We start from the raw sequence: 56,012 nt of genomic DNA, 5'->3' as shown, positions 1-56,012 counted from the left end.
AAGATGCAGCGGTCGTAGGCGTTGCGGTCACCGGTGGCGACATGCCGCATGGACAGCGGGACCTGGTGGATCGGGTACTCGTCGAGCGCGATCGGGCGGTCGGGCACGGTCTCCTCCTGGGCGCGCGGTCGGCGTTGCGCCGCAGGAAGAGCCGCCCCTACGGCGGGAGTTGACGGTACGTCAGCTTCCGCCGGACGGCCAGGCCCCTACAGGGCGGCGAGGGGCCGTTTGCACGGCTCGCCGCCGTCGGCCGGTCGCGGGGAGAGCCGGGGACCAGAACGCGGCGGAGCGGGCCGGGGGCATCTCGCCCCGGCCCGCTCTACCGCTGCCGCTCAGCGCGTTTCGGGGCCCGCGAGATGGCGGGCGATGACCATGCGCTGGATCTGGTTGGTGCCCTCGACGATCTGCAGGACCTTGGCCTCGCGCATATAGCGTTCGGCCGGGAAGTCGAGGGTGTAGCCGTAGCCGCCGAGGAGCTGGACGGCGTCGGTGGTCACCCGCATCGCGGTGTCCGTGCAGAACAGCTTGGCCATCGCCGCCTCCTTGGAGAACGGCAGGCCGGCGTCGCGCAGCCGGGCGGCGGTGAGGTAGAGCGCGCGGCCGGCCTCGATCTGGGTGGCCATGTCGGCGAGCATGAACCGCAGGCCCTGGAAGTCCAGGATCGGGCGGCCGAATTGCTGCCGTTCGGCGGTGTAGGCGAGCGCCTCGTCCAGCGCCGCCTGGGCGACGCCGACGGCGCAGGCCGCGATGCCCAGGCGCCCCGAGTCCAGGGCGGACAGCGCGATGGCGAAGCCCTGGCCCTCGTCCCCGAGGCGGCGGGCGTCGGGGATCCGGACGGCGTCGAAGTGCAGCTGGGCCGTCGGGGAGCCCTTCATGCCCATCTTGCGCTCGGGGGCGGCGGCACTCAGGCCCTCGGCGTCGCCGGGTACCAGGAAGGCGGTGATGCCGTGGGCGCCGCTGCCGCCGGTGCGGGCCAGGACGGTGTAGAAGTCGGCCACGCCGCCGTGGGTGGTCCAGGCCTTGGTGCCCTCCAGCGTCCAGGCGTCGCCGTCACGGGTGGCCCGGGTGGTCAGGGACGCGGCGTCGGAGCCCGAGGAAGGCTCGGAGAGGCAGTACGCGCCGAGGAGGCCGCCGCCGAGCATGTCCGGAAGGTGTTCGGCGCGCTGCTCCTTGGTGCCGAATCCGGCGAGCGCGTGGCAGGCGAGGGTGTGCACGCTGACGCCGAGGCCGACGGTGAGCCGGGCGGCGGCGAGTTCCTCCACGACCTGGAGGTAGACCTCGTAGGGCTGGCCGCCGCCGCCGAATTCCTCGTCGTAGGGGAGCGAGAGCAGACCGGATCGGGACAGCAGGGTGAAGGTCTCGCGCGGGAAGCGCCCGGCCTCCTCTTCCTCGCCCGCCGTGGGCCTGATCTCGCGCTCGGCGAGCTCGCGTACGAGCGTCAGCAGATCGCGGGCTTCCTCCGTGGGCAACCTGCGGTCCACCGGCTGGGGGCCGTACTCGGTCATGGCGGCGCTCTCCTCCCTGTCGGGCGCTGCGGCGGCACGCTGCGCGGGGTGGGCGGCGGCGCCGGTTTCCATAATGCCGGTCCGATGATCGCTTTCCGGGTCTCGGAAGGCGATGACCTGCGACGGTGGCGCTAGGAGTATGCCCGATCGGCGGCCCCGCGTCACGGGTTGATCATCACGGACCGTGGAGATCAGGCCCCGGCCTCCACCGGGCGGGAAATTGGTCCGAACCATTGACGCAGTGGTCTAGTCCTTCTACCTTCTGCTGCAACGTTCTACGCGTTCATGCCAATTCGGAACGCAGGTCAGGTCAGGCACCATCCCTCGCCCCTCGAGGAGACACGACATGCTCGGACCGCACCGGATACGCACCCCCCGCAGGCTGATCGCCGCCGCCACCGCTCTGTGCACCGCGGCGCTGGCCGGCACCCTGCTCGCCGGACCCGCCTCCGCCGCCCCCACCGGCACCGCGCCCGCTGCGCACCACCCGGCCATCACCGCCGCCGCGGCGCCCGCCGCCGTAGACAGGGCCGCAGGCAGCAAGGCCGCCGGGAACAAGGTCGTCGGATACTTCACCAACTGGGGTGTCTACGACCGCAATTACCACGTCAAGAACATCGAGACATCGGGGTCGGCGGCCAAGCTGACCCACATCAACTACGCCTTCGGCAACGTGCAGGGCGGCAAGTGCGCCATCGGCGACTCCTACGCCGACTACGACAAGGCGTACCCCGCCGATCAGAGCGTCGACGGCACGGCCGACACCTGGGACAACGGCGCCCTGCGCGGCAACTTCCACCAGCTGCGCGAGCTCAAGAAGCTGCACCCGGGCCTGAAGGTGATCTGGTCGTTCGGCGGCTGGACCTGGTCGGGCGGCTTCGCCGAGGCCGCCCGGAATCCCGACGCGTTCGCCCAGTCCTGCCGGGACCTGGTCGAGGACAAGCGCTGGGCCGATGTCTTCGACGGCATCGACATCGACTGGGAGTATCCCAACGCCTGCGGCCTGACCTGCGACACCAGCGGCCGGGACGCCTTCACCGGGGTCATGCGGGCGCTGCGCTCGAAGTTCGGCTCGAACGCCCTGGTGACCGCCGCGATCACCGCGGACGCCTCGGCCGGCGGGAAGATGGACGCCGCCGACTACGCGGGCGCGGCCCAGTACGTCGACTGGTACAACCCGATGACCTACGACTACTTCGGCGCCTGGGACGCCAAGGGCCCCACCGCCCCGCACTCCCCGCTCACCGCGTACAGCGGGATCCCGAGGGCCGGCTTCAACACCACCGACACCCTCACCAAACTCAAGGGCCTGGGCGTGCCGGCGAGCAAGCTGCTGCTGGGCATCGGCTTCTACGGCCGCGGCTGGTCGGGCGTCACCCAGGCCGCGCCGGGCGGCACGGCGACCGGCGCGGCGCCGGGGAAGTACGAGGCCGGCATCGAGGACTACAAGGTGCTCAAGACCCGCTGTCCGGCCACCGGCACGGTGGGCGGCACCGCCTACGCCAAGTGCGGTGACCAGTGGTGGAGTTATGACACCCCGCAGACCATCGGCAGCAAGATGGCCTTCAAGAACGCACAGGGGCTGGGCGGCACCTTCTTCTGGGAACTGAGCGGCGACACCGCGAACGGCGAGCTGATCAAGTCGATCAGCTAGCGCGGGAACGCGGCGGACGGGCGGGAGGCGGCCTCTCCCGCCCGTTCGCCGTATGGCAATCCCCCGATGGGGCGGCGCGGGAGCCCGTCGTGCGCCCCCGCGGGGTTTACGGCTCCGCCCGGTACGAGCACCATCGCCCCAAGGGCCGGAGCCGTAGCGAAGAGGTGTCACGTGGTCAACCCCTGGCTTGCGATGGAGGCCGGTGCCGACCCGGTGGAGCGCACCCGCACGGTGCGCCGGGCCCATGCGGCCTTCCTGGCCGACGGGACCGTCGCACCGCCGGTACGCCAAGTGGTCGCCGACTCCTGGCGCCGCTCGGCCGACGCCCGGGCCGCGGCGGACGGCACCGCACCCATCGAGCTGGACGAGTCCGCGCTCGGCGCCTACCGGGACGGGCATCCGCTCGCCCGCGCCATGCCCGTCTTCCGCGAGCTGCTGGGCAGCTTCGCGCAGGACGGCGCCCATCTGCTGGCCGTCTGCGATCCGCAGGGGCGGCTGCTGTGGGTGGAGGGGCACCGCGGGGTACGGCGCAGCGCCGAGCGGATGAACTTCGTCGTCGGCGCCCGCTGGGACGAGCGGCATGCCGGCACCAACGCCCCGGGCACCGCCCTCGCCGCCGATCACGCCGTGCAGATCTTCGCCGCCGAGCACTACAACCGGCAGGTGCAGCGCTGGACGTGTGCCGCCGCCCCGCTGCACGATCCGCGTACCGGGCGGCTGCTGGGCGCCGTGGACATCACCGGCGGCGACCATCTGGCGAGCCCGCACAGCCTGGCCCTGGTGCAGGCCACCGCGCGCGCCGCGGAGGCCCATCTCGCCGCGGGCGTACCGGAGTGGGGGGTGTGCCTGTCGGCGCTCGGCCGGGACGAGGCGCTGCTGGTCGTCGACGGTGAGCGCTGCCGGCTCGGGCGGCGGCACAGCGAAATCATGGTGCTGCTGGCCGGGCACCCCGAGGGGCTCACGGGTGATCAGCTCTCGGTGCTGCTCTACGGCGAGCGCGAGCGGCGCCCGGTGACGCTGCGGGCCGAGCTGTCCCGGCTGCGGCAGCTCGTCGGCACCCTGCTCCACTCCCGTCCGTACCGGCTCAGCCGGCCCGTGGAGACCGATGTGCGCACGGTCGAGGAGGCGCTGGCGGCCGGCGATCCGCACGCCGCGCTGGCCGCCTACCGCGGTCCGCTGCTGCCGCTGTCGGAGGCACCGGGCGTCCAGCGGCTGCGCGGCGCCCTGGAGGACCGCACCCGGTGCGCGCTCCTCGGCGCGCACGACCCCGCGCTGCTCCGCGAATGGTCGCGCACGCCCTGGGGCGAGGACGACCTGGTGATCTGGGAGGCCCTGGTGGACGCCCTGCCGGAGCGCTCCCCCGCCCGCACCGCGCCGATGGCCACCGCCGACCGGCTGCGCGCCGCCTACGGCCTGACGGGCGCCTCCCGGGCCGGTACGGCGCCCGCCCCCGCCCCCTCGCGCGTCGCAACCTTCCCGCAACCTCCGCGGCCGTAGCCTGCGCGCATCGCCCGTCGCACGGGAGTGGCGGGCACCGCGCCGAGAGCGATTGGGAGGCCGCCCCATGGCCCGTTACGCCAGCCCGGGTTCCGCCGACGCCGTCATGAGCTATCTGCCCCGCTACGACCACTGGATCGGCGGCGAGTTCGTCGCGCCGGCGCTGGGCCGGTACTTCGAGAATCCGACGCCGGTCAGCGGACAGCCGTTCACCGAGGTCGCGCGGGGCACGGCCGAGGACGTCGAGCGCGCCCTGGACGCCGCCCACGCGGCCGCGCCCGGCTGGGGCCGCACCTCCGCCGCCGAACGCGCCGGCATCCTCCACAAGATCGCCGACCGGATGGAGCAGAACCTGGAGAAGCTGGCGGTCGCGGAGAGCTGGGAGAACGGCAAACCCGTACGGGAGACCCTGGCGGCCGACATTCCGCTCGCCATCGACCACTTCCGCTACTTCGCGGGGGCGATCCGCGCCCAGGAGGGGTCCCTCTCGGAGATCGACGAGGACACCGTCGCCTACCACTTCCACGAGCCCCTAGGGGTGGTCGCCCAGATCATCCCCTGGAACTTCCCGATCCTGATGGCGACCTGGAAGCTCGCCCCGGCACTGGCCGCCGGCAACGCCGTGGTCCTCAAGCCGGCCGAACAGACCCCCGTCTCGGTGCACTTCTGGATGAGCCTGATCGCCGATCTGCTGCCGCCGGGCGTGGTCAACATCGTCAACGGCTTCGGCGCGGAGGCCGGCAAGCCGCTGGCCTCCAGCCCCCGGGTCGCCAAGGTCGCGTTCACCGGCGAGACCACCACCGGCCGCCTGATCATGCAGTACGCGTCCGAGCACCTGCGGCCGGTGACGCTCGAACTGGGCGGCAAGAGCCCCAACATCTTCTTCGACGACGTCTCGTCGACGGCCGACGACTTCCAGGACAAGGCGCTGGAAGGCTTCACCATGTTCGCCCTCAACCAGGGCGAGGTGTGCACCTGCCCGTCCCGGGCGCTGATCCAGCGCGGGCACTACGACGACTTCCTGGCGGCCGGAGTGGCCCGCACGGAGAAGATCGTCCAGGGCCACCCCCTGGACACCGACACCATGATCGGCGCCCAGGCCTCCAACGACCAGCTGGAGAAGATCCTCTCCTACCTGGACATCGGCCAGAAGGAAGGCGCCCGCATCCTGACCGGCGGCTCCCGGGCCGAACTGGGCGGCGAGTTGGAGGGCGGCTACTACGTCCGGCCGACCATCTTCGAGGGCAACAACGGCATGCGGGTCTTCCAGGAGGAGATCTTCGGCCCGGTGGTCGCCGTGGCCCCGTTCTCCGACTTCGACGACGCCATCGGCATCGCCAACGACACCCTCTACGGCCTCGGCGCGGGCGTCTGGACCCGCGACGGCTCCACCGCCTACCGCGCCGGCCGCGCCATCCAGGCCGGCCGCGTATGGACCAACTGCTACCACGCCTACCCGGCCCACGCGGCCTTCGGCGGCTACAAGCAATCCGGCATCGGCCGGGAAACCCACAAGATGATGCTGGACCATTACCAGCAGACGAAGAACTTGCTGGTGAGCTACTCGGCGAAGAAGTTGGGGTTCTTCTAGTACCGCCGGTATCGCATCGGGCGACGTTCACCGCCCTGCTCCTTGTGGCGCATGGCCGTTGCCGACCACAAGGGGCAGCGCGGGGCGGTGAACCGAGCCTCGATGGGGTGCGGCGATTACTTGGATTCGACCCGGCCGAGCGGTTCGGCGGCCGTGGTCAGTGCGTCACAGGCCGACTGCCAGGCGGGGTCGCCGGGGTAGAGCTGGGTGCGGAGGTAGGACCAGGTGAGTCGTTGGACCGCGGCCACGCGCTCCGGGTTGCCGTCCGTGGTCTCGGCGACGTCGTACCCCGAGATCCCGCCGAGCCCGTGCTCGGCGCCGAAGAGGGTGAGCAGGGACTTGGGGCCCGGGGAGAGGGCGTACGGGTCGGCGTGCCAGGCCGGGCCGCGGACCGTCAGGTGGGCAGAGGCGTCCTGGTCGCCGACGACCACGAGCGCGGGCGTCAGCATCTTGGAGAAGTCCGTGGTCCGCAGGAACGGCAGGCTCTCGGCCACGGGCTCGGTGAGGGCGTCGCCGCCTGCGCCGGGCGCGGCCAGCAGCACACCCGCCTTGATCCGGGGATCGGCCAGGTCGGCTTCCGTTCCGTCGTGCGGATCGGTGAGCCGGGCGCCCAGCAGCAGGCTCGCGGTGTGCCCGCCCATCGAGTGCCCGACCACGGCGACCCTGCTCGGGTCCAGACGTCCGAGGAGCTGCGGGACGGCGGCCTCGATCACGTCGAGCCGGTCGAGAATGCGCTGCATGTCCTCGGCCCGCGAGCGCCAGTACATGGGCGCGCCGGGGGTATCCGGATCCAGGGTCCGGCTCAGTGTCGAGGAGCTGAGATGGGTGGGCTGGAGCACGACGAAGCCGTGCGCCGCCCAGAAGTTGGCGAGCGGCGCGTAGCCGTTCAGCGAGGAGAGGTGGTGCGAGTGGCCCTGGCCGTGCGACAGGAGGATGACCGGCAGGTCGCTCCCGGTCACGGGGGCGGAGACCCGCACCTCCAGGTCCACGGCCCGGCCGGGAGCCGACAGCACCACGGGACTGACCGAGAGGACGGGAGTGGGCAGGCTGAGGGTGTCGGCTGGGTACGTCGATGCACTCATGAAGCGAATTCCCTTCAAGAGCCTCGGACGGCGGCCTCATACGGCCGGCGGTGGGCGAGGCGGTCGGGAGCGTCCGGCTTTGACTAGACTGAAAGCGGAGCGCTGTTCCGATTAATATACGGAGCGCTGTTCCGTTTCGTCAACGACGGCAGAAGGGGAACGTGGTGCCCAATACGAGCCAGTCCGGGGAGGGGGCCGCCCGCAGCAAGCGGGCCGACGCGCTGCGCAACCGGCAGACCCTGCTCGACGCCGCCGCCGCGGTGTTCGTCACCTCCGGCGTCGATGCGCCGATCCGTGCGATCGCGGCCAGAGCCGGCGTCGGGATGGGGACGATCTACCGCCACTTCCCGACCCGGGCGGATCTCGTCGTCGCCGTCTACCGCCACCAGGTCGACACCTGCGCCGAGGCCGGCCCGAGCCTGCTGGCCGACGCCGACTCCCCGCTCGCGGCACTCCGTCAGTGGGTCGACCTCTTCGTTGACTTCCTGGTCACGAAGCACGGGCTCGCCAACGCCATGCAGTCGGACAGCAGCGGCTTCGACGCGCTGCACGCCTACTTCCTCGACCGCTTGGTACCCGTCTGCGCGCAGCTGCTGGACGCCGCGGTCGACGCCGACGAGATCCGGCCGGGTACGCACGCCTACGAGTTGATGCGCGGCATCGGCAATCTCTGCATCGGCCGGGACAGCGACCCCCGCTATGACCCGCGCAGATTGGTGGAGTTGCTCCTTCGGGGGCTGGAGCGGCCGCGGTCGTCCTGATGCCGGGGCTTGGGTCGCGCCATGGCCACGCTGGGTCCGGTCGAGAGGTCGCGTCCGCTGTGGCGCCGTCTCGCTCGGCGCCCCCGCCTACCAGCCGGGTGGGCCCGGCGGCGACCGGGAATCCGACGAACGAACGCCGGCGGGGCGGACCCGATGACTACGAGGTGTAAGTGCAGCCTTGCTCGCCGTAATGCTGCTCGTACTGGCCCATCACCCACGGATCCGCCGTGATCGTGAAGGTGCCGCGCGGGGCGGGACAGTGGAACGTCGTGGTGACAAGGCCACGACTCGGCGGGGGCTCGGGCGCCGCGGGGGCCGCGCAGGCGATACCGGCGCCTTCGGCGGCGAACAGTGCGGTGACGAACGCTATGGCGAGGATCTTCTTCATCATTTCTCCCAGTTCCCTCATGGACCGGAACTGCCTCTGAGAGAGTACACGCAATAACACATTTCCGGACAAGAGGGTAGGTCGCCAGATATCTGGCAAGGTGCCCGGTTCGGGGTATTCCGGTCCGGGCTTACGCGAGCACGCTGGACGATCTTCGGAAGGTGCGCGCTGCGGTCCGGAACGGCATATCGACGTCTTCCGAGGGGAGGCGAAGCGCCCGGCGGAGAGGCGCAGTGCCCGGCGCGCTCGTCGGCGCCCGTGTCCCTGGGGGCAGCTCGTATCTCTGGTGCCGAAGGGGTTGGACGCTCCCTATTCTGGCCGCATGAGTGAGACGCACGGCTATGACGTGGTGATCGAATGGACCGGCAACTACGGCTCGGGAACGGATAGTTACCGTTCCTTCAGCCGCGCCCATGAAGTCCTGGCGGCGGGAAAGCCTCCCATCGCCGCCTCCGCCGATCCGGCCTTTCGCGGCGACCCGGCCCGCTGGAACCCCGAGGAATTGCTTGTGGCGTCCGTGGCTCAGTGCCACATGCTCTGGTATCTCCACCTGTGCGCGGTCGGCGGAGTGAACGTGGTCGACTACGAGGACCGGGCGCACGGAGTCATGACCATGGACGCGAGCGGTGGCGGAGGCCAGATCACCGAGGTCACGCTGCGTCCCGAGGTGACCGTCGCCGATGCCTCGATGGCGGAGAAGGCGCAGGCGCTGCACGACGAAGTGCAGTCGGTGTGCTTCATCGCCCGCTCGGTGAACTTCCCCATTCGCCATGCCCCTTCGATTCGCGTGCAGTAGAGGCGGGATGCTGAGGCCACGACAGGTCACCACGCCGCGCCCTCGTGACGGCCTCTGTGGCGTTCCACGGGGAATGTCCGATTCCCGTATCAGGGTGTCGCGCAGGCCGCGCCTGCTGGTGGGCAGGCGTTGATGACTGCGCGCTTCAAGAACCTGGCGACGGAGAAGTGCCTTGATGTGCGGGACGAGTCGTATGACGAGGCCGCGGTCGTGCAGCAGTTCAAGTGCAAGGACGGGCAGAACCAGGTGTTCGGGATCGGCTCGACTGACGCGGGTGGCACGGCGTTGTACACGCGCCGCTCGTACAAGTGCGTCGAACCGCGTGACGGCACGTACGACGGCGCGGGTGTCCAGCAGTGGACCTGCAACAACAGCTTCGCGCAGCAGTGGCGCATGGACACCCTGCACGACCACGTCGTGGTGCTTCGGCATCTGGTGAGCGGTAAGTGCCTCGAAGACATCGGCCGCCCTGACGGGAACCGGCGCGAGGTCGGCCTCATGCCGTGCACGGGAGCGTCCAACCAGGCCTGGCGCTACACCTTCACGTAGAGCCGGGCCACGCTGTCGCGGGCCCCTGTCGAAGCGCGGCGTCCCGGTGCGGACACCTGGACCGCGGGGCCGGGGCGGCCGGCCGCGGCGCGAGGTGAACGGGCGGCCGCGTCACTGCCCCCGCACGCCCCCGCGTGCGCGTTGAGCGTTCGTTTACCGTCACGCGCCACGGTAAGAGTGCGGGGGTACGGCGAGCGGAATCGACCGTGTGGGGCGGTCGGTCACGCCGTACACCACGACGGAGTGGGGGAAGCAGCACATGACCACCGCCGCATTCAAGAACCGGGCGACGCTGACGTACTCGATCGCCTTCATCGGATACGCGGACCTCGAAGGAGAGGTCGAGAGCGTCTCGCACCAGGACCTGCGCGGAGGCAACTACTACCAGGACCTGCCCGAACCGAAGGACTGGAACGGCGCCCTCAAGGGCATCCAGCACCAGAAGGACTCCGAGCGGCAGGTGGTCAACCTCCTCGCCGACGCGATCTACAGCCACCTGGGATGCCGGAGCGACACCCAGTACACCTCGCGCATCGGCGCGGTCCGCAAGGGCACCGTGGTCCTCTATTCCGACATGGGGCCGTGCCACTCCTGCCGGTCGGTGATCAAGGACTTCCGCCGGGACTTCCCGGCCCTGACCCTGGACATCCGCTACCGCAACGCGCTGCGCGGCGGCGGCTCCGCGGCTCTGATCCCGGCCGGTGAGGGCCTGTTCGGGAGTTACGGCATCGGTGACGCCACGCAGCGCGCGGACGAGCTGTGGGCCAAGGTCTACCCGGGTACTCCCGTGGCCGCGGCCACCGCGGCGTACGACGTCAAGGTCGCCGGGCCGGGCGGGCAGGCCTTCGCCGGCACGGTGAGCGCGATCGACCAGCAGCCCCACAGCTCGTATCTGTACCCGGCGCCGAAGGCCACAGCGGCACCGCTGGACGAGGTGGCCGCAGTCGTGGACGGGATCGCACGGGGCATCAGCACCAAGATGGCGCCTGGCCAGTTGATGCGGCCGCAGGCCTTCCGGCAGTGGATCGGGAACATCGAGGGCGCCGTCCGGCTCGACTGCGAGCGGGGGCCCAGCGGGGACGGCCGGACGGCAGTGGCGGCGTTCCTCAAGGACTTCCCGAAGGTCGAAGTCGAGGTGGCCTACCCGGGCACGGCCGCCCAGGCCGACGGCTGCGGCTACTCCGACGCCAGCAAACAGGGCGACGGCACCTGGCTGAAGACCTTCTCCCCCGCCGACTGACGGGCGAGGTCGGCCTGCCGGCCCAGGGTGCGCCGAGAGATGTCCCTTAAGTCGGTACTTCTGCCGGACCGTGGCAGACTCGTCGCAATGGACATATCGGCGGCACCTCTGCGGGCACTGCGCGCGGCGCTCTTCACGGCGCTGTGCGTGACGCTGTCCGCCACGGGTCATGTGCTGCTGTCCCGGGTGCCGTTGCCGCTGCCTCTGGTCGCCGCGCTCTCGGTCGGTGTGTTCGCGGTGGCGTACGTGCTGGCCGGCCGGGAGCGTGGCTTCGGGTGCGTCGCCGCGTTGCTCGTCCCGCTGGAGCTGGCCGCTGACGCGGTCTTCGACGCGGGCCAGCTGGCCTGTTACGGGCCGGCCGGCGGGCCGGTCACCGGCCCGCTGCGGTCCCTGGGCGTGGAAGTGCTGTGCAACACCGGCAACGTGGGCACTTCCCTTGCACCCGCGCCCGGGCAGCCCCAGGCGCCCGCCGCGACCTGGCTGCTGCTCCTCGCGCACATCGCCGTGGGGCTGCTCGCGGCGCTGTGGCTGCGGCGGGGCGAGGCGGCGGTGGCTCGATTGGCGGGCGCCGTGGCGGCGTTCGCGTTCCGGCCGCTGCTGCTGGCGGTGGCGGTCGTCCGGGCGCTGCTCGTGCCGCGGCGCCCGGAGTTCCGGCCCGTGTGGACCGAGCCGGTCGCCCGGGCCGTCCCCCTGCTCGTGCACTGTGTGGTGCGGCGTGGACCGCCCTGTTCCCTCGCCGCGTAGGCCCCGGCCCGCGGCCCTGGACAGGCAGCTTCCACACCTTTCCCGAGAGCAGTGCAGTCATGAGCAACCGCAATACTCAGAGCAACAAGCAGGCAGCCCGTACGCGGCTGCGAGCCGAGCGCGAGCGGCAGAAGAAGAAGGAGAGCGTCCGTTGGCAACTGATCGCCGGCGGCGCGCTCGTCGCCGTACTGGCCGTCGCGGGGGCCATAGGTGTCGCCGTCGCCACCTCGGGCGGCGAGAGTGCCGGCGGTGACCCCTGGGCCAAGGCGTCGAACGCCGAGCTGGTGCGGCCGGCCCACACCACCGGCAGGAACGGCACGGACCTCGTCATCGGGAAGAAGGACGCCACGCACACGCTGACGCTCTTCGCGGACCCGCGCTGCCCCTTCTGCGCCACGCTCGACCAGAATCTGAACGAGACGATCCAGAAGGACGTCAGCACCGGCAAGTACAAGGTGTCCTTCCGCCTGGGCACCTTCCTGGACGACGGCACCCGAGGCACCGGGTCGAAGAACGCACTCAGCGCGATGGGCGCCGCGCTCGATGTCGGCACCGACGCGTTCCTCTCGTACAAGTCAGCCCTGTTCTCCAAGGAGTACCACCCCGAGGAGGCCGGCCCGGACAAGTTCGCCGACAACGAGTATCTGCTCAAGGTCGCCGATACGGTCCCTGCCCTGAAGGGCAACGCCAAGTTCCGGGACGCCGTGAAGTCCGGTACCTATCGCCGCTGGGTGCTGGAGGTGTCGAAGCGCTTCGACTCCTTCAAGGTGCCCACCCCGACGGTCAAGCTGGACGGCAAGGTGCTGGGCACCGACACACCGAACGGCAAGGCCGCCCCGTTCTCCCCGGGCGCCTTCAACGCGGAGGTCGACAAAGCCATGAAGGCAAAGCTCTGAAGGCGATGCTCTGAAGGCAGAGCCCTGACGGCGAAGCTCTGACCGTGGCCTGCGGAGCCGCCCCGCACTCGCGTCGGCTCCGCGGGCCGAGCAGGGCCCCGTCAACGTGCGGCGGCCGCCGCGTCAGCCAGCACGGCACGGCTCATAAGTCCGGCTCTTAAGACTTCCGGGTGGACTGGAGGCAGACCGATACCTGGAGGCGGCGGAGCCTTCGGTCACAGGGCGGCCGACTCCTTGGCCGGCGCCTTCCCTCATACCGTCTGCTCGTGCCTACTGCGGGCACGGAACCACCACACCCCGTATGGAGCAGCCCGTGACGACGTTGGACAAGCCCGAGCCCGCTCGGTCCCACAGGCCGCCTCACCTGCTCCATCAGACCCCGCAGGCAAGCCCCGGTACGCCCCCGCGCCGCCGGGGCCCGGGGGCGCGCCGAGTGTCGGCAGTGACCGCAGGGGTCGCGTTGGCGCTTCTGGCGCTGTCCGCCTGCGGCGACGACGGCCAGGCCGACGCGGGTGCCAAGGCGGCTGTGGAGAACGCCTCGGTTGCCAAGATCAAGGTCTCGGCGAAGGACGGCGCCACCGACGCCAGCATCTCGGACACCGGGGTGAAGGTCACCGACGGCAAGCTGACCGAGGTGAAGCTCACCGCAGCGAACTCCGGGAAGGAGATCGCCGGTGCCATATCCTCCGACGGCTCCTCCTGGAAGCCGGATGCCCAGCTGGAGCGCGGCACCAAGTACCGGATCGCGGCGAAGGCCAAGGACTCCAAGGGCCGCACCGCCACCAAGAACTCGTCCTTCACGACGGTCTCCCCGGCCAACAGCTTTATCGGCTCCTACACGCCCGACGACGGCAAGACCGTCGGCGTCGGCATGCCGGTGTCCTTCAATTTCGACAAGGCGATCACCAACAAGAAGGACGTCCAGTCCCACATCACGGTGACCTCCAGCAGCGGCCAGAAGGTCGTCGGCCACTGGTTCGGCGCCCAGCGCCTGGACTTCCGGCCCGAGGACTACTGGAAGGCCGGCTCCAAGATCACCATGAAGATCGACCTGGACGGCGTCAAGGGCGGCCAGGGCATCACGGGTGTCCAGTCCAAGACGGTGTCCTTCACCATCGGCCGCTCCCAGGTCTCCACGATCGACATGAACACCCAGCAGATGACGGTCAAGCGCGACGGCAAGACCCTCAAGTCCCTCCCGGTCTCGGCCGGCAGCCCCGAGCACCCGACCTACAACGGCCAGATGGTCATCTCGGAAAAGCTCGAACAGACCCAGATGGACGGCTCCACGGTCGGCTTCACGAACAAGTCGGATACGTACAAGATCCCTGACGTGCCGCACGCCATGCGCCTGTCGACCTCCGGCACCTTCATCCACGGCAACTACTGGAGCGCCCCGTCCGTCTTCGGCCAGGCCGGCACCAGCCACGGCTGCATCGGCCTGCGCGACCAGAAGGGCGGCGGGGGCGACACTCCGGGCAAGTGGTTCTTCAACGAGTCCCTGATCGGCGACGTCGTCATCGTGAAGAACTCGAACGAGAAGACCATCAAGCCGGACAACGGCCTCAACGGCTGGAACATGTCGTGGTCCCAGTGGCAGGCGGGGAGTGCGGGCTGACGGCGTGCCATAAGCGGCGGCTTCCTGCTGGCCGACGACTAGGCCGTCTTTTGGATCTTGGAACGAAGGGGCCCGTTCGCCGCCTGCCCGCACATATATTGGCGAGGTGGACGAAGCCGAAGCGAGCGGTCAGATGTGGAGGGACGAAGTTCGCGTGCGTCCGACGGCTGAGCAGGATCGGGACGCGTTGGCATGGCTTGTCGAGGTGGACGCGGACCCCTTCGAAGTCGAGTTGTACGAGCGCACGGCGGATCCCCAAGTGCTTTCGATCGATCGCGCTCAGAGGTCGCGGGCCGGGCAGCACGCCAGGCATGTGCGACGGCTTCGAGAGCGTGAACAGCGCCACGGCAGTTGAGCAGTAGCCTTCCGATCATCTGATCGTTGGTCCGAGTGTGTCGTTGACTGACGCCCAGTGGGCACGCATCGAGCCGTTGCTGCCGGACCGGACACCTCGGCGGGGCGGGCGGTGGCGCGATCACCGGCAGGTGATCGACGCGATCGCATTCAAGTACCGCACCGGGACCCCATGGACGGACCTTCCCGAACGCTTCGGTTCGTGGAAGGGCGTCTACAACCGGCTGCGGAATTGGGCCGCCGACGGCACCTGGGAGAAGGTATGCACCACCCTGCTCGCCCAGGCCGACACTGACGGCGACCTCGACTGGGTCGTCGCCGTCGATTCCACCATCGTCCGCGCCCACCAGCACGCGGCCGGGGCACGCCAAAAGGGGCCTTGGCCGGCGAGCCTGACCGCCATGCCCTCGGACGCTCGCGCGGTGGCCTGACAACCAAAATCCACCTCGCCGCCGACAGCCGCTGCCGGCCCTTGGCTTTCGTCCTCACCCCGGGCCAGTCCGGTGACGCACCCGCGTTTGAGCACGTCATGGCAGGCATCCGGGTGCCCAGACCACTCGGCAGACCACGAACGACACCGGACGTGGTCCTGGCCGACAAGGCGTACTCGTCCCGCGCGATCCGCACCCATCTGCGTCGGCGCGGGATCCGGGCGGTGATCCCGCAGCCAGCCGACCAGGCCGCGAACCGCAAGCGGCTCGGCAACCGCGGAGGACGACCTCCGGCCTTCGACCGCACCGCCTACAGGCAGCGAAACACAGTCGAGCGCTGCATCAACAAGCTCAAGCAATGGCGCGGCCTGGCTACCCGCTACGACAAGACCGCCACCATCTACCTCGCCGCACTCCACGTCGCAGCCATCTTCATCTGGTCAGCAGGCTGATCCAGAAGAAACGGCCTAGGTCCCCGGCGTGGTATTCCGATGGTGTCGGACGCCAGACGGAACAGCGGCACACCACGATGGCGGCCTCACGCGGTTCGCCGATTCTCGGCGTGAACTCGATGACCTGACCGCTTCCCCCGACGCGATGCAAAGACAATTCGTGAACTCCGCGGGGTAGACGGCTCGCGTCGGCCAGTATTCCTGGCCGACGCGAGCCCCGGAGGGGAACTATCTCGTCAAGCCCAGCCGCACCAGATGTATACCTCGGGGCTCTTCTCCGGACGGATCTTCTTGACGATACGGACGGGCTTACCGCCGATTCCCGAACCCTGCCCGAACGTTTCCGGAATTCCTGGCGCGGCGACGCAAAGGGACCCGGATATGCCGCCCAGCACGACGGGCACATTCAGCCCCACCCGTTGGGGGCGCATCGCCTTGCCTGGCGCGAGGTGGCGAGTGAGCGGGTGTGCTCCGGCGCTCAGATGGCACGTTGGGCCCTCCGGTTCGAGCCCCGTATTCCCGGCTCCCGGTCGGTTCAATCATCAGAGGAACGGCGATTTCCCGTGCGTATTTGAATAATTCGCCATTAGCGCATCACCTGCACATTGCTCTGATCGGGTGCGGGGTAATGAATGCATATTCTCAACGCCCGTGAGCGGGTGGATAGTGACAACCCTCCACCGGGTTTCGGATCCTTTGGTGCGAGCAGGAATGGAGGCAACAAGTGACCATTGCAGAATGGCTCAAGACCAATGTCACCACCGACACGAGAGCGCTCGGGTGGTATAGCGGCCCGGAGTGCGAGGATCGCATCGTCCGGGCCTATCGCGAACTGCTGAGCGGCTATGAGATCGACACCTCGAAGATCCTCAAGACCACCTGTCCGGTGAATGGCGAGCACACCGGCGTGGTGCGTATCCAGGAGAACAACTTCTTCTCGATCTGCGCCCATCACTTCCTTCCGTTTTTCGGGAAGGTCAACATCTCCTACGTGCCGGGCGACCGCATTCTGGGGCTCGGGAAATTCCCTCGTCTGGTACAGGCGTTCAGCCGGCGCTTCCAGATCCAGGAGTACCTCGTCAAGGACATCGCCGAAGAGATCATGTCCTCCGGCGGCGCACAGGCCGTGCGGGTCACCTCCCGTAGCCGCCACCTGTGCATGTGCAGCCGTGGCCCCTCCGACCAGACCGTGACCACCGACACCTCTTATGTGGCGGGCGATCAGGAGCTGATGGCCAGGTTCGGCTTGGACGACTGATCCGGACTCGCGTGGCGGGAGGTGGGTTCAGTCATCGACCCTCCCGCCACGCGCCCTACCCGTGACGGACCGACCGTGCGCGCAGCCCTCGCGCCGTCCCGTCGCGCAGCCCTTCTCGAACGACTCATCAACCCTGTGCGGCTCGATCGGGCCGCCCGATAACTGACGGAGACTCCGTGGGCGAGAGGAAGAGAGGCAGACACGGTCGTACATCCACGTCGCCCTGGAAGTACGTGCTGGTCACATGGCTCGCCGGCGTGCTGGCGGCGGTCGGTCTGGGTGCCGTCTCAGCGGCGGGTTCCGCCCTGCGCTTGTCACTGGGCCTGTCGGCCGGTGCGCTCGCCTGGGCCACATCGAGTATCACGGCCGTGGGTGCCCTGCTGAGTATCCCGGCCGGATGGTGGGTCAGCCGCTTCGGCGCCGAACGGGCGCTGTCCTGCGGGCTGTTGGTGATGTCGGTGGCAGCGGCCGGCAACGCGGCCGCCGGATCATGGGGGCTGCTGCTGGGTTCGCGACTCGCGGAAGGGGTCGGCTATCTGCTGGTGTTCGTGGCGGGTCCGGTCGTTCTCACCCGCGTGACGGAAGGCGGCTTTCGATCGGCGGCGCTCGCGTTGTGGGGCACCTGCGTCCCGACGGGGCTCGCCGTCGCCGCGGCCGTGGGCGGGGCCCTGGCGTCCTGGTGCTCGTGGCATCAATGGCTGACCGTCACTGCCCTTGGTCCGCTGGTCATGGCCGGCGTACTCATCGCCGTACTGCCCCGGCTGCCGAGGACGGTGGTCCCGTGTGCGCGGCGGGCGGCCGGCGACTGGAACGGGGCGCTGCGGCTCGGTGTGGCATACGGATGCCTGTGCCTGGTCGGCGTCGCCGTGGTGATGGTGCTTCCGCCGTTCCTCACCGAGTTCCGGCAGGCCACGCCGGCGGTGGCCGGGACCGTGATGGCCGTCGTCTGTCTGGGGAGCGCGTTCGGCGGGCTCGCCGCCAGTTGGCTGTTGCGGCGCGGTCTGGCCGTCGCCGCACTGGCCCCGCTGGGCATCGTGATGCCGGTGGCCTGCCTTCCCGCGTTCTCGGCCGCATTTCCACTCGCGGTCAGCGGTGGCGCGGCCACTTTGGTGCTGGTCGTCGACGGACTGCTGATCTCCGCTGTCTTCGCCGCCCTTCCCACCTCGGTGAGCCGTCCGGAGCAGATCGATGTCGCCAATGGGATTCTCAACCAGATCGGCAGTGTGGGGACGCTGCTGGGACCACCGGTTTTCGGACTGCTCATCGCCACCGCGGGATTCGGCGCCGTCGCAGCCGCCACTCTGTTCTTCGGCGGAGTGGGCACGATCCTGCTGCTGACGACCGCGCGCACGTCCGCGAGGGCTCGGGCGGCCGCCGTGCTCCGGACGTTCGACGCGCCGGAGAGCGGGGAGCCGGCGGGAGGACCGGAGCTCCTGGGGGACGGCGACGGACGTCAGCAGCCCCACTGCACGGGACCGTGACCCACGCGCCACGGAGTACGGCGTTCCCGGCTGCTGTACGAGCTGACGGCAGTCCTTCACCTCGGAGAGGGCAGGATGAACATCGACTTCCTTCGGTTGCGGGACGACCCTCATGGCGAGTTCTGCCTGTACTGCCACGCCGAGGCGGTCACATGGATGGTCGTGGACGGACGGAAACGCTGCTCCTGCGCCGCGTGCGGCCGCGAGGCGGAACGGGCCGTCGTCGTGGACCCCCGCGTCTCCTGGTGGACCGGTGCGGACGGCGAGTACTGGCACGAGAGCGCCGGCGTCTTCGTACGCGACCGGCGAGCGAGGTTTCTCTTCTTCCAGCGGACCGCCTTTCCCTATTCGCTGACCGTGCCCGCGGGCCATGTCGAACGCGGGGAGGACGCCGAGTGCGCGGCCACGCGGGAGCTGTGGGAGGAAGTGGGAATCCGTGCCGCGGAGGGGAGTCTCCGGCTCGTCGCGGATGAATACTTGCGAGGGGACGTGTGCAGAAGGGGCTCCGACGCGCATCGTTGGCACGCCTATCTGCTGGCGGTCGATGACTACCGGGAAGCGGCCGCCGGTGGGGAGGTGGCCGTGAAGGAGGAGGGTGAGGCGCCCGTCTGGCTCACGCTCGACCAGGCACGTTCCCGCCGGACGACGTTCGCGGTGGAGCGCATCATCGGGCAGTGTGCCGAGAAGCTCCTCGCCGACGGTTTCCCTCGTGCTTCCGAGTGATCGCGGTGAGCCGCTCGCTCGTGTCCGGCCAAGGGGAGTACACGATCTCGCCGAGCGCGTCTGCATGGGGCGAGTGTCTCAGTGCCGTTCCGCGGCGACGCGGCTCGGGGACAACCGCACCCCTGTGACCAGGTGCGGGCTGATCCGTAGTGCGTGGGTCATCCGGTGATCGGTCCATGGGTGGAGCAGCGCTTCGTAGTGGGCCAGGTCGGCGGGGGCGGTCACCAGGTGGCAGTAGCCGGTGACGACCACGCTCCAGCCGCAGTGGGTGGCCGGGTCGATGGCGTCGGCCTCGTAGGCGACGACCACGCCGTCGGCCTCCGTGTGTGCGGTCAGGCCGGCCAGTGCGGCGCCCTCGTGGGTGCGGATGATCACCTCGCCGTGGTGGAGGAGGTGGTTGACCGGGCGGATGGCCGGCAGCGCGTCCTGGGTGAAGACGATGCGGCCCAGCGAGACGCTGCCCAACAGGCGCAGGGACTCGGCGCGGTCCAGTTCGGTGCGGTGGCGGGACGCCTCGCGGTCGGCCCAGGCCGCCAGTACGGAGTCGGTGGCGGCCTGGGCGGTGGGCCGGGCGGTGGGCCGGGCCGGGAAGTCGTTCACGGCGGGCTGCTCCCTTTCCGCTGCTGTTGTGGTGAGGTGCGGCCAGTAAAGGGGGCGGGTGGCGGGTCGCCAAGGGCCGTTCGGCCCGTCCCGGGGGGCGTTCGGGGGTGCGCGTCGCCGGTCCCGCTCCGGTCACCGGCTCGTGGCCGGATGCGTCGGGCAGCGGACGGCCGGTGGGGTCAGTGCGTCCGGAAGCGGGTCGTGGCGGATGTGGTCGGCGGGCAGGCCGGCCGCGGTCAGTCGCGCGACGGTGGCGCCGACCATGGCCGCCGGGCCGCTGACGAAGGCGAGGTGCCGCGACCACCGGCCGGCCCGGGCCACCGCCTCGGCCAGCGGACCGTAGCCGGCCGACGGGTCGCCGTGCTCCGGGATCTCCTCGTCGTCCAGCACCCGGACCACCCGTAACCGGTCGTGGCGTGCCGCCCATTCGGACAGCGCCTCGGCGTCGTACAGGTCGGCGTGGCTGCGGGCGCCGACGAAGAGGTGGAGGCGGCCGGTCGGGCGTGTCGGAGGGCCGCCGGTGGCGCGGCGGCGGGCCGCCCAGTCCTCCAGCAGCGCCTTGATCGGCGCCCAGCCCGTGCCGCCCGCGACCATCAGCAGATCGTGGGAGTGGTCCTCATCGCGGAGTGTCATCGTGCCGTGCGCCGGGCCCAGGCGCAGGGTGTCGCCGGGCCGGTGCCGCGCCAGGGCGTCGCTGACCCCGCCGGGGCCGGTGCGCCGGATGTGGAACGTCACCTCGCCGTCCGGCGCCGGTGCCGACGCCGGGGAGTAGTGCCGCCACGCCTGGGGCAGCAGCGGGGACTCGACCGCCGCGAACTGCCCGGCCCGGTACGGGTACGGCTCGTGCGGGCGGATCCGCAGCATCCGCACCCATGCCGCCCGTCCTCGCCCTGCCGTTCTTCGGCATCGTCTCCGAGGTGCTCCCGGTCTTCGCCCGCAAGCCGATGTTCGGCTACCTCGGCCTGATCGCCGCGACGATCTCGATCGCCGGCCTGTCGGTGACGGTCTGGGCACACCACATGTACGTCACCGGGGGCGTCCTGCTGCCGTTCGTCGCCTTCATGACGTTCCTGATCGCCGTCCCCACCGGGGTGAAGTTCTTCAACTGGATCGGCACGATGTGGCGCGGCTCGCTATCGTGCGACACGCTCTTCGGCACGGTGGTCTACGCGATGTTCGCCGGATTCCCTTTCTGGTGGCCCAAGTTCACCGGGAAGATGCTCGACGAACGACTGGGGAGAATCACCTTCTGGACCCTCACGATCGGCTTCCACCTCACCTTTCTCGTACAGCACTGGCTCGGCGCCGCCGGTACGCGGACTATCTCGCCGCCGACGGCTTCACCGCCTCAACGCCCTTTCCACGATCGGCTCCTTCCTCCTCGGCCTCTCCTTTCTGCCGTTCTTCTACAACGTCTGGAAGACCGCCCGATACGGCACCGAGGTCGGCTGCGACGACCCCTGGGCCTATGGCCGCTCCCTGGAATGGGCCACCTCCTGCCCGCCGCCGCGCCACAACTTCACTTCGCTGCCCCGCATTCGCAGTGAATCCCCGGCCTTTGACCTCCAGCACCCCGACGCCGCCGACTCCGGCGCACTCACCGCGGACCGCCCCACCGTCAAGTACTGAGAAAGAAGAGGTCATGATTCGGGAGGCACGGCAAATGCACAGCAAATTCACAGGGAGGAATGGACAACCCTTGACTGAAGGTTGACCGCTTGAGTGGCGATCTCGCGAAAAGGCCGAACTACGTTCCCTGTCATGCCCCTTCACCCTGCCACTCTCCCAGTCCTCCCCTACCGCAAACCGACCCGTGGCCGGGACTACTGGGTACTCGACGACGTATTGCCGGACCCGGCCGCCGTACGGGAACGCTGCCTGGCACGGGACGACTGGACCGAGGGCTACCCCCACAAACCCGAGAGCTGGCCGGGTCTGCGCACCATGCCGGCGCTGGAGCCCGGCGAACTGGCCCGCGTCGAGAGGCTGGTGCGCAAGGCGACCGGTGCGCCGAAGATCTGGGCGGGACGCCCCACGGGCGGCGGCACCGTCAACCACAACTGCGTCCAGATCGTCGGCAAGGGCGAGTGCGAGCCCCGCCCGCACACCGACTCCCGCACCCTCTGCCGCTACGCCGCCGTGCTGTACCTCAACCCCCTGGTCCCCAAGGACTTCGGCACCAGCTTCTACCGGCAGCGGCTGCCCGGCGGCGCGCTCGGCGGCAACCAGGTGGCCGCCCCGCACAACAACCTCGTCGACGCCCTCGGCACCCGCTTCGTCGCACCGGACTCCTTCGTCGAGGACATCCGCGTCCCGCACCGCGCCAACCGCCTGCTGCTCTACTCCGCGAACCTGATCCACACGGCCACCGCCTACTGGGGCACCACCATGGAGGAGAAGCGGATGACGGCGGTCTTCTTCTGGATGGCCTGACCCGCCCCGGCCCCACGGCGATCCCGAGGGGCCCGGGCGCGGGCCCTCACGTCCGGCGCGTGGCGGGGAAGCCGTGCCCCCGTGCGGCCATGACGACGAGGAGCACCGGGGCCATCAGCAGCAGGATGCTCCACGGCAAGGAGGACGGACCGAGCAGGTCGAGGAGCACCCCGCCGACGACGCCCCCGCCGGCCATGGCCACGTTCCACAACGTGACCAGCATGACCTGCGCCGCGTCCGCCTGGTCGCCTCCCGCATCGCCCACGGCGGTCTGCAGGAGAGTGGGGACGCCTCCCCAGCCCAGGCCCCACAGCGCCGCCGCGACATAGACGAGCGCGGTGACCTCGGACAACGTGGCCAGAGCGGCTGCCGCCACGGCGACCAGGAGGGTGCAGGCGACCATCATGACCCTCAGCCGGCGGTGCACCTGCGCCCCCACGAACCAGATGCTCACCAGCGAGGCCACACCGAAGACCAGCAGCACCACATCGGTGGCGCCCCCCATGCCGAGATCGGCGAGGAAGGTGGCGACATAGGCGTAGAGGATGGTGTGGGCCAGCACGAACACCAAGGTGACGAACAGGACGGGGCGCACGCCCGGGACCAACAGGGCGCGCAGGATCGGGCTGCGGCGCTCCTGCTGCCCCGGGTAGTCCGGGACCGTCGCGACGATCCACACGATCACGATGACGGCGAGGACGGACATGGCCAGGAACGCCGCTCCCCAGCCGAGCACCCTGCCGACGAAGGTCCCCGCGGGCACCCCGAGTGCCAGCGCCACCGGGATGCCGGCCATCGCGACCGCCATGGCCTTGCCCTGAAGGTGCACCGCGACCATGCGGCGCGCGTATCCGGACAGCGTGGCCCAGGCCAGTCCGGCCGCCACCCCGGCGACGAACCGGGCGACAAGGGTCAGCGTGTAGTCCGGTGACACCGCGGTGACGGTATTCGCCACGACGAAGACGACCATCGACGTCAGCAGCAGCCGTTTACGTGACCATTTCGCGGTGGCCGCTGCCAGCGGGATCGCCGTGAGGAAGGTCCCGACCGCGTAGATGGTCACCGACTGCCCCATCGCGGACTCGCTGACCTCGAGCGAAGAACTCATCGCGGGCAGCACACCTGCCGGCAAGGTCTCGGTCAGGCTGGTGATGAACACCGCCGTGGCCAGCGCGAGCAGCGCCGCCAACGGGAATTTTGCTGCACCGGCCCCGGAAGATCTCCCGCCGTCGGCGGGCGCACTGGCAGGGACTTGCGTGGTCATACCCATACCTCGAATCGGTAAATAAAAGCAGGGGTGAACAAGGTGCGGTGCGTATCGAGAGGGAGTGGCGCGCCGTCGACAGGCATGAGAAGCCGTCGGAATGCGCGTGGGCCCAGCACCTTTCACCCGCGGCCGGTTCCTCTTCTCGGGAACCAGGAGAAAAGCTACGTTCTCAAGATCCGCGCCGGTATCGGGCGTTGGATCTAGGTCCGGAGACCCGAAGCAAGCGGAAGAAATATCCTGGGAAAGGGACGCTCAAGAGCGAGACCCTGAATGGGGCAACGTCCGTTTTTCTTACGCCTACTTGGCATTGATGAAGGCGCGGGTGAGTTCCATGACGGGAGTGGGTGCCGCGACCCAGTCCATGTGGCCCTGGCCGGGGAGTTCGATCAGTTGGCTGCCGGTGATTCCGGCATGCAGTTGCAGGGATCCGTCGACCGGCACCATCTGATCCTCGGCCATCCCGATCACGAGCGTCGGCGCGGTGACGTCGGCAAGAAGGGACCGGTTGTCTACCCGTGCGCACAGGTCGATCTGCCGGCCCATTCCCAGCGGCGGCCACTGATCCTGCCGCAGATAGTCCGCCAGGCCCTGCGGGCCGGCGCTCTCCACCGCGGCCGGGCTGTAGGCGGTCAGCTGCGCGAACCGCTTGAAGAGATCGCGGTCACCGGAGAACAGCTTGGCAAGCGTCGAGAAGTAGAACTGGTCCCGCGCCCCGGTGGAGTGCACCCAGCCGCCGACGAGGACCAGCCGGCGCACCAGCTCCGGGTGGGTGGCGGCGAACGCGGTGGCCACGGCCGCGCCTAGGGAGAATCCGAGCAGGTCCACCGGGCCGTCGGCAGCCTCCCGGGCGACCGTGGCGAGCTGTTCGACGACCATCTGCGTGGTCAGCCTGTCGCCTCCGTCGGTGGTGCGGCCGCTCCCGCTGAAGTTCGGCCGGATCACGGTCCGCTCCCCGCTGAAGTACGGCACGAACTCACCGAAGAGCGAGTCGGCGCTGCCGCCCGTGCCATGGACCAGCATCAGTCCCGGTCCTTCTCCTGCGACCGCGTACTCCACCTCAGCGGAATAAATGGATGCGAATGGCATGGAACTCTCCAAAACCTGATGAATAAGACTCTTACTGAAGCATTCCTCCGCTTGGACCATGAGTCCAACACATAGATTTCATGACATCGATCGCGATGCGAGATAGGTGAGAGCGGAGGCGGGGCCGGCCGGGGATGGCGTCGGGCTCGCCTCGTCGCTTCTCAGCCCCTGCCCCGCCTCAGCCCCCGGCGCGCCTCAGTTCCCGTAGCGCCTCAGTCCCCGTCGCCCGACCGGATCGCGCTGACCGTCCGGCCGATGTCACCCCGCAGCCGGTCGAGGTCGCAGTCCTCGCCGAGCACCATCCGCCGCAGCTGGGGCATGCCGGCGCTCCAGCTGGCCAGGGCGAGGGCGAAGAACACCTGGGTGCGGGCACTGTCACCCGGGGCGCCGCCGGCCTGTGCGGCGAGGACCTTGTCGCCGTAGTGCCGGGTGCGCTCCACCTCGCCGGGGACAGGACCGTCGCCCACCTCCAGCGCCTCCCACATCACCAGGCGCAGGGCTTCCGGGTGCTCCCGGTGGTAGTCGAAGAGGCGCTCGGCGTAGTCAGGCAGGTCCTCGGAGGGCGGGACGGCCCGGGCGAGGTCGGCCATGGCCTGCTCCAGGACGACGGCGAACAGCTTGCCCTTGTCGCCGAAGTAGTCATAGATCGCTCGCTTGTTGGCGCTGGCGGAAGCGGCGATGCGGTCCACACGGGCGCCCGATACGCCGTGCGCCGCGAACTCCTCGGTCGCCGCCGCGAGGATGCGTTCCCTGGTCGCTGCGGAGTCGTATGCCATGGCCACAGGGTAACTAACCAGTTCGTTTGACGCCGGTAGCGGCGCATGCCATCGTAAAAAGCGAACCATATAGTTCGTTCGATTGGATGCGACCATGTCCACCACCGACCCCTCCCTCTCGGCGGCCCCGGCGAGAGTGCCCCGCGGTCTGCTGCCGATCATGGCGCTGGCCTGCGGTGTCGCCGTGGCCAATGCCTACTTTCCGCAGGCGATCACACCGCTGATCGCCCACGGGTTCCATATCGGCGAGGCGACCGCGGCCACTCTGGCGACCGTCACCCAGCTCGGCTACGCCGCCGGGCTCTTCCTCCTCGTCCCGCTCGGCGACCGGCTGTCCCGCCGTCCGCTGATCACCGTGCTGCTGGGCGTCGCCGCGCTGGCCCTGCTCGCCGCCGGCCTCGCCCCGGCCACCGGCCCGCTGCTCGCCGCGGCGGTCGTGGTCGGCCTGGCCACCGTCGTCCCGCAGATCATGCTGCCGATGGCCGCCGGCATGGTCGCCCCCGAGCGGCAGGGCGCCGTCACCGGCACCCTCCAGGCCGGGCTCGTCGGCGGCATTCTGCTGGCCCGCACCTTCGGCGGCGTGCTCGGCGAACAGCTGGGGTGGCGCGCCCCCTATCTCGTCGCCGCCGCGTTGACCGCACTGCTGGCCGTGGTCCTGGGCCTCACCCTGCCGCGCAGCGTCCCGGCGGTCCGCACCGGCTACCCCACGCTGCTGGCCGACACCCTGCGGCTGCTGCGCGACCAGAGGCCGCTGCGCCGCTCGGTCTACTTCCAGGTCACCCTGTTCGGCGGCTTCGGCGCGGCCTGGACCGCCGTCACCCTGCTGGTCACCGGCCCGCGCTACGGCATGGGCACCCAGGCCGTCGGCCTGCTCGCGCTGATCGGCGCGGCCAGCGTGTTCCTGGCTCCCGCCGCCGGACGCCGGGTCGACCACTACGGCGCGGACCGCCTCAACGTGTGGTGCATCCTGCTCGGCCTCGCCTCCGGCGCGGTGCTGCTGACGGGTCTGATCGGCGGCGCGGTGGGACTCGTCGGCCTCGCGATCGGACTGCTGCTGCTCGACGTGGCGGTGCAGTGCGGCCAGGTCGCCAACCAGGCCCGCATCTTCGCCCTGCGCCCCGAGATCCGCAGCCGCCTGAACACCGGCTACATGACATGCGGCTTCCTCGGCGCCGGCGCCGGCTCCTGGCTCGGCACCCGGGCCTACGCCCAGCTGGGCTGGGGTGCCGTGTGCGCCCTGATCGCCCTGGCCGCCCTCGTCGCCGTCGCCGCCTGGCTGCACGGCCGCCGCACGTCCCGAGGCCCGGCCGACACCCCCGCCCGCAGCGTGCCGCACGGCACCACCTCGAACGATGCCCGGTTCGTACGCAGATGACCCGGCCGGTGGCCCCATAGTGGTCGCCGCACCGCGATCCACGCCTTCCCGACCACCGCTCCCGCCCGTTCACACCCTCCCCGTACGGACGCCTCTCCGCCCGCGCGGAAAAGCGCCCGATCAGCCCGCCGCTGTGACGTGTCTCATGCGGTGATCTCCCGAACCGTCGGCCGAGCGACGCGGGAGAGGTGCGAACAGGCCACGCCTCCGGGGCTGTTGGCGTCGGATCCACAGCATGACGGGGCTGGTCCGCGCGGTGTCGCGGCAGGGCGGCGGCATTCCCGGCAGGTGGCCGGAAATAGGGTGGTCGCCGGCAGATGGCAGCGGCCCCTCCGGCAGTGCGGGGTGCGCGATACCAGGACGGACGACACTTCCCATGGATATGAGCGCCGGCGAGCGCAAGGGGCTCAGCCTCTTCGCCCTCATCATGATCGGCATCGGTTCGATCTTCGGCTCCGGATGGCTCTTCGGGGCCGGCTCCGCCGCCCAGGTGGCGGGCCCCGCGGCGCTGGTCGCCTGGGTGATCGGTGTCGTCTTCATCGGCCTGATCGCGATGTCGTACGCCGAGGTCGGTTCGGCCTATCCGATACCCGGCGGCATGGCCCGCTACGGGCACCTCTCGCACGGTCCGGTGCTCGGCTTCCTCACCGGCTGGGCGGTGTGGATCGCCACCGCCTCGCTGGTGCCGATCGAGTCGATCGCCGCCACCCAGTACATGACGTCCTGGAGCTTCGACTGGGCGACAGGGCTGGTCGACCCGGCCACCCACCAGCTGACCCTCTCCGGCACGCTGATGGCGCTGGCCCTGACCCTCGCGCTCTGGCTGACCTGCTTCTGGTCGGTGCAGCTGCTGGCCCGTGCCAACACCGTGCTCACCCTGGTCAAGTTCGCCATACCGGTGCTGGCGGTGCTCGCCCTGGTCGGGTCCGGCTTCCACCCCTCGAACTTCACCGCGCACGGCGGCTTCGCCCCGTACGGCTGGCCGGCCGTGCTCACCGCCGTCACCACCTGCGGTGTGGTCTTCGCCTTCAACGGCTTCCAGGCCGTGGTCAACCTCGGCGGAGCGGCGAAGAACCCCGGCCGGGCCATCCCGATCGCCCTGGTCGGCGCGCTCGCCCTGGGCCTGGTGATCTACCTGGCGCTGCAAGCCGCCTACCTGGGGTCGGTGCCGCCCGAGCTGCTGGCACGGTCCGGCGGTTGGCAGGGCGTGAACCTCAACTCGCCGTTCGCCGATCTGGCGGGGCTGCTGATGCTGCACTGGGTCGTCACCATGCTGCAGTTCGGCGCGTTCATCTCGCCGGCCGGCTCCAACATCGCCAATGTCGCCTCGGCCGCGTACATGGTCACCAACCTCGCCGAGACCGGGTTCTTCCCCCGCAAGCTGGCCGCCGTGCACCCCCGCTACGGCACCGCCCGCCCCGCGATGTGGCTCAACCTCGGCTTCTCCGTGGTGCTGCTGCTCACCGTCGGCCGCAGCTGGCAGGCGCTGGCCGGTGTCGTGTCGGCGGCCATGGTCATCTCGTATCTGATCGGCCCGATCGCGGTGGGGGTGCTGCGGAAGACCCGCCCGGAACTGCCCCGCCCCTTCCGACTGCCGGCCGCCGGCGTGCTGTGCCCGGTCACCTTCGCCTTCGCCGCCTGCGCCCTGTACTGGTCGAAGTGGCCGGAGACCGGAAAGATCACCATGCTGACCCTGGTGGCCGTACCGATCGCGGCGCTGGTGCTGTGGCGCCGCGGCGAGCGGCGCCTGCTGCGGCAGTTCGCCCCGGCCTGGTGGATGATCGCCTTCCTGCTGTGGACGGCCCTGGTATCCGCACTGGGCGGCGAGGAGTTCGGCGGCCACGGCCTGCTCCCCGGCGAACTGGGCACGGCCCTGATCGCGGTCACCGCCCCGGCCTTCTACTTCTGGGCAGTACGCTCCGGCATACGCGCCCACCAACACGGCCTGACCGGCGACCCCTCCCTGGACGGGTCGGCCGCAACGCCGCCCACCGCCTCCGACGATGACCGCCGGATGGCTTCGGTCTGAGGGATTGCGGCGGGGCGAAGGAGGCGTTCCGCGCGGGGTCTTCACCCGCTGCAACGAGACTCGGCGGCTTCCTGTGAGCGGGAGCGGTATGCGTCGCGCAGGCTCTTGTAGTGGAGGTCGAACTTGTAGACCTCGGCGTCCTTTTCCGGGTAGACGCCGTGTGTGAACGCTCGCGACATCACGCCCTTCTGGGCGCGCTCGCACACCGCGTTGTCCTGCTCGGCGACCCGTTCGTTGAATTCGACGACCGCGCTGGGGTCGAAGTCGGCACGGGCGACGCTGTCGGGGTGGAAGAGGTAGTCGGTGATGAGTCGGCAGCTGGTCGGGCCGGTGGGTTGTACCAGGGTGGCGATTGCCTCGCAGCCGCTGATGTCGAGGAACATGGCGGGGAAGAGTAGGGAGCCGAAGTAGGAGCTTGCCTCCTCCTCCGTCATTCCCGGTAGGAGGAGGTGGCGCGATTCGTGGTCGCCGGCGACGCTCCTTCGCCCCTCGGCCAGGGACACTCCCCCGTCGGACCTGCCGTCCTCGAACACCACGCCCGAGCGGAACGCCGGCACGATATCGACGAGTTCGGGATGCACTGTCGGGCAGTGGAGGCATTCGTTGTAGTTGGCGACGATGATCTTCCAGTTCGCCTGTACCTCGTGAACGGAACGGAAGCCGCGCCGCAGCCCGCTGAGGTCGAATCGTTCGAGGTCCAGAACGCCTTCGCTCTCCGCCAGAGCGTCGCGCAGGGCGGGCGGATCATCGCGCCGGAGATTGACGAAGACGAACCCCTGCCATTCGTCGACGGCAACGGTCCAGAGTCCGTGGTCTTCACGGGAGACTTCCTCCCGGCCGACGTGCGGAGTGCCGCGGAGCTTGCCGTCAAGCGTGTAGGTCCAGGCGTGATAGGGGCACCTGAAAGCGGATTTCACCTGGCCGGAATCTCCGTCACACAGCCTCGATCCCCGGTGCCGGCACACGTTGTAGAAGGCGCGCAGTGAATCCTCTTGGTCGCGTGTGACCAGAATGCTCTCCCCCGCGACGTCGGCGGTGATCCATTGCCCCGCCTCTCGTACATCTTCGGTACGTCCGACGCATATCCAGGACCGGAAAAATATCGCCTCCCGGTCGAGCGCGTAGACCGCGGGGTCGTGATAGTCGGGACCAGGCAAAGTTGCCGGCAACGCATTCACTTGGACTCTCCACTCCCGGCGACCCGTGCACGACAAGGCGCCTCGCACCCTTGAGACCCTGACTAACTAGTCAGTCAGGAAACTACCGAGGTGGCCCCTTTGTCAAGGGGCCAAGGGGCCGAGCGCGGGCACCGGCAGCACCGACGGCAGGGTCCGGCGGCCGCCGAGGAGCAGGTCAGAAGGGCGCGTCGACCTGGGCGAACTGCCCGGAGACGTCGCCGGCCAGATCGAGCGAGTCGGGGTTCAGGGCCATGACCGAGGCGCCGGGTGACAGGTCGAAGCGGTCCAGCTCGGTCCACAGGAGATTCGGGCTGGTGGCCAGCTCGAAGAAGTACCGCTTGTCGGTGAGGTCGCAGACGGTGCGGTATTCCGTGTTGTAGACGTCGAACCTGCCCGTGCGATAGGGAGCACCGAAGGGCACGGAGGCATTTCGGGTGACGGCCAGGATTCCGGCGACGGCCTGCCGTTCGTTCGCCGGCTTCGGCAACAGCGCACTGAAGTAGGCGGCACGCTGGAAGCGGTCGACCGCATTGACGTTCCCCGGCAGCGGAACCTCGCCGCTGGGCTGGTCATGACCCAGGCTCCGCACTTTCTGCACCTGCTGCTCCAGCAGGCGGAGTTGCTCGTCAAAGGCCGGTTCGTTCGTCATGACCGTGTACTTGCGGTCGTGATGCACGCGTCGTTCGCCGTCGACGTATTCGATGATCGCCGAGTCTCCGGAGGCGTCCTCCAGCGCCACATGCACGGTGGCCCGGAAGCCGCGCATCTCGACCATCATCAGCTGGAAGGTGTCGAGGAGATCCAGGGCTTCCGCCACGGTCTCGGCGCTGTCCAGCAGATACTGGATCCACAGGGCGATCTGCAGCGCCGGCTTGTTCGGGTCGCCGGGGCCGAGGTCGGTCTCGTCCAGATACAGCATGTGCGCCCCGAGGCCGCGCTCGTTGAGTCCGTCCACCGTGCCGCCGCCGTAGATGGTCGTCACGAGACTGCCGAACCGGCTCGTCCACTTGAGGGGATTGTCGCCGGCCACGGTATGGCCTACGAGTTTTCCGCCGTCACGCTTCAGCCCTTGCGGGAAAACGGTCAGCACGGGGTCGGTCGATTCCGGCCAGTCCATCGTCCGGCCTACCAGCACCGCGAGGCCGTTGGTGTTCCAGAGAATCCGCGTACACATGAGGCGATACCCATCCGCAGGGACGAAACGGTCATGTCGCCCATAGTTCTACCTCACCTGTGCGCGCTCACCGGGTGAGGTGAGGTGCGGCGTCAGGGTGCTTCGGGGAGCGGCCGGGCGGGGATGGCCGCGCCGACGGCCGGTCACGAAAGCCGGGCGCGACGGCCGGTCACGAAAGCCGGGCGCCGGCGGAGTACGCGCCGGCGCCCGGAGGGGGCTCGCGCCGATGAACGGCCGAGCGAGCAGAATCTCCCTGATGCGGGATCTTCCTAGTGCAGCGTCTTCAGCGCGGCCGCGTCGTACGGCGTCAGCTCCGTGAACCGGTCCCCGAGGACCTTGGACGCCCACTCCGGGTCCTGGAGCAGGGCACGGCCGACGGCGACCATGTCGAACTCGTCGCGCTCCAGGCGGTCGAGGAGGTTGTCGATGCCGCGGACCGGGGCGCCCTCGCCCATGAAGCCGCGGATGAAGTCGCCGTCGAGGCCGACGGAGCCGACGGTGATGGTGGGCTTGCCGGTGAGCTTCTTGGTCCAGCCCGCCAGGTTCAGGTCCGAGCCCTCGAATTCCGGGAGCCAGTAGCGGCGGGTGGAGGCGTGGAAGGCGTCGACACCGGCCGCGGTCAGCGGGGCCAGGATCGCGTCCAGCTCCTCCGGGGTCTCGGCGAGCCGGGCGTCGTAGGCCTCCTGCTTCCACTGCGAGTAGCGGAAGATCACCGGGAAGTCGGGCGAGACGGCCTCGCGGACCGCGGCCACGATCTCGGCGGCGAACGTCACCCGGGCCACGGCGTCGCCGCCGTAGGCGTCGGTGCGGCGGTTCGTCCCCGCCCAGAGGAACTGGTCGAGGAGGTAGCCGTGGGCGCCGTGCAGCTCGACGCCGTCGAAGCCGATGCGCTCGGCGGCCGCGGCGGCCTCGGCGAAGGCGCCGATGACATCGTCCAGGTCGCGCCGGGTCATCGCCTTGCCGGCGCCCTCGGTGCCGTCGACGCGGATACCGGAGGGGCCGACGGCGGGGGCGTCGGCGAAGGGCGGCTCGCCCTGCTTGCGCACCATGCCGATGTGCCACAGCTGCGGGACGATCGTGCCGCCCGCCTCGTGCACGGCCTCGGCGACCTTCGCCCAGCCCGCCAGCTGCTCCTCGCCGTGGAAGCGCGGCACCCGGTCACTCTGTCCGGCCGAGTCGTGGCCGACGTAGGTGCCCTCCGTGACGATCAGGCCCACCCCCGCGGCGGCGCGGCGTGCGTAGTACGACCGCACGTCCTCGCCGGGGACACCGCCCGGGGAGAACATGCGCGTCATCGGCGCCATCGCGATGCGGTTCGGGACGGTCAGGCCGTTCAGCTCGACGGGCCGGGAGAGGATCTCGGCCGCGCGGGAGGCGGCGGACGCGGTGACGGTCACGGGGGTGCTCCTCGGAGGTACCAGACGGTATGTGTACGCGCACTGAATGCGTGATGGCGTCAACGCTCCTCGGCGCCGACGGCATTCCGTCCCTCCGGGCAACCGGGCTGTGATCCAGGACACCCCCGTCGCAGCCCGGGGGCGGGGCCGGCGCCGGTATCGAGTCGGAGCCGCCCCGCGGGCGGTCGGGGCGGGGCTACGGGCGGCGCCCCCACGCGGAGATCATCGGCGCGGTGCCCACGTCGAGCCGGCCGGTGGCGACGTTCGCCAGGTGGCGGTCGATGTCCTCGTCGGTGGCGATCCCCTGCGCGGTCAGGAGGTGCCGGACCTGCCGCACCGTCGCGGCCTCCAGCACATCACAGGCCGGCGAGGTGATCGGGAAGTACGCGTCGGCCTGCACGTCCTCCAGTCCGGCTTCGCGCAGCACCCTGGGCAGGGTCCGCCCGTAGGCGAGGTCCGCGCCGCGCCCCTCCATCAGCGTCCGGAAGCCGGACCGCAGCCGGTTGGCGAGCCGCTGCTCGGGGCCCGACTCGTCCGGGCACGGCAGCGGCTGCAGCATGGGGTCGGCGTCCTCCAGGAGCAGCCAGCCGCCCGGCCGCAGTGCCTGCACCATCCGGCGCAGGGCCTCGGCCCGGTCCGCGACATGCACCAGGACCAGCCGGGCGTGCACGAGGTCGAAACCACCGGGCGGCGGCGGATCGGCCGCCACGTCGTGGGAGAGCACCTCGATCGTGCCGCCGGCGATGTCCCGGGTCCAGGAGGCATCGATGTCGGTGGCGAGCACCGTGCCCGTCGGGGCGACCCGTTCGGCCAGGCCGAGGGGCACGGAGGGACCGCCGGCGCCGACCTCCCAGCACCGCATGCCGGGGCCGATGCCGAGGTCGTCGACGTGCCGGAACGTCACCGGGTTGAACAACTCGGCGAGGGCGCCGAAGCGGATGCCCGCCTCCGACTGTTGGTTGTCCAGCAGGTAGCCGCGGTCGCTCTCGTCTTCAGCCATCCGCCGATTCTGGCAGACGGGCGCGGGGCGGGCCGGACGGGCGCGGGGCGGGCCGGTCGGGTCAGAACCGCCTCCCGGGGGGGGCCGCGGCCTTGTCGGGGGTCGTGCTTCGTGTGGGAGGCCGGACTCCGCACCGCCCGATCTCCGCACCGCCCGGACTCCGCACCGCCCGGTCTCCACACCGCCCGGGCAGCGCCCGCCCCCCGGCAGCGTCGGGAAGTTGGCGAAGCGCTGCCCCCGCGCAGCCGGCCCGGCCTCAATCCACCGCGCCAGAGCGCCCCTTGAGGTCCCTCTGTATACCGAGGACGATGGCCCCCGTCACACTTCGTTGCACCATGGTGCGCCGATGGGGCACCGTATGGCACCAGGAAGGTGGGGAGCGATGTCCGGCCAACTCGAGGCGTCTGACGGCCCGATGTGGCGGCACAGTCTTGGGCGGGAAGTCCATGCCGCGGTGCGGGCGCGCGACCTGCCGCGCGGTGCGCCGCCGACGGCCCGTGAGGTACAGCGCGCTTCCGGTCTCCGACCCCCCGCCTCCGGCGAGTGACACCGATGCCGCATCCTTGGCCGCGCCCGGGCACGCGACGGCCGGGCGGCGTACAGCAGCAGCCGCGCCCCGGAACGGTCCAGCACCCGGCCGGCGGTGGGGCGATGCGCTACGCACACGACGTCGGCTTCTACCGGTGTCCGACCGACCAGCAAGGTGACACCATGACCACACGGCAGGTCCGCAAACGGTGCCAGGCGCTCGTCAGCGAGCTCGATCTCCCCAGCCCCTTCTCCGTCGACGCGCTGGTGCACGAGGTGTCGGTGCGGCGGGGCCGGCCGATCCGGATCCACACCTTGCCCATCGGCTCCGCCCTCAACGCCTGCGGGCTGTGGATCGCCACCGACACCGTCGACCACATCTATGTCGAGGAGAAGACCACCAAGTTCCATCAGGAGCACATCGTTCTCCACGAGATCGGGCACATCCTGTGGGATCACGGCATCTCCGATGAGGAGACCCACCACGCGCTCACCACGCTGCTGCCGAGCATCAGCCCCCATATGATCAGTCGGCTGCTGGCCCGCAACAACTACACCACCGAGCAGGAGCAGGAAGCCGAACTCGTCGCCAGTCTCATCCACTCCGCCGCCGGGATGCTTCCTCCCTCGTCGTCCACCGGGGTGCGCGGCGCACTCGAAATCGCGCTCGGAATCCGCAGGTAGAAGCCATGAGCATGCGTGCACTGTACGAACTGGGCAGCAATGCCGAACTCCTGGGCGCGCTGGCGCTGTGGGTGGTGATTTTCCTCCGGCTGCCGTCGGCCCGGCGGTCCCGCCAGCAGAAGATGCTGCTGATCGCCGTCGTCGGGATCGCCGGGTCGATCACGGTCTATCTCGACCCCGTCACCGCGGCGCTGAATCAGACCTTCACCTTCGCCCAGAGCTGCGGCCTGTTCATGAACACCTGGGGCGTGCTCAGCTCGGCCCTCATCCTCGATTTCGTCCTGGCCGCCATGTCCCGGCGCCGCCCCTGGCTCGTCTACGGCCCGATGGTCGTCACGATCGCGGCCCTGATCGTGCTGAACTACACGATCGCGCCGCACGCCGGCTGCGTCACCTCGGAAGTCGTGCCCTGGTACAGCCCGTTCTGGTGGCTGCTGGTCGCGGCCCACCTCATCGGCACCGTCCCGTGCGCCGTGCTGTGTGTGCGCTACGGCCGCCGGGCCCACGACGACCGCCCGCTGCGTACCGGGCTCCTGCTGCTCGCCGCCGGCTTCACCTCGTCCTCGCTCTTCTGGTGCGTCGTCCTGGGCTTCCTGCTGGCCCGTCCCGCCTGGCTGGGCGCGCTGTTCCCCCTCAACATCGCCGTCACGGCCTGGCTGATGACCGCCGGGGTGTGTCTGCCGCTCGCGCTCGCCGCGCGCCACACGGCCCGGGACATGCTCGCGCTGTGGCGCCTGCACCCGCTGTGGCGCGACCTCACCGAAGCCGTTCCGCATGTCACGCTGGACAAGCCGCTCGGCCGGTTCCGCGCGGTGCTCGGCGGCCCGCGCGCGATCCACCTCCGGCTCTACCGCCAGGTCATCGAGGTCCGCGATGTCCTGCTCGTCCTCCAGGACTATGTGACTCCCGAGGCGACGGAGGCCGCCCGCCACCACGTCGCGACGGGGAACCTGCCCGACGAGCAGATCGAGCCGGCGATCACCGCGTGCTGGTTGCGCGTCGCGCTCCAGGCCGAGAAGAGCACGGCCACCCCCCAACCGAACCAGCTCGCCCCCGGAAGCCCCACCCACGACGGCCTCCGCAGCGAGACCGAGTTCCTGCTCGCGGTGCGCCGGGCCCGCACGCTCCCCACCGTGCGCTCCTTCACCTACCTGCCGGAAGCCTCCCGCCCAGCCACCCCGGACCGGGACGACCGGAACACCCCGGCCCCCCACACGAGATAGGCGCATCCATGACGCAACACGCCACCACCACCCCGTACAACAGCGGCATGCTGAGCAATGACACCGCCGACGAGAGCGCCCGCCTGGAGTCCATCCAGCGCAATGTCGACGCGTTCACCACCGGCCTCCTCGACGGCCTCCCCCTCCAACCCTCCTGGAACTGCCTGGAGTTGGGCGCCGGCGCCGGCTCCATCGCCTACTGGCTCGCGGAACGCTGCCCCGACGGGCGCGTGGTCGCCGTCGACCTCGACACCCGCCACCTCGACGCGGGCCGCGCGGCGAACCTGGAGGTCCAGGAAGCCGACATCACCCGCGACGACTACGCCCCCGGCAGCTTCGACCTCATCCACGCCCGCTATCTCTTCTGCCACCTCGCCGAACGCGACGAGATGATCGCGCGGGCCGCCCGCTGGCTCTCCCCCGGCGGCTGGCTCCTCGTCGAAGAGCCCTACCACCTGCCGGCCGAGACCTCCCCCTTCCCCGTGATCCGGCGCATCCTCGACGGGTACCAGCGCATGTACCGGCAGCACGGCGCAGACATGACCTGGGCCCGCGGGCTGCCGGCGCTGCTGGCCCGCCAGTCACTGAAGGACGTGGCCTTCGCCGGGAACCCCGGCCTCATGGGCGGACTCGACAAGGACCGCTGGCTTCCCCTCCTCACCCAGGCGGCACCCACGCTGGTCGCCGAGGGTCTCGTGTCGGAAGCCGACCTGGCGGAGTTCGCCATCCTGCTCAAGGACCCCGCGTTCATCGACATCCCGCAGATCACCTTCTCTGCGTGGGGCCGCCGCCCCGTGGAAGACGCCTGACGGCTTCCTCCCGTACGGACGTCGCAGGGTGGCGCTCCCCGCGCGGTGGTGGCCGGGTCGTAGGCTCGAAGCCGACCGTGCGGGGTGCCGAGGCGGGAAGCGGGAAGCAGATGGATGCGGTGGCAGTGGTGTCGGAGGGGGCGGTCCGGGGCGCGTCCGCATCCGGCATCGCCTGTTTCCGCGGCATTCCGTTCGCCGCGGCGCCGGAGGGACCGCTGCGCTTCCGGCCACCCGCGCCCCCGGCCGGTTGGGACGGGGTGCGGGACGCCACCGCGTTCGGTACCGCGCCACCGCAGGTGCCACCGGCGCCGGGGGCCGCCGCGGCCTGGCGCGCCGGTGACGGGCTGGACTGCCTGACGGTGAACGTCTGGACCCCGGACCTCGGCGGGGCCGGGCTGCCGGTCATGGTGTGGATCTACGGTGGCGGGTTCAAGCACGGTTCCGCCGGCAGGCCCGACTTCGACGCCACGCAGCTGGCGGCCGCCGGCGTGGTGGTGGTCACCTTCAACTACCGTTTCGGTTTCGAGGGGTTCGGCCATCTCGCCGGAGTCCCGGACAACCGCGGGCTGCGCGACCAGATCGCCGCACTGGAGTGGGTGCAACGCAACATCGGCGCCTTCGGTGGCGACCCCGCCGAGGTGACGGTCTTCGGCCAGTCGGCGGGCGCGGCCTCGGCCGCCCTGCTCCTGGCCTCCCCCGCCGCGCGGGGCCTGTTCCGCCGAGCGATCGCACAGAGCGTCCCGGACGCCTTCCTCCCCACCGCACAGGCCGAGCGGGTGACCGCCGTCCTGGCCACGGAAGCCGGGGTGGCGGCGACGTGGGAGGGCTTCGCCGCCCTGCCGCCCGAGGCGATCCTGCGGGTCCAGGACACCCCGCTCCAGGGACCCCAGGCGGGCTTCAGCGCCTTCGGCCCGGTCATCGACGGGGAGCTGGTCACCGGCCCGCCCTGGGAGACGATCCGCCGCGGCGCGGGTAGCGAGGTGGACCTGATCTGCGGATTCACCCACGACGAGGCCCGGTGGTTCACCACCGGCATGGACGTCGACGCCCTCCCCCTCCTCGCCGTGGCCGACTCCCTCCGACTCCCTGTGAGCGTGGTCGCCGACTACCGCTCCGCCCATCCCGGCAGCACCGACGCCGAACTGGTCACGGTGCTGCTCTCCGACGCCCTGTTCCGGATGCCGACGACCCGGGTCGCCGAGGCCCACGCCCGGGCGGGCGGCCGCACCTGGCTGTACGACCTCACCTGGCCGAGCCCCCGCCTCGGCGCCGGCCACATCCTCGACGTGCCACTCGTCTTCGGCAACGCCACGAGCCCACTGGCCACCCGTTTTCTCGGCACTCCGCCACCCGCGGACTTCCTCACCCTGTCGGAGAACATGCGCGCGGCCTGGACGTCCTTCGCCACCGACGGCGACCCCGGCTGGCCGCGCTTCGACCTCGCCAACCGGACCACCCGGTTGTGGGACCTCCCCGCCGCCGATGTCCCGTACCCGCTGGAGCGGTCCCGCCGGATCTGGGAAGGCGTCGAGCGGGGGCGGTAGTTCCGCTGCCGCGGTGACGACGACACAACACACGCCGGAGCGTGGGAAGTTACCCCCCGGAACCCGCTTCCGCCACCTCCACCACCTGCTTGCCCACCACGCCGCCTCGCTCGAATGCCTGATGCGCCGAGGCGATGTCTGCCACCGGGTACACGCTGTCCACCACGGGGCGCAGCCGGCCGGACGTCACACAGTCCGCCAGGCCACGCAGCGTGCCGGTGTCCGGGTTGGAACTCAAGGTGCGGATGCGGCGGGAGCCGTGCACGCTCGACGCGGCGATCGCCGCCACGGACGAGGCCGACAGGGAGATGGTGGCCATCCGGCCTTCGCGGGTCAGCCGCCCCCGGAAGCGGTGGAGATCCGAACCGACCGTGTCCAGGATGACATCGAACGGTCCGATCTGATCGGCCGCCGTGGAGCCGTAGTCGAAGACCTCGTCCGCCCCCAGCTCGCGCAGCGCCGCGGCGTGGCGGTCGCGGGACAGCGCGGTGACGTGCCCGCCCGTCGCGTGGGCGAGTTGCACGGCGGCCGTGCCGACTCCGCCGGCGGCGCCACGTATCAGGACGCGTTCGCCGCTCGTGAGGTGCAGCGTGTCCCGCAGTGCGCTGAGCGCTGTCGTTCCGGCGACGACCAGGGAGGCCGCCTCGACCGGCGACAGGTCTGCGGGTGCGGGCCCGACACGGTCCGCGGGGACCACGACGTATTCGGACGCGCCACCGAGCGTGTGCCGCTTGAGCGGGTGCACCGTGCCCCATACGCGGTCGCCGACCCTGTACCGATGCACAGCGTCGCCGGCCGCGGCGACGACACCGGCGAAGTCCAGTCCCACACCGATCGGGAACCGGCGTCCGGTCACGATCCGCAATCCCCCTGAGCGAACGATGGTGTCGAGTCCATTCACGCTCGACGCCTCGACGGAGACCAGGACCTCCCCCGCACCGGGAGCGGGGCGGTCAACCTCGTTGACGCGCAGGACATCCGGTGTGCCGTAGCTGGTGATCTGAGCGGCCTTCATTGTGATTTCTCCTTCATGATGTGCTCATCGGCGGGCCGGTTGGGGGCGACCGCCGTACGGTGTCGCGTGCTCGGGCTACCGCACAACGGGCTTGTGCAGGGCGGCAGTTCGCGTCATGGGATGAGGGCGACCTTGCCCTGATTGCGATGAGCGTCGAGGTCGGAGGCCGCGGCGCCCTCACCCGCCTCGTCGACGACACCGGCCACGTCCCAGCCGGGGACCATCGGGAACTCGACGGGGAAGACGCCCTGCATCGCCCCGGCGCGGATCCGCACGTCGACCGGGTTGACGGCGGTCGCCCGCACGCGGATACGCACCTGGCCCGGGCCGGGTTCGGGGGTGGCGACCCGGGACACGGTGAGGACCTCGGGCCCGCCGTACCCGGAGAACGACATGGCAGTGGACATCAGACACTCCTGACGGGAGGGACGGCAGAGACGGGCTGACCGCACGGACGCAAATCATCCAGTGCGTGTGATTCTTTCTATCACACGCCACGTATGATTCAATGAGTGTGGCCCTAATCACACGTCTCGTATGATTCAACGGTAGGGTGAACCCATGCAGCAGCCCCTTCATCGCCGCCCGCCGACCGCGAGCAACCCCCGCGTCCAGCGCACCCGCAGCCGCGTCCTGACCGTCGCCCGCGAACTGCTGCCCCAGGTCGGACCCACCGGGCTCACGTACGCACTGCTGGCGGAGCGCGCCGACGTCACCCGCCAGACCCTCTACCGCCACTGGCCCAGCCGGGCCGCGCTGCTCGTCGACCTGATTCTGGAGGGCCCCGACTTCGGCAATTACCCCGAGCCGGGCAGCGACGTCCGCACCGTTGCCACCGAGTGGCTCAAGAGCCTGCGCGCCGGCATCAGCGAACCGGCCATCCGCACCGCCGTCCTGGCCGTCACCGCCCAAGCGGACCACGACCCCGACAGCGCCCAGGCTCTGGCCCGCATCGGCCAGGACCGCCTCGCGGCCCTCAACATCCTGCTGGCCCCCTCGGGCACCCAGATCGACGGCCCCGAATTCACCCTCCTCTACGGCCCCGTCCTCGCCCGGCTCTTCCTCGACCGCAGTCACGTGTCCGACGACTTCATCGACACGGCGGTCACGCAGTGGCTCACGACGCTGGACGGGCTGCGTGGGCCAGGGAGGGCGGGAAGCGGATGACTTGGCGGGTCTTCGCCAGACGAGCCGCCGGGTCGTCCGGGTGGGTGTGCAGGTCGTAGGCCGCTGAACGCGCCCACCCCCGGACCTGGCCGCGTGAGCCCACAGCGGCGTACCGCCTCCCAGGTCGCGCTGGCCACAGCCTCCGTTGTCATCGTCGGCGGCCTGTTCGCACGCCGGGTCGCCCCACAAGTGTCGTACGGGCGCTTCGATGTCTTCGTCGACGTACCCGCCGACCTTCGGCCGGCTCGGAAGATCCAGCGCAAGTGCGTGCGGGATGGCTTTCCCCTCGACGCCCCCTGCGCAACTACCTCCCACACCGGTGCGCCGCCCACGAAGAGCACGTGGAACCCGTGTGGGATGAATGCGGCCTGGTGATCGATGGAAGTGTCGCCGCCGAGACACCGGCGCAGCAGATTTGGTCAGCGATTGCAGGCAACCAACTGCTCCACAAGTTTGTGCAGAGGCTGTTCAACGGTTCGGGCAGTGGGGTGGATGGCTCGGGAGTCGTTTTGCCGGCCCGGTAGTCGTGACACCGCATACGCCGGCGGATCGGGCGGTGGTATGGCGAAGAGCATGAAGGATGAGGTGCGGGAGCCGGCTGAAGCGGCGCGTGAGTGGTGTGGCTACGGGCAAGGGGCGTGTCTTCGCCTGACTGACCGACGCGAGTGGTTCCGGCCGTCTTCCGTGGTGACTTCGCCTGGATGAGGGCGTGTTGTCTCCGTACGAGCGACATCTCGCCGGGCACTTCCCTCTCGCTCGGCCGCAGCCCTTTCCCTGGCTCCGGTGGCTGGCTCCCCGAGTCCGGCCGAGCCCACTCTGCCGTGCCAGGCGTTCCAATGGCATGTTGCTGGCGCAGCCAAAGGTAGGACCATATGGGGAGCCATGGCTGGAATCTGTCTCCTGACTGTTCCCCCTCCGAGGAAATAGCCTGCCCCGGCACATGTCGTGAACGACATCGCGTGAAGGGAAACCCGTGAGTCAGTTTTCGCGAATCAGCAGACGTGCCTTGGTGCTTGCGAGCGCCGGCCTCCTGTCCGTGGGGCTCGGCACTGTAGGGGCCACCGAAGCCAGCGCCGCTCCGATGGCGGACGTCGTCATCATCGATGGCTTCACCAAAACAGTGAAAGAGTCGGCTGGGGTACCTGTGGAGTGCCCGGCTTATCAAGTCCTTATCGGCCGGTCCCACAGCGGGGACGAGAACGGTAACACCACGTACTACTGCGGGTTCATCCTCATCCACGACGAGCTCGTCCAGGTGAGCGGGCCGACCTGGAGCAGTTCCCAAAGGGAGAGTGGATCGTTCTTCGCCGCTCCGCCACCAAGGGCCCTGTCCGGTAGAGAGCACAGCGGGGACGAGAACGGCCCGACGAGGTATGCCACTGCCTCGATGACCTGGCAGGGACGAGATGTGCACCTGACCTCGTACCGCTGGACCGCGGGTCAGAGGGAGAGTTCCAGCTATTCGAAGGCAGGCCCGGAAGAAGTCATGGTCGGCCGACAGCACAACGGGGACGAGAACGGTCAGACCTTCTACCAGTACGCCAGGGTCACCCTGGGGTAGACCAGCTGTGGTTTCGCTCCTGCGATCATCTCGATCGAGCAGCGAAATCCCCTACCTTGGTGCGCAGTTGAGAAACGGTCTGCCGGTTTACCGGCAGACCGTCACAACGATGGATCAAGGACGACCGAGAGGCTCCAGGTGCACGCCTTCCACCCCTTGGTGCCGGCTATTCAGGCACGTGTACTCGACGCGGCGTCCCGCGGAGCGTGCGAGGTCATAGAGACCCTTCAGACACCTTCCAAGCACCTTTTGGCCATAGGAGTTGGGGTGGAAGGACTCCTCGACCTGGCCCTGTCCATGAGAAATCCCCGCGGACAGGAAGCGCATCCACTCGGCTTCCCTGCTGGGGATGGGGTGGGTCAGCGTGTCGCCGGCCCTGGCCTGACGAGCCGTCTTGGCGCAGACCTCGTGGCCGTCAAAGGCCCACTGGAGGTCCAGATAGTGGACGTTCTTCTCCGCCGCAACTCCCTCCAGCATATCGGCGATGCCCTTCACCACGTCCATGCGTGCCCAATTGGTGTCCTCGTTGTAGAAGGGGCATCCGCCTGGGCTGTAGCGGCTGGAAGAGAAGCCGATGCCCTGGGAGTAGCGATAGTTGGGGGACAGTGGAACCGGCGACGGATACGACTGGATCGCGAATGCGTAGGAGCCGTCCGGGTGCCCCGTTTCCCGCATTACTCTGCGAACCTGATCAATCACGTTTTTTATCTTGTTCGGAACTTCTCGCTTCAATTTCTCCTTGAGATCCCAGTCGAAGACTTTCCAGCAGTACTGCCCGACCGGACTGGCAAGAAATCTCGTGATGCAGCTCCTGATGATGTCGCTGAAGCCGAGGTCGTTCCCGCCGATGGAGAGCTGAACCAGTTTGATGTCGTAGGTGCGTGCGAGGTCTTCCAGTTGGTCCGCCTGGGGCCACTCCCCCTTGAAGAGCCTGCCGCCCGCCGCCAAAGGCAGGACGTTGTCGGTCACTGCGCCTGAGCAGGCCAGGTTGAATTTACGATCCACGGGGATGTGCGACTCCGTGAGCTCCGCGACATCCGATCTGTGGCAGCCGTTCTCCTTGCCGTTCGTCGGATCCGTGTACGAACCGTCGTACACCCGGGTCGGATCTTTCCGGCATCCGCTGGGATCACATACGGTGGCTCGGTCTGTTCCGTACATGCTGTCCGTATGGCTGTACGCCATGTCTACGTTGCCTTGCCACCGTCCCCCCTCGCCCGAGATGAAACTGTCTCCGAGTGACACGACTGCCGTGGGCTTCCCCTGGATGCGGTCAGAACTGGTCTGCGCCGCTGATGAATTGACTGACGATGCCGCCAGATATACCGGCAGTAGCGCGGCTATCACCGTCATCGCAAGGACTCGGCGAGGGGTACATAGTGCACGCCGAGAATTCTTTCGACGGCTGGATCTCTTGGATTCCTGCACGGCTTCCCCCTGCGTCCGTAGTTACCTTCTCCGCCAATGACATGATGGGCGCATCCACGGTACGCCGGCCTGCCGATGGGAAGAGAATGATTTCGGGTCAGATTTACGCAGTACCGTACTGGAGAGACATGGCGCAGAATCATTTATTAGGCGATCAAGTTCCGGCGGCCGGCGGGCATTTTCGGGCTGCCCGCGAGAGGGAGGGGCGGCTGACAGCATGGGTGCCGGTCGGTCGGATAGCTACTATCCGTCGAAAGGCGTGGGACCCGGCAGCCGACCACAGTGCTGCGGCAGTCGGAACAGGTGGCGAGTAACTGCCCACGGATTTTCGCCATCGCCGCCATGTCCGACTCCACCTTCACTTCGGTCGTACTGTCGAGCGGGGGAGAGCGCGTGTGCATCAGCCGCACCAGGAGCAATCTCGAGCCCCGAGCCCGGGGCGTTCCAGACCCGCCCTATCGACCGACTCCCACGAGGTCAGTGTGCCTACACGTTGACTTCGGGGGTGTATCCGGCAATGCGCTCGGCCGCCGGTCTCCTTTGGCGTTGCGAGTCGCTGTGCTGGACATGACGCGCCTTGTCGAGCGGATGGATGGCGCCTGAGGAGTTATGGGAGCTTCTTCGACGGGTGGTGCCGCAGACGGAGTGCCTGGCAGCGATCATTCTCGTGGTCGCCTCGAGCTGCTCCTGGCGGGCGCCGCCGCAAGAACGGATCGATGGTCCACCCGGTCATGCGCCGCAACGGCCCACCGGTCGCAGTCGGCATCTGCGCAACCGACACCCTCGGCAGTCTCGCCCCGCATCGCACGACGCGGAACGGGGCGGCCAGCGGCTCCGGACCCATGGCGTCAGCTCCCGCCGTCGATTTCTGCCGGTGGTTTCGCCACTGATCACACCGCCCGTTGCTCACCGGCAGGGGCGGCCGGAACCTGCCCCACTCGCCATCCGTTCACGTCACCCCGGCCCTTGGGCAAGGCAACGAGCCAGGCATCGGCCGCATCACCGGACGGAACCTGACCGTGGGCCGCGGCTTGGCTGGACGGTAGTCCCCCCGTGTCGGTACTTCACTCAGGTGAGAAATTCTCGAATTGCGGGGCTGCGTGCAGGCGGAGTGGTGTTCGGTCTCCGTTGATGCGGGTCACGGTGACGACGATGGTGACGTTTCCTGTTCTGCCGCGGGCATTCAACTGTGAGCTGACGGCTGCTCGGACGCTCTCGCGGACGTCGCGCGCGGTGTCGAGGGCGCGGCGGTGGTCGGTGAGTACGCAGCGGACTTCGAGGTGCCAGGCGTCGGCTTCGGGTGTGTGGGTGGCGTGGACGCCGGCTTCAGGGGACGGTGGGTGAGAGCCGAAGGTCCGCCGGAGGCAGGTCGCGGCGTCGGCCAGGGAGTGGCGCAGGCTGGGGTGCAGTTCCTGCACGCCGGGGACTGCCAGTGCGGCCCGCGCCGCGGTCTGCTCGATACCGGCCGGGTCGACGGTGGTCATGGTCCGGTTCCGTTCCGTGAGGTGGGACCGACGGACGTCAGGGGCTCCAGTTCGGACTCGATGTGCAGGTCGATGCCGCTGACGGCGAGGCCGATCTCCCGAGCCGAGGCATCGGCGACGGCCCGGCGCACCTGGGTGGCTCGGCCGGGCAGGGGCTGGTCGAGGGTGACGGCGAGGGTCATCGTGATCGTCACGTGGGTGCCGGCCTCGCCAGGGGTCAGGCGGCAGCTGGCGGCGCGTACTCCGGGGACGCGGTCGGCGGCGCGGCGCAGGGCCTTCGCCACGGTGGCCTCCGCGATGCGCAGTTCTTGGGTGGGGTCGTCCAGCGGCAGCATCCGGCCGAGGCGTGCCTCCGCGCGTACGGCGCTCACGACGCGGTCGGCGACCGTGCGGGCACTGGGGCGCTGCGCCCGCAGGGTGCGGGTGGTGGCGTCCAGGACGGTCAGTCCCTCGGTTGCCTGCCGGCAGTAGGTGCAGTCGGCAGTGTGGGGGTCGGGCCGATGGCTTCCGGCGCGGGCCTGTTCCCAGACGTGGCTGACCAGGCGTCCGCAGGGCAGCCGTTCGTCGCCGACCAGCCGTGCCGGGTCGGTGTCCCGGTGCGGTGTGGGCACCTCGTCGGGCGGGGAGGTGGCACGGGGATCTTCTAGCGCCATGAGGCCATCTCCTTCATCAGTGTGCGTCGTGCGCGAAAGAGCCTGCCGCGTACGGTCTGTTCGCTCTCCCCCACCACTTGCGCGATCTCTCCGTACGGCAGTCCGTGCAGCTCCCGCAGGATCCAGCAGGCGCGTTGTCCGGGCCGCAGGTGTGTGAGCGCTTGGGCCAACGCGGCGGTGGCTGCCGTGCTTTCGGCAGCGCGGGCCGGTTCGCCGCCGGCGTCGTGGGCCGCGGGCTCGGCAACGGCGTCGAGGGCGAGGGAAGGGGTTTGCGCGCGGCGGACATTGAGGCACCGGTTGGTGACGATGCGGTACATCCATGTGCGGAACGCCGCGTCCCCACGGAACTGGGGAAGGCGCCGCCATGCGCTGAGGAAGGCGTCCTGCACGGCCTCCTCGGCATCCGGGACGTTGCCGAGCATGTGAAACGCCAGGGCCAGCAGCCGTCCGCTGTGGCGGTGCACGAGCACGGCGAAGGCGTCGTCATCGCCCTCGGCGGCGCGGGCGACCAGGATCCGGTCCGCCACGTCCCCGAGGCCGGCCCCAGGCTCGCCGGGACGCGCCGCCCCGGTGAAGGGAGGCGGCTCCGCGCCCCGGGGTGACGAGAATCCCTCGTGCTCCACATCCACTGTTCGCTTCCCACGTGAGGCGTCTCGCGGACCGCGGGCCCGCCGTCCCCCGGCCGGGCTCCCTGATGGCGCAGCTTCCGTCAGACGCCCACGAACCAGCCTACGTGATCCAGATCACAGATAAGTGTGACGTTTCCTCCCCATACGTGTCCAATCTTGTGACGGGCACTGAACCGACGCCCGTGCCACTCGCCCAGGAGAACGCCATGACGAACCTGACGAACGCAACGTTCCGCCCAGCCGCGGAAGGCCACAGGCCCTCCGACGAGACCACGGCACAGCACGATCCGAAGCGAGGCGCCCTCTCGCCGGAGAGCCGTGGCCGGACCACGATCGCGGACACCGTCGCGGCGAAGATCGCCGGGGTGGCGGCCCGCGAGGTACCCGGCATCCACAACCTGGGCTCCGGAATGGCCCGGGCCATCGGCGGCGTCCGTGAGCGGATGCCCGGCGGTCAGCCCAGCGCCAGCCGTGGTGTCAGCGTCGAGGTGGGCGAGCGGCAGGCGGCGGTGGACCTGGATGTGGTCGTCGACTACGGATACCCCATCACCGAGGTCGCCGCAGAGGTCCGCACCAATGTCATCGCAGCGTTGGAGCGGATGACCGGCCTGGAGGTCGTCGAGGTGAACATCTCCGTCAATGACGTCGACATACCGGGCGACGAGGACGACGACAGCGAGCGGGTGGAGTGACCTCCGCTCTCTTCCCGGTCGCGCCCGCACGGGGCGCGGGAGGAGACGGCAACCTAAGACGGGTGAAGGAACGATGAACGCAACCGTGGTGGGGCTCCTGACGGGTCTGACCCTGGGCTTCGCGGGCTACTTCGGCGGCTTCGGGGCTTTCCTCGTGGTCGCCGCCATGGGCCTGGTGGGTCTGATCGTCGGCCACCTGGCGCGCGGTGACGTGCACGTCAGCGACTACGTACGCAAGCGCGAGGACGACGGGCGCCGCGAGACCTTCGACCGGCCCCGCAGCACATACAGCCCCGGGCCGCCCCGCGCCGGGCATGCCGGGCGAGTCCGGTGACAGTCGAACTCCCGCCGCCTGCCCTGGGCGGCGGCCCGGAAGCCGAGAGCACGCGTAAGCCCTCGCTTCCGCCACCCGCCCGGCGCGGCGCGACGCTGATCCCCGAGACCGTGGTGGCCCGCATCGCGGTCCGGGCGGCACACGAAGCCCTCATCCGGCACGCCGGCCGGTCAACCTCCCGTCTCGGCCTGGGTCCTGCCCATTCCACGGCCGCCGTGCACGACGGCTCGGCCCGCCTCAAGGTCTCCTTGGACCTGCCCTACCCCGTCGATATCGCCCGCGCCTGCGGCGAGATCCGGCGCTACGTCGACAACCGGGTGTCCTACCTGACGGGCCTGCGCCTCGACGGCCTCACCCTCTTCGTCCAGCGGCTCGTCTCCGACGAGAGCCTGCGGCGAGGCCGGGCCGAGTGACCTGACGGCCGCGCCACGAACGGCCCGCGCCACGACAGGAACCTCATGACTTACTCCACTCCACACGCCCTCCCCGGCCATGACGGCGGTCCCCCGCCCTCGCGGCCGGCCACCACACATGCCCGGGTCCCTGGACCGGCTCAGCGCAGCGGGCCGACGGAAGACCGCCCCCGCCGTCCTTGGTCGGCGCGTCGGATTCCCGCCTGCCTGGCCGCCGCCCTGGTCGTGCTCGCAGCAGGGGCGCTGCTCTTCGAGGTGGTCTGGGTACGCACCGGGCACCGGGCCACCGCGTGGTGGGCAACCCTGGCCGCCGAACTCGCCGCCCGCCCGCTCGGCAACCTCTGGATCCTCGCCGGTGCCGCTGTCGCCGCGGCCCTGGGCCTGTGGCTCGTGATCCTGGCGCTCACCCCGGGCCTGCGGCGCCAACTGCCGTTGCGTGTGCCCGCCGACGGCCACGGGCAGACACGTGCCGTACTCGAGCGCAAGGGCGCGGCACTGCTTCTGCGCGACGCGGCCATGCGTGTCCCCGGAGTCAGCACGGCGCGCGTGCGGGTACGCCGCCACCGCGCCACCGTCCGTGCGGGCGTGGGCTTTCGCGACACCGCCGACGTCAAGGACGACCTCACTGACGCCCTCCGCCGTGCGGAACGCGACCAGCTCGCTCTGGCACGCCCGCCTCGGCTGAGGGTCCGCGTGCGCCGGAGCAGGAAGTAGCAAGCACCGGCCCGGTACGTACGCAGAGACCCCTGGGAGAATGTGATGAGGGACCACACCAAGACCAACCGAACCGTGCTTGCCCTGCTCGGACTCGTGCTGCTGGGCGGCGGACTCTTGGTGTTCGCCGGCGGCACCGACATCTATCGGCGCTGGAACCTCACACCGCCGGCCGGGTGGCCGCTCACCGCTTCGCGCGACGTCCTGGTCCCGTCCGATCAGACCCGGTGGACGGACATGGGCTGGTGGTGGCCGGCCGCCATCGCGGCACTGGCCCTGTTGCTGCTGCTCGCCCTGGCGTGGCTGTGTGCCCAGTGTCGGCGCCCTCCCCGCCGACTGACCGTCGCGGACTCATCCGCAGACTCATCCGAGGAGGCCGTGACCGTCAGCAACCACGCGTTGAGCGATGCGGTCACCGCCGATCTCACCGTGCTGCCGGGCGTCCGGAGCGGGAAGGTACGTTTCTACGGCCCGTCCACACATCCACGGACGCGCATCAGACTCGAACTCGGCACCGGCACCGGTCCTGAGCAGATCGTGGCGGGGCTGCACGGTGCCGTCGAACGGGCACGCCGATCCGCCGGCTGGGACAGCCTCCCCACGCATGTCGCCCTGAGCGTCGCCCGCCACAGACCGCACCGCGTCGAATGACATCACGTCCCGTTTTTCGCATGCCATCACGTCAGGCAGAGCAGCAGCGAACCAGCGGGTCAGTGGTGACCGTGGGCGCTGTCGGAAGCTCCGCCGAACAGTCGGGCGACGGCACGAAACGGGAGGGTGACGACGGTGGCGATGGCGCCGCCGATGGACCTGAGTACGTCTGCGATGGCTGTGAGCATGACGAGCCTCCAAGGATTTCCTCGACCGCGGCGGGCGAGGTGCTGCTGACCGCCCTGCGGTCGTGGTGCGTCAGCCGGACAACTCAGTCCGACTTGGAGCGCGGTTCCTGCGGGTCGACACCGGAGGATGCCTCGGCATCCCTGCTGCCGCTGGGACGCTGCGAGCGGCCTCGTCGGCCCTCGTCGTGCATTCCCTTCGCCTTGGACCTGCCGCCCTGCTCCTCTCCGCGACGGGAGGAACTCTTGACGGTGTCGCCCGTGACGCCCTCTTTCTCTTCCTGAGAGGTTTCCTTGCGAGGTCCGGGCTTGGGTGCGTACTGGCCAGGATGGAACGACCGGTGCGCGCTCGGGTTGTCTTGTTGCCTGGTCTCGTCGACATCAGGAGACCATCCGTGCTGTTTGGTTCCCTTGTGGCGGCTCGGCCCTTCACCGTGGGAAGAGTCGGGTGTTTTTCCATGGTTGGTCATGAGCGGATCCGCCTCTCGTGTACGCCGCACCGCGAGTGAGCGGGCGTGGCGTCACTGCCAGGATAGTTCACGCCTCAGAGTAGTGAAATCGCCGAGACTTTCAGACGTATTTCACGCGTAATGAACTTGCACCCGCAACTGCATCGGCGTGCGTTTTCTCTCGACGCCCCCTATTCTTCATCCTCCTCGCCCTCCTCCCCTTCCTCGCCTTCCTCGCCTTCGTCTTCGTATTCGGCGTCTTCGTCGTACTCCTCGGCCTCGTCTTCTTCGGGCTCGCCCTCTTCGGGCTCGCCCTCCAGGTCTTCGGAGTCTTCTTCGCCCTCTTGGTCCTCTTCGCCTTCGGCGTCCTGATCCTCGTCGTCCTCAAGTCCCTCTTCGTGGGTGCGGACGACTTCGCCATCTCGGATCTCGCCGCGCCAGCCTTCGAGGTCCTCGTTGTCGGTGAGCGTGACGTACCGCTGGAAGTGCTTGAGGTCCAGACGGAGGCGCCGGCCCTGAGCGCGCCAGATGTTGCCGGTCTTCTCGAAGAAGCCGGAGGGGTAGTACTCGACCACAGCGACAATGCGTGTGAGTTCCGGGGTCAGTTCATGGAAGCTGATGGCGCCGCGGGTGGTGCCCTTGCCGCCTTCGGAGTTCCACACGATCCGCTCATCGGGAATCTGCTCTTGTACGGTCGCCTTCCAACTGCGGTTGGAGAAAGCCACCTTCAGCTTCCAGTCGCTCTCGATCTCGTCCGACTGCGAGACGCTCTTGACGCCCTTGGTGAAGTTGCTGAACTCCTCAAGCTCGGTCCATCGGTCATACACGGTACGCAGGGGCATACCGATGTCGATCACCTCGACGATGTTGGTGACCTTCTTGTCCCCGGCCTTTCCGCCACCGCCGAAGAATCCCTTCACGGTGTCGACTGCCTTGTCCTTGAGGTCACCGGCCTTCTCGCCGAGGAAGGCCTTGATGGGTGACTCTCCTCCGCCGAGCACCCGCTTCCCCACGTTGAGCAGGGTGCTGTTGCCGTCACCCACGTCGCCCAGCCCCTGTGCAAGGCCGCTGATCTTCTCTCCGGCCTTGTCCACCAGCTTCTGCCCCTGCGCTTCGGCGAATCCGGCCAGCTGCTCCTTGAGCATGTCAAGGCCGGAGGCCTTCGGAGTGGCGTCGCCCTCCTGCTTGGCCATGGCTTACCTCCTGCGACTGGTGCGGCTCGATGTCTTCTTCGCAGCCGTCTTCTTGGCAGCCGTCTTCTTCGCAGCTGGCTTCTTGGTGGCTGGCTTCTTCGCAGCTGGCTTCTTGGTGGCTGGCTTCTTCGCCGCCGGCTTACCGGACGCAGCCTTCTTGGCCGGAGCCTTCTTCGCCGGAGGTTTCTTCCCTGGGGACTTCTTTGTGCGGTCACGGTTCGCCGAAGACTTCCCCGTTCGCCGCCGCGAGGGCTGCTCCTCTTCGTCCTCGTCCTCTTCGCCCTCGTCTTCTTCGCCTTCGTCCTCTTCGCCCTCGTCCTCTTCGTCGCTCGGCTCTTCCTCGTCCTCGGCGAGCTCTTCGTCCTCATCCTCGGCCGGCTCTTCGTCCTCGTCCGGCTCCTCGTCTTCCGGGGATTCCTGAAGGGCACTGGTGCGCTTCTGCAGGGCGCCGGCGAGATTCCCGAGGCTGCGGTCGGCTGTCGCCGACAACGCGGCGCGACCGGAATCCAAGAGTTCACCGCGGACCTGTTCGATGAGTTGTGCGGCCTGGGGAGTGGCAGCCAGCTTGCGCAGCGCCTGGCCGATCAACTCTCGTGGACTCAGCTGCTGACCAATCACCATCGAGGCGACCCCGATGGCGAGCTTGCCCTTCTTGGTCCGGCCCAGTACATATCCAGCCGCGAGCGCGGCAGCCAGCGTGACTTTTTTATCGGTTTCCATGAATGGCCTCATGTCACGTTCGTGGGATCGCGCCGCTCAGGCACCGTGCAGCCCCTGCGCGGGACTCTCCTGATGCCCCGCAGCGCCTCTTGGGAGGCGGAGGCTTCTCTCTTCCCACCTTGGCCCCAGATCCTCGGGCCCGCATCTCCCCGGGTATCACCCTCGGTACCGGAGCGCATATCGGCGATACAACTCGCGTGGGCCCGAGGGGCTCGTAGAATTCCAGGTGTTCACAAAGCCACCGCGAGAGACATCCGAGGTCGGCGTGGCACTCGGCACCGAGGCCGACGAGCCGGCCGGGCCGGGGCGGCGTGGCCGAAGACTTTCGCCAGATGGCGTGTCACCTCAGCGTTATCGGGTGCTCCCTTCGCGTGTGCGAGAAGGGAAGGAATTCCTCTGCAGGAAGGGGAGTTCCGCCGCGATACGGCGCATGGGGCCGACGGGTGCGGAGAAGCCGAGGAACATGTCCTTGCACAGTCTGCTGCTGCCATCGACGAGCGGCAGTATCCACGTTCGGCGGGCATGCTCCGTGACAACTGGGGCGGAGCTGCGGACTTGAGCTGCGCCACCTCATGAACGGTCGGTACGAACGCCCCGGCGGTCACGGCGGGCGAGGGCGCGCTGGGTCCGGCTGAGCAATCCGCTCGCCGACCAGGTGCGCAGCGCTGCGTGGGCGGCGTTGGCACCAGGCGCGCCGTGCACACCGCCGCCCGGGTGGGCACCGGCCGAGGCCAGGTAGAGCCCCTTGACGGGGGTCTCGGGGCGTCCGGTGCCGGGGAGCGGCCGGAAGACGAGCTGCTGGTGGACGGCGGTGGTGCCGCCATTGATCGCCCCACCGTGCAGGTTGGCGTTCATGGCCTCCAGCGCGGGCGGCGTGAGGATCCGGCGGGCCCGGATCCGGGAGCGGAATCCTGGCGCGTAGCGCTCCACCTGGTGCTCCACGCGGTCAGCCATGGCCTCCTGCTCCGCCTGGTCCCACTCCCCCGTGAGGCCGTCGTCGCCCGCGTCGCCGCGGACCCGGTGCGGCACATGCGTATAGGCCCAGGCGGATTCCGTGCCGGCCGGCGAGCGCGAGGCGTCCGCGGTGGTCATCTGCCCGAACAGGGCGAACGGCCGGTCCGGGACCTGCCCCGTGAAGAGTTGTGCCGCGAACCGGGTCAAGTCGTCCACACCCTCGGCCAGGTGCACGGTGCCCGCCGTGGCGGCCTTTTCCGCGGTCCAGGGCACTGCGCCGTCCAAGGCCCAGTCGACCTTGAAGGTGGCGAAGTCCCACTGGAAGCGGCGCAGGTCCGCGAGGACCCGGCCGGGCACGTGCCGCGCGTCGAGCAGGTCACCGTAGAGGGCCGGTACGGAGACGTCCGCCAGGACGGCCCGGCCGGCCGGCACCGCCTCGCCACCGGCCGTACGCACCCCCACGGCACGGCCGGCACGCACCACGATCTCGACGACGCGTTCATTGCACCGCACCACGCCGCCGCGCCGCTCCAGCCGCCGTACCAGGGCGTCGGTGAGGGCGCCGGCTCCCCCGACCGGCACGGGAAAGCCGTAGGACTGGCCGAGCATGGACATCAGCCAGCCGAAGCCGCCGCTCCCCGCGGCTTCCGGGGCGAGGTCGGCGTGCAGGGCGTTGCCGGCGAGCAGCAATCGGCCCCCGTCGCCCCGGAACTCCTCCTCGCCCAGCCGTCGTACGGGCAGCAGCATCGTGCGTGCCAGGCGCAGCCCACCCGCTCCACGCAGCCTGGCAAGGAGCCGGGCCCCGGCGCGCACCGGCGGGAAGGGCGTGAACAGGGCGCCGATGAGGTCGTGCCCCACGCGGTCCCAGACCGCACACAGATCGTGCCAGGCCGCGCCGTCGCCGGCGGCGAAGCCGTCCAGGCCCCGTGCGGTGTCGGCCGCGTGCCGCTCCAGGAGCGCGCACCGGCCGTCCCGCAACGGGTGCGCGAGGACCCGTGGGGCGTGGCTCCAGCTCAGGCCCACCTCCTCCAGGCGGAGCGCGCTCACCACCGGCGAGGCGGCGGCCAGCGGATAGAAGGAGCTGCACAGGTCGCTGACGTAGTCGGGGTGGACGCCGCGGTCGCTGCGGACCGCCCCGCCCGGCTCCGGCTGGGCCTCCAGCACTTCGACCGTCCACCCGCCGTCCGCCAGCAAGTTCGCAGCGATCAGTCCATTGGGACCGGCGCCGATCACCACCGCGTCGGGCATCGCTGCCTCCTGTTCCCCATGGCGGCGCCGACCCAGGTCGGAGGGTGCCGGCTCTCGGAGTCAGTGCATGTCGCTGAGGTCCCGTGGCAGGTCCTCGATCACCTTGGCGAGCCGGCTCAGCATGCTGCGGTGGCGCAGCTGGAGGAGGACGTCCAGGGCCGCGTTGTGCAGTGCTCCGCCGGGCCCGGTCAGGGGGTGCTCGTCGACGACGACGAGGCTGTCCGCTCCCCACGGTCGGACGTCGATGGCGATCCGGGCGGTGCCCAGCGAACCGCTGTCCACTTCCAGTTCCAGCTCACGGGGCGGGTCGCAGCGACGGACGGTGGTGTGACCGTGCAAGGTCCACGGTCCCAGTCGGACGGTGTACGCGATGGTGGAGCCCACTTCGGGCCAGCTGCCCTGGTCGGGCCGCGACTCGTCGGTACCGACGACCCACTCCGCGTAGCGGGTGCCGTCGGCGAGGACCGCCCAGACCGCCTCCGGAGCCCTCTTGATCAGCTGATTCCGCACAGCCATGCACGTGTCCTCCGACATCTCGATGGAGCCGGTCGCCAGCGGTCACTATCAGCCTAAAGCGGCTACTCGTACTCGGCCGCCCGAAGCCCTGGCTGCCCCTCCCCTTGGAGCGACCACGGGGCACCCGCCTCTTCGGTGCCTCCCCGGCAAGGCGAGAGCCCGCACGTCGGCGCCCTGTCCCCGTGCGACGGCCTACGGTGGGCGCCCTTCGTCAGCCCGCCCGCCGGCTCCCAGGAGTCCGGTTGCCTCGAAGGGCGTGCGGGCCGCGAGCCTGGGGAGTTCTCTCCGTGAGAGCTGGGTGACCACGGCCGGCAGAGCGGCACGTACCAGTTGGGCCGCACGGAGCCAGGTGGGGACATACACCGCACTCGAGCGGCGTTCCACGGCAACGGCCAACCGGGCGGCCACCCAGCCGACGGGGTGGACCTTCCGTGCGGGCGGAGGCATGTGAGCACGCAGTTCGCGCAGCACAGGGTGCTGGTCGACACCCGCGATCATGTCGGTATCGGTCCAGTTGAGATAGGCGATTCCCACGGCGACGTGGTGCGGGGCGAGTTCGGCACGCAGCGAGTGGGCGAATGACTCCACGCCTGCTTTGGAAGCGCAGTAGGAGCTCATCATGGGGGCGGCTCCGATGGAGGCCAGCGAGGCGATCTGCAGGTAGTACCCGCGACTCGCCAGCAGGTCCGGCAGGTAGGAGCGGGCGGTGATCGAACTTCCGACCAGGTTGACCTCGATCACTCTGCGCCATATCGCGGGGTCGGAATCGGCAAAGGGCCCGCCTTCGGCGATCCCCGCGTTCGCCACCACGATGGACACCTCCCCCAGCCGTTCCCGTACGTCAGCGGCCACCCGGGCCATGGCGTCGTCGTCGGTGACATCGACGCTCCGACAGAGCGCCTCCGTCGGAAGGGAGGACGCCACTCGGCGGAGTGTCGCCTCCTCCCGTCCGAGCAGGGCCACCCGGGCCCCGCGTCGGGCCAGTTCCCGGGCGAGCGCTTCCCCCACCCCGCGGGCCGCCCCGGTCACCACTGCGGTACGGCCGCGCAAGGAGAGCGGTCGCGGTGAGTGAGTCATCGTGTACTCCTGACGACAGCGGCTGGACGGGGGCGACGGGTACCGAGGGCGCTCCTCATGGGGTCAGAATGGTTTTGATCATGCCGTCCCGCTTTTCCTGGAGGCTCTGATACGCCTGCGGCCCCTGTTCGAGGGGCAGAGTGTGGGTCGCGAAGTCGTCGACGCCCAGCACGTCCTCGTCGTTCAGGAGCGGAAGGATGACGTCGACCCAGTGTTTGACGTTGGCCTGGCCCATGCGCAACTGAATCTGCTTGTCGAACAGGGTGCGCATCGGAACCGGGTCGACGGACCCGCCATAGACGCCGATGAGGGAGATCGTGCCGCCCCGGCGGACGGCGTCAACGGCCGTGTTGAAGGCCGCCATACTGTCCACACCGGCCCGGCCCATCACCTTCTCACCCCACGCGTCCGGCAGCCGTCCGGCGAGATTCTGGGCGGCTCTGCTCAGCGGAGCCCCGTGCGCCTCCATGCCCACGGCCTCGATGACCGCATCACTGCCGCGCCCCTCGGTGAGACGGCGGATCTCGTCGCCGACGCCCTTCCCGTACTCGTTCAGGTCCAGGGTGTGTACCCCGCGGGCACGGGCCCTGGCGAGTCGCTCCGGGACAAGGTCGACACCGAACACCTCGGCCGCACCACGATGCAGGGCGATCCGCGCCGCCATGTCACCGATGGGGCCGAGTCCCAGCACCGTGACGCTGCCACCCGGCGGTATGCCCGCGTAGGCAACGGACTGCCAGGCGGTGGGCAGCACGTCGGACAGGTAGACGAACCGTTGGTCGGGCGGGCCGTGTGCCACCTTGACG

At 69.6% G+C, this 56,012-nt stretch carries 56 protein-coding genes and 1 pseudogene (2 of these 57 only partly in view); 30 read left to right on the top strand and 27 right to left on the bottom strand.

Going from position 1 to position 56,012, the window contains the following annotated elements; translation table 11 throughout:
• Together IEY78_RS03620 and IEY78_RS03615 are read right to left on the bottom strand one after the other, a co-directional pair.
• Positions 1–107, bottom strand: partial view of an Rv3169 family protein gene (locus tag IEY78_RS03620; protein WP_189096042.1) — the 5' end (the start) only. It extends 1,030 nt beyond the left edge of the window; 107 of the gene's 1,137 nt are visible here — the first part of the coding sequence; it begins with the start codon at positions 105–107; the stop codon falls past the left edge of the window.
• 225 nt (positions 108–332) lie between these two features.
• Positions 333–1,505 carry an acyl-CoA dehydrogenase family protein gene (locus IEY78_RS03615; RefSeq protein WP_189096041.1) on the bottom strand — a complete coding sequence of 391 codons (1,173 nt, stop codon included), beginning with the start codon at positions 1,503–1,505 and terminating at the stop codon, positions 333–335.
• Positions 1,506–1,851: 346 nt separating this feature from the next.
• Between IEY78_RS03615 and IEY78_RS03610 the strand changes: the two genes are divergently transcribed.
• The 3 genes from IEY78_RS03610 to adh all read left to right on the top strand — a co-directional run bounded on the left by IEY78_RS03610 (position 1,852) and on the right by adh (position 6,247).
• Complete coding sequence (locus IEY78_RS03610; protein WP_189096040.1) at positions 1,852–3,159, top strand: glycoside hydrolase family 18 protein; 1,308 nt, start codon at positions 1,852–1,854, stop codon at positions 3,157–3,159.
• A 171-nt stretch (positions 3,160–3,330) separates the two neighbouring features.
• Complete coding sequence (locus IEY78_RS03605; protein WP_189096039.1) at positions 3,331–4,656, top strand: GAF domain-containing protein; 1,326 nt, start codon at positions 3,331–3,333, stop codon at positions 4,654–4,656.
• Positions 4,657–4,723: 67 nt separating this feature from the next.
• Positions 4,724–6,247: an aldehyde dehydrogenase gene (gene adh / locus IEY78_RS03600; RefSeq protein ID WP_189096038.1), complete on the top strand. Its 1,524-nt coding sequence runs from the start codon at positions 4,724–4,726 to the stop codon at positions 6,245–6,247.
• Positions 6,248–6,363: 116 nt separating this feature from the next.
• On the opposite strand, the gene IEY78_RS03595 is transcribed toward adh, so the two are convergent.
• Positions 6,364–7,329 carry an alpha/beta hydrolase family protein gene (locus IEY78_RS03595; protein WP_189096037.1) on the bottom strand — a complete coding sequence of 322 codons (966 nt, stop codon included), beginning with the start codon at positions 7,327–7,329 and terminating at the stop codon, positions 6,364–6,366.
• A gap of 164 nt (positions 7,330–7,493) precedes the next feature.
• On the opposite strand from IEY78_RS03595, the gene IEY78_RS03590 reads away from it, so the two are divergent.
• Positions 7,494–8,090 (top strand): TetR/AcrR family transcriptional regulator, encoded by a 597-nt coding sequence (locus IEY78_RS03590; RefSeq protein ID WP_189096036.1) that lies wholly within the window; start codon positions 7,494–7,496, stop codon positions 8,088–8,090.
• Between the two features lie 157 nt (positions 8,091–8,247).
• Here IEY78_RS03590 and IEY78_RS03585 read toward each other — a convergent pair whose 3' ends face one another.
• A complete protein-coding gene (locus IEY78_RS03585; RefSeq protein ID WP_189096035.1) occupies positions 8,248–8,481 on the bottom strand; it encodes a hypothetical protein in 234 nt (77 codons plus the stop codon).
• Positions 8,482–8,800: 319 nt separating this feature from the next.
• Here IEY78_RS03585 and IEY78_RS03580 point away from each other — a divergent pair, with 319 nt between their 5' ends.
• The 11 genes from IEY78_RS03580 to IEY78_RS03530 all read left to right on the top strand — a co-directional run bounded on the left by IEY78_RS03580 (position 8,801) and on the right by IEY78_RS03530 (position 19,020).
• Positions 8,801–9,274 carry an OsmC family protein gene (locus IEY78_RS03580; protein WP_189096034.1) on the top strand — a complete coding sequence of 158 codons (474 nt, stop codon included), beginning with the start codon at positions 8,801–8,803 and terminating at the stop codon, positions 9,272–9,274.
• Positions 9,275–9,406: 132 nt separating this feature from the next.
• Complete coding sequence (locus tag IEY78_RS03575; RefSeq protein ID WP_189096033.1) at positions 9,407–9,823, top strand: RICIN domain-containing protein; 417 nt, start codon at positions 9,407–9,409, stop codon at positions 9,821–9,823.
• Positions 9,824–10,082: 259 nt separating this feature from the next.
• Positions 10,083–11,063 carry a hypothetical protein gene (locus IEY78_RS03570; RefSeq protein ID WP_189096032.1) on the top strand — a complete coding sequence of 327 codons (981 nt, stop codon included), beginning with the start codon at positions 10,083–10,085 and terminating at the stop codon, positions 11,061–11,063.
• Positions 11,064–11,150: 87 nt separating this feature from the next.
• A complete protein-coding gene (locus tag IEY78_RS03565) occupies positions 11,151–11,807 on the top strand; it encodes a hypothetical protein (RefSeq protein WP_189096031.1) in 657 nt (218 codons plus the stop codon).
• A gap of 59 nt (positions 11,808–11,866) precedes the next feature.
• Positions 11,867–12,703: a thioredoxin domain-containing protein gene (locus IEY78_RS03560; RefSeq protein WP_189096030.1), complete on the top strand. Its 837-nt coding sequence runs from the start codon at positions 11,867–11,869 to the stop codon at positions 12,701–12,703.
• 301 nt (positions 12,704–13,004) lie between these two features.
• Positions 13,005–14,321, top strand: coding sequence for a L,D-transpeptidase (locus IEY78_RS03555; protein WP_189096029.1), 1,317 nt, complete (start codon positions 13,005–13,007; stop codon positions 14,319–14,321).
• 106 nt (positions 14,322–14,427) lie between these two features.
• Positions 14,428–14,676, top strand: a complete 249-nt coding sequence (locus tag IEY78_RS03550; RefSeq protein ID WP_189096028.1) for a hypothetical protein — start codon at positions 14,428–14,430, stop codon at positions 14,674–14,676.
• Between the two features lie 22 nt (positions 14,677–14,698).
• Positions 14,699–15,558, top strand: a protein-coding gene (locus IEY78_RS03545; RefSeq protein ID WP_373294056.1) for an IS5 family transposase whose coding sequence is annotated in 2 segments (ribosomal slippage) — positions 14,699–15,044 and positions 15,044–15,558 — 861 coding nt in all. Because the reading frame shifts where the segments join, the coding sequence is not laid out codon by codon here.
• A 724-nt stretch (positions 15,559–16,282) separates the two neighbouring features.
• Positions 16,283–16,816, top strand: coding sequence for a GTP cyclohydrolase I (folE, locus tag IEY78_RS03540; protein WP_189096026.1), 534 nt, complete (start codon positions 16,283–16,285; stop codon positions 16,814–16,816).
• Positions 16,817–17,049: 233 nt separating this feature from the next.
• A complete protein-coding gene (locus tag IEY78_RS03535) occupies positions 17,050–18,297 on the top strand; it encodes an MFS transporter (RefSeq protein ID WP_189096025.1) in 1,248 nt (415 codons plus the stop codon).
• A gap of 75 nt (positions 18,298–18,372) precedes the next feature.
• Positions 18,373–19,020, top strand: coding sequence for an NUDIX hydrolase (locus IEY78_RS03530; RefSeq protein WP_189096024.1), 648 nt, complete (start codon positions 18,373–18,375; stop codon positions 19,018–19,020).
• A 78-nt stretch (positions 19,021–19,098) separates the two neighbouring features.
• On the opposite strand, the gene IEY78_RS03525 is transcribed toward IEY78_RS03530, so the two are convergent.
• Positions 19,099–19,557 (bottom strand): pyridoxamine 5'-phosphate oxidase family protein, encoded by a 459-nt coding sequence (locus IEY78_RS03525; protein ID WP_189096198.1) that lies wholly within the window; start codon positions 19,555–19,557, stop codon positions 19,099–19,101.
• 195 nt (positions 19,558–19,752) lie between these two features.
• Positions 19,753–20,484 (bottom strand): FAD-binding oxidoreductase, encoded by a 732-nt coding sequence (locus tag IEY78_RS03520; RefSeq protein ID WP_189096197.1) that lies wholly within the window; start codon positions 20,482–20,484, stop codon positions 19,753–19,755.
• Between the two features lie 17 nt (positions 20,485–20,501).
• On the opposite strand from IEY78_RS03520, the pseudogene IEY78_RS03515 reads away from it, so the two are divergent.
• Together IEY78_RS03515 and IEY78_RS03510 are read left to right on the top strand one after the other, a co-directional pair.
• A pseudogene (locus IEY78_RS03515) lies at positions 20,502–21,249 on the top strand (cytochrome c oxidase subunit I); the annotation flags it as partial.
• Between the two features lie 132 nt (positions 21,250–21,381).
• Positions 21,382–22,053 (top strand): DUF6445 family protein, encoded by a 672-nt coding sequence (locus tag IEY78_RS03510; RefSeq protein ID WP_189096023.1) that lies wholly within the window; start codon positions 21,382–21,384, stop codon positions 22,051–22,053.
• Positions 22,054–22,099: 46 nt separating this feature from the next.
• On the opposite strand, the gene IEY78_RS03505 is transcribed toward IEY78_RS03510, so the two are convergent.
• The 3 genes from IEY78_RS03505 to IEY78_RS03495 form a co-directional block, all read right to left on the bottom strand.
• On the bottom strand, positions 22,100–23,317 hold the full coding sequence (locus tag IEY78_RS03505; RefSeq protein WP_189096022.1) for an MFS transporter: 1,218 nt from the start codon (positions 23,315–23,317) through the stop codon (positions 22,100–22,102).
• Between the two features lie 300 nt (positions 23,318–23,617).
• Positions 23,618–24,406 (bottom strand): alpha/beta fold hydrolase, encoded by a 789-nt coding sequence (locus tag IEY78_RS03500; protein ID WP_189096021.1) that lies wholly within the window; start codon positions 24,404–24,406, stop codon positions 23,618–23,620.
• Positions 24,407–24,618: 212 nt separating this feature from the next.
• Positions 24,619–25,182, bottom strand: coding sequence for a TetR/AcrR family transcriptional regulator (locus tag IEY78_RS03495; RefSeq protein ID WP_189096020.1), 564 nt, complete (start codon positions 25,180–25,182; stop codon positions 24,619–24,621).
• 94 nt (positions 25,183–25,276) lie between these two features.
• Here IEY78_RS03495 and IEY78_RS03490 point away from each other — a divergent pair, with 94 nt between their 5' ends.
• Together IEY78_RS03490 and IEY78_RS03485 are read left to right on the top strand one after the other, a co-directional pair.
• Positions 25,277–26,557 (top strand): MFS transporter, encoded by a 1,281-nt coding sequence (locus IEY78_RS03490; RefSeq protein WP_189096019.1) that lies wholly within the window; start codon positions 25,277–25,279, stop codon positions 26,555–26,557.
• Between the two features lie 376 nt (positions 26,558–26,933).
• Positions 26,934–28,586: an APC family permease gene (locus IEY78_RS03485; RefSeq protein WP_189096018.1), complete on the top strand. Its 1,653-nt coding sequence runs from the start codon at positions 26,934–26,936 to the stop codon at positions 28,584–28,586.
• 41 nt (positions 28,587–28,627) lie between these two features.
• Here the strand turns inward: IEY78_RS03485 and IEY78_RS03480 are convergent, their stop codons facing one another.
• The 4 genes from IEY78_RS03480 to IEY78_RS03465 all read right to left on the bottom strand — a co-directional run bounded on the left by IEY78_RS03480 (position 28,628) and on the right by IEY78_RS03465 (position 33,335).
• Positions 28,628–29,764 (bottom strand): aromatic ring-hydroxylating oxygenase subunit alpha, encoded by a 1,137-nt coding sequence (locus tag IEY78_RS03480; protein ID WP_189096017.1) that lies wholly within the window; start codon positions 29,762–29,764, stop codon positions 28,628–28,630.
• Between the two features lie 175 nt (positions 29,765–29,939).
• Positions 29,940–30,938, bottom strand: a complete 999-nt coding sequence (locus IEY78_RS03475; protein ID WP_189096016.1) for a linear amide C-N hydrolase — start codon at positions 30,936–30,938, stop codon at positions 29,940–29,942.
• 269 nt (positions 30,939–31,207) lie between these two features.
• Positions 31,208–32,335, bottom strand: a complete 1,128-nt coding sequence (locus IEY78_RS03470) for an NADH:flavin oxidoreductase (protein WP_189096015.1) — start codon at positions 32,333–32,335, stop codon at positions 31,208–31,210.
• A 196-nt stretch (positions 32,336–32,531) separates the two neighbouring features.
• The gene (locus IEY78_RS03465) at positions 32,532–33,335 is read right to left on the bottom strand and encodes a methyltransferase domain-containing protein (protein WP_189096014.1); all 804 of its coding nucleotides are present in this window, start codon (positions 33,333–33,335) and stop codon (positions 32,532–32,534) included.
• Between the two features lie 711 nt (positions 33,336–34,046).
• Between IEY78_RS03465 and IEY78_RS03460 the strand changes: the two genes are divergently transcribed.
• The 4 genes from IEY78_RS03460 (at position 34,047) to IEY78_RS03445 (ending at position 38,123) form a co-directional block, all read left to right on the top strand.
• Positions 34,047–34,547 (top strand): hypothetical protein, encoded by a 501-nt coding sequence (locus IEY78_RS03460; RefSeq protein WP_229699680.1) that lies wholly within the window; start codon positions 34,047–34,049, stop codon positions 34,545–34,547.
• 5 nt (positions 34,548–34,552) lie between these two features.
• Positions 34,553–35,770 carry an MAB_1171c family putative transporter gene (locus tag IEY78_RS03455; protein ID WP_189096012.1) on the top strand — a complete coding sequence of 406 codons (1,218 nt, stop codon included), beginning with the start codon at positions 34,553–34,555 and terminating at the stop codon, positions 35,768–35,770.
• Positions 35,771–35,778: 8 nt separating this feature from the next.
• Complete coding sequence (locus tag IEY78_RS03450; RefSeq protein WP_229699679.1) at positions 35,779–36,579, top strand: class I SAM-dependent methyltransferase; 801 nt, start codon at positions 35,779–35,781, stop codon at positions 36,577–36,579.
• Between the two features lie 119 nt (positions 36,580–36,698).
• Positions 36,699–38,123, top strand: a complete 1,425-nt coding sequence (locus tag IEY78_RS03445) for a carboxylesterase/lipase family protein (protein ID WP_229699678.1) — start codon at positions 36,699–36,701, stop codon at positions 38,121–38,123.
• A gap of 49 nt (positions 38,124–38,172) precedes the next feature.
• Here the strand turns inward: IEY78_RS03445 and IEY78_RS03440 are convergent, their stop codons facing one another.
• Positions 38,173–39,138, bottom strand: coding sequence for a quinone oxidoreductase family protein (locus IEY78_RS03440; RefSeq protein ID WP_189096010.1), 966 nt, complete (start codon positions 39,136–39,138; stop codon positions 38,173–38,175).
• A gap of 113 nt (positions 39,139–39,251) precedes the next feature.
• Positions 39,252–39,545: an alcohol dehydrogenase catalytic domain-containing protein gene (locus IEY78_RS03435; protein ID WP_229699677.1), complete on the bottom strand. Its 294-nt coding sequence runs from the start codon at positions 39,543–39,545 to the stop codon at positions 39,252–39,254.
• Between the two features lie 154 nt (positions 39,546–39,699).
• Between IEY78_RS03435 and IEY78_RS03430 the strand changes: the two genes are divergently transcribed.
• Both IEY78_RS03430 and IEY78_RS03425 read left to right on the top strand, forming a co-directional pair.
• Positions 39,700–40,305 carry a TetR/AcrR family transcriptional regulator gene (locus tag IEY78_RS03430; RefSeq protein WP_189096009.1) on the top strand — a complete coding sequence of 202 codons (606 nt, stop codon included), beginning with the start codon at positions 39,700–39,702 and terminating at the stop codon, positions 40,303–40,305.
• A 1,081-nt stretch (positions 40,306–41,386) separates the two neighbouring features.
• Positions 41,387–41,866 carry a hypothetical protein gene (locus IEY78_RS03425; RefSeq protein WP_229699676.1) on the top strand — a complete coding sequence of 160 codons (480 nt, stop codon included), beginning with the start codon at positions 41,387–41,389 and terminating at the stop codon, positions 41,864–41,866.
• A gap of 114 nt (positions 41,867–41,980) precedes the next feature.
• Here the strand turns inward: IEY78_RS03425 and IEY78_RS03420 are convergent, their stop codons facing one another.
• The 4 genes from IEY78_RS03420 to IEY78_RS03405 all read right to left on the bottom strand — a co-directional run bounded on the left by IEY78_RS03420 (position 41,981) and on the right by IEY78_RS03405 (position 45,958).
• Positions 41,981–43,219, bottom strand: coding sequence for a GDSL-type esterase/lipase family protein (locus IEY78_RS03420; protein WP_189096008.1), 1,239 nt, complete (start codon positions 43,217–43,219; stop codon positions 41,981–41,983).
• Between the two features lie 1,139 nt (positions 43,220–44,358).
• A complete protein-coding gene (locus IEY78_RS03415; protein WP_189096007.1) occupies positions 44,359–44,778 on the bottom strand; it encodes an Asp23/Gls24 family envelope stress response protein in 420 nt (139 codons plus the stop codon).
• Positions 44,775–45,431: an Asp23/Gls24 family envelope stress response protein gene (locus IEY78_RS03410; protein WP_189096006.1), complete on the bottom strand. Its 657-nt coding sequence runs from the start codon at positions 45,429–45,431 to the stop codon at positions 44,775–44,777. Before IEY78_RS03410 ends, IEY78_RS03415 begins: the two co-directional genes overlap by 4 nt.
• Positions 45,422–45,958 carry an RNA polymerase sigma factor gene (locus tag IEY78_RS03405; RefSeq protein ID WP_189096005.1) on the bottom strand — a complete coding sequence of 179 codons (537 nt, stop codon included), beginning with the start codon at positions 45,956–45,958 and terminating at the stop codon, positions 45,422–45,424. The genes IEY78_RS03410 and IEY78_RS03405 overlap by 10 nt, the downstream gene beginning before the upstream one ends.
• 308 nt (positions 45,959–46,266) lie before the next feature.
• On the opposite strand from IEY78_RS03405, the gene IEY78_RS03400 reads away from it, so the two are divergent.
• The 5 genes from IEY78_RS03400 (at position 46,267) to IEY78_RS03380 (ending at position 48,864) form a co-directional block, all read left to right on the top strand.
• Positions 46,267–46,752, top strand: coding sequence for an Asp23/Gls24 family envelope stress response protein (locus IEY78_RS03400; RefSeq protein ID WP_189096004.1), 486 nt, complete (start codon positions 46,267–46,269; stop codon positions 46,750–46,752).
• 73 nt (positions 46,753–46,825) lie between these two features.
• Entirely contained in the window at positions 46,826–47,086 is a 261-nt protein-coding gene (locus IEY78_RS03395) for a hypothetical protein (RefSeq protein WP_189096003.1), read from the top strand.
• Positions 47,083–47,499 (top strand): Asp23/Gls24 family envelope stress response protein, encoded by a 417-nt coding sequence (locus IEY78_RS03390; protein WP_229699675.1) that lies wholly within the window; start codon positions 47,083–47,085, stop codon positions 47,497–47,499. The genes IEY78_RS03395 and IEY78_RS03390 overlap by 4 nt, the downstream gene beginning before the upstream one ends.
• 225 nt (positions 47,500–47,724) lie before the next feature.
• Positions 47,725–48,213: a DUF6286 domain-containing protein gene (locus IEY78_RS03385; protein ID WP_229699674.1), complete on the top strand. Its 489-nt coding sequence runs from the start codon at positions 47,725–47,727 to the stop codon at positions 48,211–48,213.
• A gap of 45 nt (positions 48,214–48,258) precedes the next feature.
• Complete coding sequence (locus IEY78_RS03380; protein ID WP_189096002.1) at positions 48,259–48,864, top strand: alkaline shock response membrane anchor protein AmaP; 606 nt, start codon at positions 48,259–48,261, stop codon at positions 48,862–48,864.
• Between the two features lie 59 nt (positions 48,865–48,923).
• Here IEY78_RS03380 and IEY78_RS34780 read toward each other — a convergent pair whose 3' ends face one another.
• The 8 genes from IEY78_RS34780 to IEY78_RS03345 all read right to left on the bottom strand — a co-directional run.
• Positions 48,924–49,052 (bottom strand): LPFR motif small protein, encoded by a 129-nt coding sequence (locus IEY78_RS34780; protein WP_268240241.1) that lies wholly within the window; start codon positions 49,050–49,052, stop codon positions 48,924–48,926.
• An 83-nt stretch (positions 49,053–49,135) separates the two neighbouring features.
• Positions 49,136–49,519, bottom strand: a complete 384-nt coding sequence (locus IEY78_RS03375) for a hypothetical protein (protein WP_189096001.1) — start codon at positions 49,517–49,519, stop codon at positions 49,136–49,138.
• A 170-nt stretch (positions 49,520–49,689) separates the two neighbouring features.
• Positions 49,690–50,691: an SRPBCC family protein gene (locus IEY78_RS03370; protein WP_189096000.1), complete on the bottom strand. Its 1,002-nt coding sequence runs from the start codon at positions 50,689–50,691 to the stop codon at positions 49,690–49,692.
• A gap of 3 nt (positions 50,692–50,694) precedes the next feature.
• Positions 50,695–51,411, bottom strand: coding sequence for a hypothetical protein (locus tag IEY78_RS03365; protein WP_189095999.1), 717 nt, complete (start codon positions 51,409–51,411; stop codon positions 50,695–50,697).
• A 570-nt stretch (positions 51,412–51,981) separates the two neighbouring features.
• A complete protein-coding gene (locus tag IEY78_RS03360) occupies positions 51,982–53,613 on the bottom strand; it encodes a phytoene desaturase family protein (RefSeq protein WP_189095998.1) in 1,632 nt (543 codons plus the stop codon).
• Positions 53,614–53,673: 60 nt separating this feature from the next.
• Entirely contained in the window at positions 53,674–54,129 is a 456-nt protein-coding gene (locus IEY78_RS03355; protein WP_189095997.1) for an SRPBCC family protein, read from the bottom strand.
• 192 nt (positions 54,130–54,321) lie between these two features.
• Positions 54,322–55,206 (bottom strand): SDR family oxidoreductase, encoded by an 885-nt coding sequence (locus tag IEY78_RS03350; RefSeq protein WP_189095996.1) that lies wholly within the window; start codon positions 55,204–55,206, stop codon positions 54,322–54,324.
• 55 nt (positions 55,207–55,261) lie between these two features.
• Positions 55,262–56,012 carry the 3' portion of an alcohol dehydrogenase catalytic domain-containing protein gene (locus IEY78_RS03345; RefSeq protein ID WP_189095995.1) on the bottom strand. 434 nt of this gene lie beyond the right edge of the window, so the window shows 751 of its 1,185 coding nt (coding positions 435–1,185); its start codon lies beyond the right edge, outside the window — the gene reads right to left on this strand; it ends in the stop codon at positions 55,262–55,264.

Origin of the sequence: Streptomyces kronopolitis (assembly GCF_014646275.1) — a bacterium.
GTDB lineage: Bacteria > Actinomycetota > Actinomycetes > Streptomycetales > Streptomycetaceae > Streptomyces > Streptomyces kronopolitis.
This window is presented reverse-complemented; position numbering and strand designations above follow the sequence as displayed.

Coding starts and splice junctions, on each gene's coding strand:
- IEY78_RS03615 (WP_189096041.1), bottom strand. CDS start 1,505: ATGACCGAGTACGGCCCCCAGCCGGTGGACCGCAGGTTGCCCACGGAG.
- IEY78_RS03610 (WP_189096040.1), top strand. CDS start 1,852: ATGCTCGGACCGCACCGGATACGCACCCCCCGCAGGCTGATCGCCGCC.
- adh (WP_189096038.1), top strand. CDS start 4,724: ATGGCCCGTTACGCCAGCCCGGGTTCCGCCGACGCCGTCATGAGCTAT.
- IEY78_RS03595 (WP_189096037.1), bottom strand. CDS start 7,329: ATGAGTGCATCGACGTACCCAGCCGACACCCTCAGCCTGCCCACTCCC.
- IEY78_RS03585 (WP_189096035.1), bottom strand. CDS start 8,481: ATGATGAAGAAGATCCTCGCCATAGCGTTCGTCACCGCACTGTTCGCC.
- IEY78_RS03580 (WP_189096034.1), top strand. CDS start 8,801: ATGAGTGAGACGCACGGCTATGACGTGGTGATCGAATGGACCGGCAAC.
- IEY78_RS03575 (WP_189096033.1), top strand. CDS start 9,407: ATGACTGCGCGCTTCAAGAACCTGGCGACGGAGAAGTGCCTTGATGTG.
- IEY78_RS03570 (WP_189096032.1), top strand. CDS start 10,083: ATGACCACCGCCGCATTCAAGAACCGGGCGACGCTGACGTACTCGATC.
- IEY78_RS03565 (WP_189096031.1), top strand. CDS start 11,151: ATGGACATATCGGCGGCACCTCTGCGGGCACTGCGCGCGGCGCTCTTC.
- IEY78_RS03560 (WP_189096030.1), top strand. CDS start 11,867: ATGAGCAACCGCAATACTCAGAGCAACAAGCAGGCAGCCCGTACGCGG.
- IEY78_RS03555 (WP_189096029.1), top strand. CDS start 13,005: ATGGAGCAGCCCGTGACGACGTTGGACAAGCCCGAGCCCGCTCGGTCC.
- IEY78_RS03530 (WP_189096024.1), top strand. CDS start 18,373: ATGAACATCGACTTCCTTCGGTTGCGGGACGACCCTCATGGCGAGTTC.
- IEY78_RS03520 (WP_189096197.1), bottom strand. CDS start 20,484: ATGCTGCGGATCCGCCCGCACGAGCCGTACCCGTACCGGGCCGGGCAG.
- IEY78_RS03510 (WP_189096023.1), top strand. CDS start 21,382: ATGCCCCTTCACCCTGCCACTCTCCCAGTCCTCCCCTACCGCAAACCG.
- IEY78_RS03505 (WP_189096022.1), bottom strand. CDS start 23,317: ATGACCACGCAAGTCCCTGCCAGTGCGCCCGCCGACGGCGGGAGATCT.
- IEY78_RS03500 (WP_189096021.1), bottom strand. CDS start 24,406: ATGCCATTCGCATCCATTTATTCCGCTGAGGTGGAGTACGCGGTCGCA.
- IEY78_RS03495 (WP_189096020.1), bottom strand. CDS start 25,182: ATGGCATACGACTCCGCAGCGACCAGGGAACGCATCCTCGCGGCGGCG.
- IEY78_RS03490 (WP_189096019.1), top strand. CDS start 25,277: ATGTCCACCACCGACCCCTCCCTCTCGGCGGCCCCGGCGAGAGTGCCC.
- IEY78_RS03485 (WP_189096018.1), top strand. CDS start 26,934: ATGGATATGAGCGCCGGCGAGCGCAAGGGGCTCAGCCTCTTCGCCCTC.
- IEY78_RS03475 (WP_189096016.1), bottom strand. CDS start 30,938: ATGTGTACGCGGATTCTCTGGAACACCAACGGCCTCGCGGTGCTGGTA.
- IEY78_RS03465 (WP_189096014.1), bottom strand. CDS start 33,335: ATGGCTGAAGACGAGAGCGACCGCGGCTACCTGCTGGACAACCAACAG.
- IEY78_RS03460 (WP_229699680.1), top strand. CDS start 34,047: ATGACCACACGGCAGGTCCGCAAACGGTGCCAGGCGCTCGTCAGCGAG.
- IEY78_RS03455 (WP_189096012.1), top strand. CDS start 34,553: ATGAGCATGCGTGCACTGTACGAACTGGGCAGCAATGCCGAACTCCTG.
- IEY78_RS03450 (WP_229699679.1), top strand. CDS start 35,779: ATGACGCAACACGCCACCACCACCCCGTACAACAGCGGCATGCTGAGC.
- IEY78_RS03440 (WP_189096010.1), bottom strand. CDS start 39,138: ATGAAGGCCGCTCAGATCACCAGCTACGGCACACCGGATGTCCTGCGC.
- IEY78_RS03435 (WP_229699677.1), bottom strand. CDS start 39,545: ATGTCCACTGCCATGTCGTTCTCCGGGTACGGCGGGCCCGAGGTCCTC.
- IEY78_RS03430 (WP_189096009.1), top strand. CDS start 39,700: ATGCAGCAGCCCCTTCATCGCCGCCCGCCGACCGCGAGCAACCCCCGC.
- IEY78_RS03425 (WP_229699676.1), top strand. CDS start 41,387: ATGGCGGACGTCGTCATCATCGATGGCTTCACCAAAACAGTGAAAGAG.
- IEY78_RS03420 (WP_189096008.1), bottom strand. CDS start 43,219: ATGACGGTGATAGCCGCGCTACTGCCGGTATATCTGGCGGCATCGTCA.
- IEY78_RS03415 (WP_189096007.1), bottom strand. CDS start 44,778: ATGACCACCGTCGACCCGGCCGGTATCGAGCAGACCGCGGCGCGGGCC.
- IEY78_RS03410 (WP_189096006.1), bottom strand. CDS start 45,431: ATGGCGCTAGAAGATCCCCGTGCCACCTCCCCGCCCGACGAGGTGCCC.
- IEY78_RS03400 (WP_189096004.1), top strand. CDS start 46,267: ATGACGAACCTGACGAACGCAACGTTCCGCCCAGCCGCGGAAGGCCAC.
- IEY78_RS03395 (WP_189096003.1), top strand. CDS start 46,826: ATGAACGCAACCGTGGTGGGGCTCCTGACGGGTCTGACCCTGGGCTTC.
- IEY78_RS03380 (WP_189096002.1), top strand. CDS start 48,259: ATGAGGGACCACACCAAGACCAACCGAACCGTGCTTGCCCTGCTCGGA.
- IEY78_RS34780 (WP_268240241.1), bottom strand. CDS start 49,052: ATGCTCACAGCCATCGCAGACGTACTCAGGTCCATCGGCGGCGCCATC.
- IEY78_RS03375 (WP_189096001.1), bottom strand. CDS start 49,519: ATGACCAACCATGGAAAAACACCCGACTCTTCCCACGGTGAAGGGCCG.
- IEY78_RS03370 (WP_189096000.1), bottom strand. CDS start 50,691: ATGGCCAAGCAGGAGGGCGACGCCACTCCGAAGGCCTCCGGCCTTGAC.
- IEY78_RS03365 (WP_189095999.1), bottom strand. CDS start 51,411: ATGGAAACCGATAAAAAAGTCACGCTGGCTGCCGCGCTCGCGGCTGGA.
- IEY78_RS03360 (WP_189095998.1), bottom strand. CDS start 53,613: ATGCCCGACGCGGTGGTGATCGGCGCCGGTCCCAATGGACTGATCGCT.
- IEY78_RS03355 (WP_189095997.1), bottom strand. CDS start 54,129: ATGGCTGTGCGGAATCAGCTGATCAAGAGGGCTCCGGAGGCGGTCTGG.
- IEY78_RS03350 (WP_189095996.1), bottom strand. CDS start 55,206: ATGACTCACTCACCGCGACCGCTCTCCTTGCGCGGCCGTACCGCAGTG.